The sequence below is a fragment of the Sphingobacteriales bacterium genome (assembly GCA_012517435.1).
Taxonomy (GTDB): domain Bacteria; phylum Bacteroidota; class Bacteroidia; order CAILMK01; family JAAYUY01; genus JAAYUY01.
In genome coordinates, this window is sequence record JAAYUY010000022.1 from 1 (window position 1) to 41,750 (window position 41,750).

Here is a 41,750-nt window from a genome sequence, read left to right on the forward strand (position 1 = left end):
AATTATAAGAATGCTGAGGGTTTTGAAGGGTAGTACTGTCGTTGTCTCCAAATTGCCATCTGTAGCTTAAAGTTCCGTAGCTGATAGTACTGTTTTCTGTAAAAATAAATTTGTTGCCTGATAGACACTGTGTACTGTCATTTACCTGAAATGAGGCAGCCGGCATCGGCCTGACATAAATTGTGTTATAGGTAGTATCGTAGCAGTTGGAATCTGACTTGGCAATCAGGGTTACTTTAAAACTGTCGGAATATGAGAAAGAGTAAGGGTCAGGAGAAATTTTTGTACTCGAATCCCCGTTGCCGAAATACCATTTATAGGTTAGGGTACTGGAAGAACCGATGGAAGAATTATTATCGAGCAGGAAACTGTTACCGGTCAGGCATCTTGAATATTCATCCACATAAAACTCGGCTTTTGGGGAATGCTTGATATACACCTGCATAGTGGTCGAATCATATCCGCCATAGTCGGATATTTCAACCAGTTTTACCGTATATTTTCCGGGTTTGGCGTAAACGTGTACCGGCTCTTTAAGGTCGGATGTATCTCCATCTCCGAAATCCCAGTGGTGCCAGTTGATAGTTCCGCTGGCAATGGTGGAATTGTTAATAAACTTAAATCTGTTTTCATTAAAACATTGAATGCTGTCGGTGGTAAATTTTGCCCTTGGACGGGGATGAATCACGACTATGTGCTCGATGGTATCTACCGTATTACATTTCCAGATGATTAACCTGACCCGGTAATTACCGGTATCGCAATAGGTATAGCTTGGATTGAATGAAGTACTGGTATGCGGCTGACCGGCACAGGTATCATCAAAGAACCAGCGTACTGAATCAATACGCATAGAGTCGGCAATGACAAACCGGGTAACCATGTCTTCGAAATTGCCGATATAGCTGAATCCCAGATTAGGATTAAAATAGGACTGGACAAAGGTTGGCAGCCCCATCTGTGAGCTGGCTCCTGTGTTAAGGTTTACCCCGACCTGCTGATAGTTGCAGGAAGTTCCAAGTTTATTGGGATAGTTGATAACACTCAGATAGCCTTTATCAGCACGTGCAATATATATTTTTTGATTACTGGCCATCTGCAGGGCACCGTAATTCCCTCCACTTGAGGCGCTTTCACTGGCTATTATTTTTTCCGAATTCCGGACAGCTGTCTGGCTTCCGGCATTGAGGTTCCATTGATAAACACGGTTGTATTCAGGGTTGGCCGTACTCCCGTAAACTCCCCATGTGGTACCGTACAAAATATCTCCATTTGCAGAAAACTCTATTCCATAAGCACCTTTGTATTTGTTTTTCAGCCTGATCATGTTGCTGACAACCCCTGTGGTATAGTTGAAATCATAGATCTCAAAAGCTCCGCTGCTATCGGGGCAACTGACTGCACTTGCAACATTTCCGCAACCATCATATCCGATGGCCAAAGCTATTCTTCTCCCGTCCGAAGAAGCTTTCATGTATCCTCTTGAGCTTCCGTAACCATAATTGTCTCCGCCCTGGTGAACGGTTCCTATTGTAGTAACCACAGGACTTGAAATTCCGCTGGGTGTAACCAGATAAGCATAGAATTTATTTCCTGCTGTGCTGCTTCCAATCTTAAAATCATGGGCAATGACCCATATATCCCTGTTGTTGCAATGCCTGACTGCTGTAATTTTTTCTGCCATCTTTACCCCTGATGGGGTCAGCAGGACATTTTTTTTCCCTGTAATAACACCTCCGAGGCCGCTGTTGAGCTGCATATCAATCATGGTGTAACGTAATCCGTTGTTCAGATTGTTTTGAGTGGCGTCAATGGTGAAAATGTAAAAGGTATCTTTACTGCCGGGTGCCTGAACAATAACGCCTGACTGGGTGGCAGAAGAATGCCCCATTAAGCCCGTGGCCATTACCTGATGATTCTTGTTCCAGACCGTTTGTCCGTCTGTATAAAAAAGCAGATTACCATTGGAGTCGGATATGGTGGCGGTACCTTCAAGATTGTTAGTAGCAGTGGTTTGTCCTCCTGAGACTCCCTGTGGACTGCCATTGACAAATTTTACTCCCGCATGATGCCCGAAAAACCAGTTGTCTCCCTGTTTGGATTGTCCTTCCGCTTCATAATAAAAGCCGCTCAGACTCACTAAAGCCAGCATCAGAAATTTCAATATTTTCAAATACTGCTTCCTGCCTGTCATGGTCTTTTTATGATTTTGAACATGGTAATCCGTTCATTTTCCTGTATCTGGAGATAATATATTCCCGCTTTCAGAAAACTTAGATCAAGTGTTGTTTTTACTGTCCCTTGTTCAGAAGGTAATTTTTCAGAAAAGATTTCCCTGCCTTCAGCACTGAATATTCTGATAAAACACAGCTCTGTTTCTGTTGGAAATTCAATATTGATATAGTTTTTAGCCGGATTAGGATAAACTTTGATTTTAACAGGCTGGTAATCGTGGAGCGAACCCAGTGGTTTAATTTCAATGTTGATGCTGTCGGTTCCGCTACATCCGTTGCTGTCGGTAACGGTAACAAAGTAAGTATGCATGCCAGGGTTTTCTGAAGTATCGATAAAATAATTACGGCTGGTCGAGCTGTCGTGCCACAGATAACTGACAAAACCCTCTCCTGCATCCAGCAACAAAGTGCTGGTATCGTTGATAACGGTATCATTTCCTAAAAATACTCGTGGATTTTCAAATACGATAACGGCAGAAATAAAAGAATCTTTACAGCCAAAAGCGGAAGTTGCCATTAGTTTAACATTGTATTTTCCTGATTTACTGTAGGTTTTTGACGGGTTTTCATTGTCCGAGGTGGTCTGGTCGTTAAATTCCCAAAAATAAGACAGCAATCCGAACTGAATATCCGAAAGATTCTGAAAATCAAACTGATTGCCTGACAAACACTGCATACTGTCATTGACTGTAAACAATGCCTTGGGCATAGGTTTGACGTAAACTTCTTTGATGATACTGTCGCTGCATCCTTTGTCAGAAACAACCACCAGTTTTACTTTAAATGTATCCACTTTTGAATATTGGTGGCTGGCCTGTTGGGATTGAGTGGTGCTTCCATCCCCGAAAAACCAGTTTGACGTATAACTTCCTGATTTTAAAACAGTCTGGTTTGAAAACGAATAGTTATTTCCCTCAATGCACTGTGAACGCTTATTGATGGAAAAGCCTGCAACCGGCATGGGATTTACGACAACCTGCCTCGTGATGGAATCCTTACATCCTTTTTCACTGACAGCAATCAACTTAACGTCAAAAGTGCCGTCATTACTGTATTTGTGATATTTGTTAACACTATCAGACCGGGTATTATCTCCCGGATTCCACTGGAAAGTCAGGGTTCCTGATTTTATTGATGACTGATTCAGGAAATAAAAAGAGTTTCCCGACAGGCACTGGCTGTTATTGTTAATGCTGAAATCAGCCGTGGGTGATGGATAAACACTGATTTTTTTCTCGATGGAATCCTGACAGCCCTGGTCCGATTCCACCAGTAGCTTAACGGTGAAATTCCCATCATTCATGTATGTTCTGGTGGGAGCAGGCAAAACGGATGATGACCCGTCTCCGAAGTACCAGTACCTTAAACTCAATGTTCCCGTTTTGATGGTTGATAAATCTGTGAAATAAAACATGTTACCATTTAAACAGCCACTGGTATCGCTGACACTGAAAGCTGATTGCGGCATGGGATAAACATATACATTTTTTATCATGCTGTCTTTACACCCGATAGTGCTGCTCGCAATGAGTTTTATCTGATAAACGCCATCGTTTTGGAAACTATAGCCGGGGTGGGTGGCTGTTGAGGTGCCTTTCTTTCCAAAATCCCAGTAATAGCTGAGGTTTCCGTAAGGAATAGCGGATTGGGTGGTAAAACTGAACTGATTCCCTGAAAGACACTGGGTGCTGTCATTTATTTGAAATGCAGCTTTGGGATGAGCCATTACATAAACCTTTTCATGAATGGTATCACGGCAGTTTTTATCTGAGATGGCTATCAGACTAACTGTAAAGGTGTCGGAATAACTATAGCTGTGAGAAGGATTTTTTACATTGGAAGTATCCATGTCACCGAAATGCCAGAGATAAGACAACGAACCTGATGACAGGGTGCTTTGGTTTGTAAATACATAGTTGTTACTGTTTCTGCATTGATAGGTATTATTCACAGAAAATTTTGCCACAGGGTCAGGATAAATGCTGACGGTATCGAAAAAGGTGTCTTTACAACCATAATCGGATGTGGCAATCAGCCTGACAATGAAATTGTCAACTTTGGGATAAATATGCTGAACATTGGCTGTATTCGTATCGGTATTATCGCCAAAACTGAATAAATACGTCATACTTCCACTTGAAATGACGGACTTGTTGGTGAAGTTGATCAGGTTGTTTTTCAGGCATGCACTTGAAACAGAATAATTAAATGATGCGGAAGGAAAGGGACCAAAATCAACCACTATTGTGTCAGTACCCGTATATCCGTAAGGTGCTGAAACCAGAACGATATAAGTACCCGAAGCACTTACTTTAAGTTTGTTGCTTACCGAGAGTGTATCATTCAATCCTGATTTTTTCCAGATAAAAGTATAGCCGTAGCCTGTATCAACCTGAAGGTTTACGGTATCGCCAACGCATGCTTTGATATCATTACCAAGTTTTGGGTTGGGGATATCAAGAATCTTGACATCGTCAACAGCCAGATCACTTAAAAACCCTGCACCTGTAATAGCTCTGAACCTGAATTTGTTCAGATAGCGGTAGTTGTTTAAATCAACAAGCACTTTAAACCATTGATTTCCTTTGTTGCCGGAAAGAGGAGTCATGATGTCGTTTTTCCAGTATGATGCAGAGTCAATGTCAAGGTGAAGTTCACCCATCTGGTTCCCGTACATGTGGCACCAGAATTCCAGATATGGATTGGTAATGGCAGAGATTTCAAAATCTACCGTGTAAATCTCAGCTTTTTTTGAAGGAGAGTATCCGGATGCTTCTGTATAGATGTAGTAAGTTCCTTCGTAAGCACTGGAAGGGCCTGTGGTAGCGGAAGGGGTAGAACCACTGTATCTTGTCCAGTCCATATCGTCTGTGGTGGATTGAGTCCAATATCCGAGATTACTGTTTTCGAACCCCTGCTGATAGGGAAAAGACTTGATAAGGGTATATTTTTTTGTCAGCGTATCATTCGTTTTATTACCGTCTCCTCCGCTGTTAGGATTGGAGGTCCAGACTTTTAAATCGGAAACACCATCCGGAAAGTTGTAATTGGTAGTGATGGTTACAGTAGTTGAGTTTCCGGAAGTCAGGCTGCCTGTCCATGATTTGACGATAGCAGAACCCTGATTGACCGATAAGTTCAGGTCGAAAGACGATAAGGTATTGGTTCCCATATTTTTAACCACAGCCTTGACAACTTTTTTGTTTTCTACAAAAAAATCTGTCAGAGCCGCATCATTGCCAATTGTGGCGGTGATTTTAATATCATCCAGACATATTCCGTAACCGTATTGGGCAATACCTTCAAAAGCCACATAATAGGTGGTTCCCGTATTGGGTAATGAAACAGTTCGCTGTACCCAGCCTGTTGTTTCGGTGGAATAGGTAGCCAGCAAAGACCATGAGCCGGTGGCAGAGGTTCTGTAATAGATTTTGAGCTGATCTTTGTCAACGCCCCATTTCAGGCGGGCTTCATAAAATGTAAGTGTTACGTTTGTTAGTCCTCCCAGATCAAGAACGGGTGTAACCAATTTCCGGGTATTCGAAGATGGAGGCGAAGTTGGCGAAAACAAAAAGGCATTACGGGTACCGCTGTATGCTGCCGATGGATGATTGGCGCCATTATCGTAGTAACCGCCATTGTTGATGGTCCATACATCCGATCCTGTAACCTGTATTTGTGTCCAGCCTGTTGGCAGCGAGGAAGAGCCGTTGAAACTTTCAAAAAATATGGTGTTTTGTGCACTTGCAGTGAATGAAGTTTGAAAAATAATTAAAGTTAAAAAAAACACTGCTCCGGCAAATATACTTTTAAAGGTCGTTGCAGGTTGAACAATAACTGATTTCTTAATAAAAGTAATGTTGTTTATCCTTGCCATCTTATCAATATCATCAACAATTTCTGCATTTTCTTGTTTTGTAAAGATAGTATTTTAATTCACTATTCATCTCGTTTAGTATCCTTCACATGGTAAAAGTTAACACTTTATCTTAATTTTATATTTTATTAATGTCTGGTAACTGAATAACTTGCCCTTTAGACGCACAGACAATAGTTTAGGTTTACTGCTTTAATATTTAACTATTGTCAAATTTGAAGTTACTTTTGCGGTCTTAAAAAATCTCATAATGAATTACGATACCGAAGAAAACAGTAGCCGGAAAAAATCTTTGAATTTTATTGAGGAAATTATTGAGGAAGATATAAGAAATGGGAAAAACAACGGGGAAGTCTATACCCGTTTTCCTCCCGAGCCAAATGGCTATTTGCACATTGGCCATGCCAAGTCAATCTGCCTGAATTTTGGTCTGGCAAAAAAATATAACGGGAAATGTAATTTGCGTTTTGACGATACCAATCCTGTTACGGAAGATGTCGAATATGTTGATTCTATTATGGAAGATGTTCGATGGCTGGGTTTTCAGTGGGAAGGTGAGCCACGCTATGCCTCCGATTATTTCGACCAATTGTACCAATGGGCTGTAAAACTCATAAAAGCCGGAAAAGCTTATGTGTGTGACCTGAGTCCCGATGAATTTTCAGAGCTGAGAGGTACTCCTGCAGAGCCCGGGAAAGAAAGCCCCTACCGGAACAGAAGCGTTGAAGAAAACCTTGATCTTTTTGAAAGAATGAAAAACGGGGAATTCCCGGATGGTTCAAAAGTTTTAAGGGCCAAAATTGACATGGCTTCACCCAATATGCTTCTGCGCGATCCGGCTATTTACCGCATAAAACATGCTCATCATCACCGTACCGGTGATAAATGGTGCATTTATCCTATGTACGATTTTGCCCACGGACAGTCAGATTATCTCGAAGGGATAACCCATTCAATATGTACGCTTGAATTTGAGGTTCACAGGCCTTTGTACGATTGGTTCCTTGACCAGCTAATCGAAACGGAATACCGTCCCCGTCAGATTGAATTTGCCCGCCTGAACCTTAGCTACACAGTGATGAGCAAAAGAAAACTGCTTGAACTGGTGGAAGAAAAATATGTCAGTGGTTGGGACGACCCGAGGATGCCTACTATTTCCGGCCTCAGGCGGAGAGGCTACACCCCTGAATCTATCAGGGATTTCAGCGAAAGGGTAGGCGTTGCCAAACGTGAAAATGTCATTGATGTATCGCTGCTTGAATTCTGTATCCGTGAAGATTTGAATAAGAGTGCCCAGCGGATCATGGCTGTATTAAATCCTTTGAAACTGGTCATCACCAATCTGCCGGATGACTATTATGAAGAATTGCCTACTGAAAACAATCCGGAAGATCCTGAATCAGGCTCAAGGCTTGTCCCTTTCAGCAAAAACCTGCTCATTGAAAGGGAAGATTTCATGGAAAATCCACCAAAAGGATATTTTCGCCTTTTCCCCGGAAATGAAGTCAGGCTAAAGGGAGCATATATTGTTAAATGTACGGGCTTTGAAAAAGAAGGGGATCAGGTAACTGTTGTGTATGGTGAATTAGATCCGGCAACCCGTAGCGGATTGCCAGGTGCTCAGCGTAAAGTAAAAGGAACTATCCATTGGGTTTCAGAAAAGCATGCCGTTCAGGCTGAAATCAGGTTGTACGACCGTTTGTTCAACACCCCTAACCCCGATGAAGCTGAGGAAGGGAAAGACTTTAAGTCGAATCTGAACCCGGACTCTCTTAAGATAATTACCGGTTTTATTGAACCTTATGTCAGGGGTGCGAAGCCATATCAGAAATTTCAGTTTCAACGGATTGGCTATTTTTGTGTCGATCCTGATTCGGATAATAATCACCTGATATTCAATCGTACAGCCACATTGAGAGACTCGTGGCAGAAAGCGGTGAAATAGCTGTTTAGCTAAGCTTACTGAATGTTTTTACCACATATTCCAGCATTTCATCCGTAAAATCAAGATGGGTAACCATTCTGATCCTGTTTTTACCTATGCTGAGTGCAAGAATGCGGTTTGTCTTTAATTTTTCAAGAAAAATTCCGGCATCATGTTTTTCTTCCAGTTCGAAAATCACTATGTTGGTCTGAACCGGTAAGACTTCTTTGACAAAACTTATTTTTTCCACGGCAGAAGCAATTTCTTTTGCCCTGCGATGGTCATGTTTCAGCAATGGGATATTGTTTTTCAAAGCAAAAAGGCCTGCAGCTGCCAGTATGCCTGCCTGACGCATTCCACCGCCAAAAACTTTCCTGACTCGTCTGGCTTTTTTAATAAATTCCCGGCTGCCACATAACACACTGCCCACAGGTGCTCCTAATCCTTTTGATAAACAGATAGATACAGAGTCAAATAGTTCTCCGTACCTTTCTGTTTTTTCCCCTGTTTCGGTCAGGGCATTGAACAGGCGCGCACCATCCAAATGAATGCGTAATTGATTTTCCCTGCAAAACTTGCTTATTTTTTCAATTTCATGGATGTTCCAGATACTTCCTCCTCCTCTGTTGACGGTGTTTTCAATGCACACCAGTGAAGAATGCGGATAATGATCATTGTCGGGAAGCAGGCTGGCTGCTACATCTTCAACGGTAAACCTGCCGAGATTCCCGTCAATCAGACGAACGGAAGCACCTGAATTAAATCCGATACCGCCCCCTTCATAGTTGTAAACATGCGCTGTTTTATCGCAGATGACTTCGTCCCCGGGCTGTGTATGAACTTTAATTGCTATCTGGTTGGTCATGGTGCCTGAGGGACAAAACAATGCTTCTTCTTTACCAAACATGAAGGCCACTTTGTGTTCAAGCTCATTCACGGTTGGGTCTTCATGAAATACATCATCGCCAAGTCTGGCCTTCATCATGAATTCCAGCATGGCAAAAGAAGGCTGCGTTACTGTATCACTGCGTAAATCAATCATGAAATATATTTTGTTCAAAAGTACTGAAATCATTTATTTTTGAGGCTGAAAAATCTTTGATGTTATTCAGCAGCAATATATTTTTATTTTACTTTCTGCCCCTTTTTTTATTTCTGATTTTCATTCTTCCGAAAAAACTCCTGACTCTTTTTATCATCCTTTCAAGCCTTTTCTTTTTTGCATGGGGAGCACCCACTTTTATCTTTATTTTATTGATTTTCATTCTGATAGATTATTTTCTGGCCGGATGGCTCGAAAGACCGGTCTTTTCAGCACGGAAAGCAATCATGTGGGCAGGAATTTTATTGAATTTATCCCTTCTGATTTATTATAAATATGCAGCCTTTTTCATTGAAAATCTTAATGTTTTGGTCAGCAGGGCAGGTTTTACCTTTAATCATCCTTCGAAAAACCTTGTGCTTCCTTTAGGTATATCGTTTTTTACATTCCACAAAATAAGCTTTCTGATTGATGTTTACAGAAAGAAAAAGGGCAGGGGCAGTTTTGTAGAATACCTGAATTATATTTTATTTTTCCCGAAAATATTATCCGGGCCGATTTTAAAATGGCGGGAAAGCGGCAGCCAGTTCAGTCAGACTCCTGATGTGAGCAATCAGACAAGATTTGAAGGATTTTTCCGGTTTTCTGCCGGATTGTTTCAGAAAGTCTGGATAGCTGATGTTATTGGGATGTACATTAATCCGGTATTCATGGCTGCTCCTGAAAGCATTTCATCTGCTCAGATGTGGGTTACTGTGTTTGCCTATTCTTTTCAGATCTTTTTCGATTTTTCAGCTTATACCGACATGGCAATCGGATTGGCAAACATGATGGGTTTTCGTTTGCCTGAAAACTTCAATCATCCTTATCTTGCGAGAAATATCAGAGAGTTCTGGCAACGCTGGCATATTTCTCTGACTGCCTGGTTTAAGGAATATCTGTTTATGCCCCTCGCCTTTAACTTTTCACGTAAGTTAAAGAATAACAGTTATTTATCTATTAAAACAGATTATATCATTTACAGTCTGGCAGTTTTTATTACCTTTTTACTCACAGGCTTCTGGCATGGTGCAGGCTGGACTTTCATCCTGTGGGGGGCTTATCATGGCATCTTACTGATAGCTGACAGGCTTTTCCTTTTCAGGTTTTTCAGAAAAGCAGGGGCATTTATTTCAGGTTTACTGACTTTTTTATTGGTCATGTTTGGCTGGATACTTTTCAGGGCTGAAAACCTGCTGCATTTTAAAACGATATGGATAAAAATGTTTTCTTTTGATGGAATCGAACTGAATTTCAGACCATTATTTTATGTGGCACTTGGATTATCCGTATTTATTACGATACTGCCTTCACTCAGAAAAACATTGTTGTTTAAAAATATTCAGGTGAAATATCCGGCTCCTTTACGCTTTCTGTTTTACCTGACCTTGCTTGTTCTTTCATTGGCAGGCATTTCTTCTCAGGGTTTTTATCCATTTATTTATTTCAGGTTTTGATGGAGAGAAAAAAGGGAAATATTGATTGGATGATGCTACTTGGAATTTTGTTAATGCCCTTTATCATTCAGCAATTGGATTTTGTAAAAATTAAACCCCTGAAAGGTTACATCAGGGAGGAAAAAGACAGTTTCCTTAATTTAAACAACTGGTTCTCAGGAAAGTATCAGGAGCAGCACGAAAAATACGTACAGTCACATTTGAAAATCAGGCCTTTTCTGGTGAAGCTGAACAATCAGATCAAATTTTTAATTCAGAAGGATATTTCAGCGGCCAACGTGGTAATCGGAAAACAAGGCTATTTTTATGAACGCCATTATATCTGGACACATTTCGGATTAGACTTTTCCGGGGAGGACGTTATACATAAAAAAGTTGTCCATGCCAAAAGAGTTGTTGACAGTCTGGAGAAAAACGGTGTCAGGTTTTTACTGGTTTTAGCACCCGGAAAAGCAGAAGTATTGCCTGAATATATTCCTGAAGATCAGATTGTTGAGAAAAGAAACCCTAGCAATTATGAGGTTTATTCCAGCTATTTTCAACATTCAGGAATTCATTGGATTGATTTCAACAGCTATTTTAAACGACTGAAAGACACCATCAGCTACCCTTTATATTCCAAAGGTGGTACTCACTGGAGTATTTATGGTTCCTACATCGCTATTGATACCATTATGATTTATATGGAATATTTGTTAAAAAAGGACTTGCCTGATTATCAATATCCTGTATATGATATAACCCGAAAACCCAGAGGAACAGATAAAGATATTGCCAATGCCTGTAACCTTTTATGGTATCATTTTGATGAAAATTTATATTATCCCTATCTTCAGAAAAAGAACAACAGGCAGGGCTATAAACCGAAAGTGATTATTGTCGGAGATAGTTATTACTGGACCATCGTCAACAACGGGGTTCAGAAAGTATTGTTCGATAGTTTTTATTTCTGGTACTATTTCAAAGAAAATCACTCAAATAACCCAAAGATGCCTAAAGAAGTTGACCGGATTATAAATTTAAGAAAGTTTATTGAAAATCAGGATATTATACTATTTGTTATCACCGATGGCAATCTGCGGGAATTTTCATGGAACTTTTTTGAAACCCTCGAAAAACTTTATAGAATCAACTGATTTGGTTTATTTCGTAAAAAGTATTTGTACCCACAACGGATGAAATGATTTTGTTTTCCCGGGTTAATTTTTCCAGAATATTTGTCAGCATTTCCTTTGAGAGGGCAGTCATGACAAAAAGGTCATTTTCCGTACAAGGACGTCTTTTTAGGGTTTCAAGAATAAGCTCCTCTGCATGTGAGGTTTTAAATTTCGGATGGCCGGTTTTATATTTACGGCTGATTATTTCAGTTTCCCATGGTTGAAAAAAACTTTTTATTTCTTCGAGACGGCCAAAACTTGCTGTTTTTATGGATTTATCTGTACCCGGGCGATCGAGTGAATTGAGTTGTATCTTATCAGGCCTGATTTTCTCAAGAATGGTACGAAATGCTTCCAGTTCGCTTTCAGTGTCATTGATGCCTTCCACAATGAATATTTCGAGCCAGATATATCCTTCAAATTCTTTACGCAATTGGATCAGGCCATCAACAATCTGGTTTAAATGAAGATTGGGATGAGGTCTGTTCAGCTTTTCAAAAGTAGCTTGAGTGGCTGAATCCAGAGATGGCAATACTATATCAATGAATTCAACTTCCTTCCTGACTTCGGGCAGATAAAACAAAGTCCCATTGGTAATCAGTGCCGTATTAAAAAACGGATAATATTGGTTCAGATAAGCTGATATTTCATGAAAGTCTGTATTTAAAAGAGGTTCTCCCGCTCCGCTGAATGTCAGAAAATCAACCAGCGGATTGGAGGAGAAAAAATCATCCAGCTCTTTGATGATTTCTTCCCTGGGAAAATAAGGTATTCTCTCAGTTGTTTTTACGGTCGTTTTACCGCTTTCACAATACAGGCAGTCGAGGTCACAAACTTTGTAAGGTACGAGGTCAATTCCGAGTGAAAGACCTAATCTCCTGGAGGCGACCGGACCAAAAAGGTATTTATATTTCATTGATGGGTAATAAGTTAGATCGAAAAATCAGGGAAATAAGCAAATCTGATTTAATAAATGGTGATTTTTTGTGTGATGATCTTGTCTCTGGTTTTTGCTGTCAGGATGTAAACCCCATCGGAAAGTCCGGATTCTATCACTGAAAGTCCGGTGGCTTCAGTGGTTTTTTTCATCAAACATTGACCTGACAGGTTGTAAATATTAACAAGTATATTTCCTGAATTTTCATCTGAATTATAGAGGTAAATTTTTCTTCCTGCTGAATAAATCCGGATGTTCTCTTCTTCTCTGCTATCACTTAAACCGTTATAAATCTGATGATTCTGATAGAAATGAAGCAGAAATCTGTCTTGCCTGTCATTGATGGTTGCATTTATCCGTATTTTGTCTGTCGTGTTCAGATCATAAATTTGATTGGTCAGCAGATCTTCGACAATGATGTTGCAATTTTCTGATAAGTGGCTTTTGTCAAAAGAAAGGGTATATTCTCCATCATAACCCACATAGAAATGGAGGGGCATTGTCAGATTTCCACTCACTGAAGGAACGGACTGAATGGCATATTCAGTATTCTGTTTATCAATTGTGTATATCTGAGGTACAGTTTTATTGTAGGAATAAAATTTATAGGCATCAAAGCGGCCATCAAATTTTTCGCTGGCTTCAGGATTAAAACGAATAAGAGATTCATCGGAATAATCCTGTCCTGATATTTTCATTCGCAATTCATTGCTGTTGAATTCATTACGCAGGGTACGGTCGTCATTGGTAACCCTGACACTATTGGTCATGGTAAGGGTGGTATTCTGGGTGCACGTGACAAAGAATCCCTGTGTGGCAGGAATATACCGGGAGCCGCCATTGGTTCCATTTCCTCCTCCTAAAACATAAGTTTCAACTGAATTTGAACTCGGATTCCAGATATAAATTGAACTATTGACGTTATTTCTCGTCCATCCTGAACTTGCATCCCAGTCAATCGTGGATGGATATGGATTCCCAACCAGATTATATCCCGTCCCGGCTGATGCGGAATAGGTAAGCGAAATTGATTTTTCTCCGGTGTTGAAAGTACCGCTGAAACTCAGATATTTTGTTCCGGTATTATCAAAATAAACGTCATAACCCTTTGCGACACTCAACGTAGTCCCCAGCGGAACCCTCACCCAACCGGGTGTGGTTTCACTATACTGCCAGACTGCTCCACCGGAAAAAGCACTGGAAGAAACTGAGCTGACAGGGGGGGAGAAATAGTGCCATTTATTGTCGGTAAAATATCTTTCAAGGACATTGGTTCCAAAACTACCGGTTCCTGCATCGATAAATGATCCCACATTTCCTGAAATGTTCGATAAAACCTTGATAGTCCCGGAATTTATTAATTGATCTTTTAAAATTAGCGAAGAAGTGGGATTGATAGTCAAGGTGGCATTGTTGGTAAGCTTTCCTATCGTATAATCATTATCAACAGTTACATTATGGTCTAACTGAACAACTGCATAGTTACTGTTGGGGATAGTTCCGCTGAGCCAGGTACTGGTAGAACTCCAGTTTCCTGAGCCATTTGTCTGAAAAGGCATAGGGACGGTTGAGCTTACCCAGCTGCTGTTGCTCATATTGACGAGTGTCCCGTCATTGTTATTGGAAGTTTCATCGTTTGCATTGGTCCCGGATGATTCGTTGAAACGCCAGTATGCTACCAGGTTGGAGGCACTACCACTGATTTGTGTGTGCATATTGCTTTGTATCTGTGATTGTGACCTATTTGTGTTCCAGATACGGACTTCCTCCAGGTATCCGGAATAATTCCCTCCTGAATAATGCTTCCCAATATAAAGAGGTTCTGAATTGGATATAGTGGCTCTTGGATAACTATATGCCGATACGTATTCGCCATCATGATAAACAGTAACTTCCCATAAATCTCCATCAACGTCATCGGTATATCCATAAAATACAATAGCTACGTGGTGCCAGATATTATCATTCAATATCCCGGTATTTCCAAAATATTGGGTAGTATTGCTATTAATCTTTACGCCAATTCTTCCATTAGCTATAAAAATTGAAAATCCATCAGAGCTTGATGAATTCTTTTTGTTTACTAATCCTTTTGTTAATGTATTATTGGTTTTTAACCAGCACTCAATAGTGAAATTTCCCGTCCCGAAATTAAGTGAACTGCTGTTGGCAACGCTGATATAATCATCTGTGCCATCGAAATACAGGCAGTTGCCCTGACTGAATGCAAACTGGAAGGAGAAGAGGACTCCCATGATAGTCATTAATGCTAATTTTCTCATGATTGTAGTATTTTTAAAACCGGTTAACAGAAAATATGCCCATTATTTACATTGTTGATAATCAATCGAATTGCTGGCAAAGATAATGAATTTTTTCTCAAAATAAACAAATTGTTTTTAATTTTTGAATTTTTTTTAAGATTGATTGTCACTGCATTATCTTACTTTAATTTTGCATGGGTAAAATTTTCCTGAAAATGAAGCTGAAGCAGATGGCAGTTACCGACCTGGATGGCACCTTACTGAACGGGGATCATGCCTTAAGTGATAGAAACCTTAAAACACTGCAAAATTTGGTCAAACATGAAATTGTGAGGGTTATTGCCACAGGCAGGAGTCTTTTTTCATATTTTCGTGCAGGATTTGAATCCATCCCTGTCGATTACCTTATCTTCAGCTCGGGAGCCGGAATTTACCATCTCAGAGAGAAAAAAATTATTCTTTCCCTGAACCTGTCTCCACAGGAAGCTTCCTATGCCTTTCAGACGCTACTTGGCGAAAAACTCGATTTCTCAGTTCAACAGCAAATACCTGAAAATCATCGTTATGTCTATGTTTTCAATTCAGCTTCAAATCCTGATTTTGAAAGAAGAAACAAATTGTATGAAGGATTTTGCAATGAAATAATACCAGGTGAGTTTAAAAAAGATGTGTACTGCCAGCTGATTGCTATTTGTCCGCCCGGAACTGGCGTTGATAAGTATCAGAAAATTAAAGAGTTATTGCCAGGATTTTCGGTTATCCGCTCAACTTCTCCTATTGATCACCAATCGGTCTGGATTGAGGTTTTTAACAAAAATGTTTCAAAACTGAATGGCATCCGGTTTCTTTCCGATCATTTAAACATTGGATTAGACAGTGTTTTCTGTTGCGGAAACGATTATAATGACCTTGAAATGCTGGAAGCCTGCCCGAATGCTTATGTGGTTGACAATGCTCCACAGGAATTCAAACAAAAATTCCACACGGTTTCATCCCACCATGAAGATGGTTTTTCACAAGCTGTAGAACATTGGTTATCATCTTAATATGAAAAAAATTATTTATCCGTTTTACAATCTTTTTCACAGAGTAATATTTTTTTTGTTTTTATCTGTTTCAAAGACTTTTCACAGGAGAAAAAACATCCGCACCGGACATATTTCATCAGAGCATCTGAAAAATCCCGTGCTGGATGATAAATTATCTGAAGAATTAAAGCAGCTTGGAGTAGAAGTAAATGAATTGAAAATCAGCAAGGAAGAGTATCTTAAATATCTTTCGAAGGCTTCTTACCCGGAAAATTATTACGGAGGAGGAAAAAATCCTGAAATGAATTTTACTGAAAAAACATTGGAACACTTTGTTTCCACTTTATTTATCGATTTTTATCCCGAGATGACTTTCATTGATTATGCAGCGGCCACCTCTCCATTTTCATCCATCATCAAAAATATATTTGGTATAAGTCATTCTTTCTGTCAGGATATTATTTTTGAGAAGGGTATTCATGGCAATAAGATCGGAGGTTATCCGTCTGATTTTCAATTGCCTGATAACAGTGTGGATGCCGTTACCCTCCATTGTTCGCTCGAACATTTTGAAGGTGAAAGTGATATTGATTTTTTCAGGTCAATGGAAAAAATGCTCAAACCAGGCGGAAGAATCATTGTTCTCCCGTTTTATCTGGCTTATGAATATACCATTCATCTGGATCCTGCCTATAATCTGCTTAAATTTCACAGCCCGGAAACGGATCATCAGGCAAGGATACGTTATTGCAACTGGAAACAATTCTTTTCAAGGCATTATTCCCCTCAGATACTTTACGATAGGATTCTTTCAAACTGCCCGGGGTTAAAACTAACTGTTTACAGGGTATTGAATTTCAGGGAAATAGATGAACGTTGCTATCTGCGTTTCGTTGGTGTTTTTACCAAAAGATAAATCCTACTGTGTTTCCTCATAATTGACATACTCATCATCACTCCCGTTTTTTCTGAAATTCTGACTTTTGGGGACATGATGAATTTTGGTTTCCCCTTCACGATATGGCTTGTTTTTTTTTCTGAAGTTTTGATTTGCCAGATAAAGCAAAATCAAAAACCGGATAAGCCTGACCACAATGCCGAGTAAAATCAAAAGTAAGATAAAACGAAGAAACCCCATTTTATTAAAAAATTTTTTTTAGTTCATGATAAATGTTTTCCGGTAAATTTTTACGTATTACCCATTCTTTTGGATAAAAATTATTCAGGTTGTTTTTAAATGTTTTCAGCCAGCCCAAAGCTATTCCCTGATAACTGGCCAACATCCATTGGGAATGCAGCTCTGTGAAGTTTTGTGGTTTGATTTCCATTTTCTTTAAATAGGCAAGTGCCTGAACCTGTGTTAATTCCATTTTACAGATGTTTTCTGCATGCAACTTACTCATGGCTAATTCATGTGTCGGAATTAAATTTTGTTTTTTATACGGAACTGAAGCAGCTGTAATGCCTGATTTTAAAACATTTAAGTGCTTGTGAGCCAAAGCGATCTGAGAAAGATAACGACCCGGAAAAACCATGATCTTATCTTCAAGCCTGAATGCTTCAAGATTGCCTTTTAGTTTTACAAAATCCTGCAGCAATTTGTTTTCATCCTGATTGATTTTTTTCAGGGATTCCTGATTTTTTTTACTGAAAAATGGTTTATTTGCATTTCTGATAGTGAAAACAGCAATGAACATTCCTTCTCCTTTTAGTTTATGCGGATAACATCTGTAAACACTGCCATTTTCAGTTTTTACCTCTGTTACTCCCCAGGCTTTTTCAAAGTCAATACTTTGTAATTGTGCCCGATCTTTATATTTTTTTAAAAACCAACTGACCACCTGTTCATTTTCTTCGAGTGAAAAAGTGCAGGTCATGTAAACCAGAAGACCGTTATCTCTGACCAGGCCGATAGCCTGATCGAGAATATCCTTCTGCGTAACTAAACATTGAAATGGTTTATTTTCCCGCCATTCCCTGATGGTTTCGGGTTCTTTTCTGAACATACCTTCACCGGAGCAGGGTGCATCCACCACTACCACATCAAAAGCAGCTGTAAAAGTTTTATACTCCTCAGGGGAATTTGAAGTGACCACAACATTGGGATATCCCCATTTAACGATATTCTCATAGAGTACTCCTGATCTTTTTCTGACGATCTCATTGCTGAAAAGCAGGCTGTTTTCGGTCATTTCGGAAAGCATTAAGGTGCTTTTTCCACCCGGAGAAGCACATAAGTCAAGAATCATCAGGTCTTTTGAAAAGTCGATAGCTTTGGCAAACAGCATGGAAGAAGCTTCCTGAACATAATAAGCGCCTGCATGAATAAGCGGATCAAATACAAAATCAGGACGTTCGGTCAGATAACGGCCATATTGGTTCCATGGAACAGGAGCAAATCCGTCAAATGATGTAACTCTTTTAAGTGGATTGAGACGAACAGAAATGGTCGGAGGCTGACCGTAAGAATCTTTAAATGCCTGAAATTCATCGCCAAGCTGACGTTTCATCCGGTTAAGAAAAGATCCGGGGAGTTCGGGAATATACTTCATGATCGTTATTGTGAGCTGAACTGCCCGAGAAATCTGACATCATTTTCGAACAATATACGGATATCGGGTATGCCATATTTCAGCATGGTCAGGCGTTCAATGCCGATACCAAAGGCATAACCGGTGTAGATGGAACTGTCGATTCCGCAGTTGTCGAGAACGGCCGGGTCAACCATACCGCAGCCAAGAATTTCCATCCATCTGGTCTTTCCATGAACCGGGCTGATGTCCATCTCGGCTGAAGGCTCTGTAAACGGGAAGAAGGAAGGCCTGAAACGAATTTTAAAATCACTTCCAAAGAACTGTTCGACAAAGTAGTACAATACCTGTTTAAGTTCAGCAAAAGAGACATTTTTGTCAACATAAAGCCCTTCTATCTGATGAAACTGAACGTGAGACTTGTAGGAGATAGTTTCATTCCGGTAAACACGGCCAATGGAAATGGTTTTGATAGGGGGCTGATGAGCCTGCATCTCCTGAACCTGAACTGAAGAAGTATGGGTGCGTAGCAGATAATCAGGATTTTTCTGAAGGTAAAAGGTGTCCTGCATATCGCGGGCAGGATGGTCGGGTGGAAAATTCAGGGCAGTAAAGTTGTGCCAGTCGTCAACTATTTCGGGACCAACTGATTGAGTAAACCCAATTTTGGAAAAAATATCTATTATTTGGTTTTTGACAATTGAAACGGGGTGCCGGCTGCCTGCCTTCAGCGGGTAGGCTTCCATGCTTAGGTCGAGGCCGGTAAAGAGTGCCTGAAACTTTTGATGTTCAAACTCCTTTTTATACAATTCAATCTTCTCGTTAACTTTATTTTTAAGGATATTTATCCATTTTCCGGTTTCCTTTTTTGAAGCGTTGTCGAGTTGTTTAAAATCCTCAAACAATTGATTTAAAATGCCTTTTTTGCTTAAAAATTTAATTCTGAAGTCCTCAAGTTCCTGAGCTGAGGCAGGCTGGTAACTGTCAACTTCTTCGATCAGGCCAGAAATTTTTGAAATCATATAAGAAATTTTTTTTGTCTGTTTAAAAACACAATTCTATTTTTGCACTCCTTTTTTTATGGCAAATGAAATCAGATTTCAGCAAAAATCCCCCCAATTTTTTACCAAAATACTTTAAAAATGCACACAAATGGAAGAATTTTTGCTTGTAATCTCCGGCACAAAGATTTAAAAAATTTCTTAAAGAGCAACACCAAGTTATGAGGCAGTTAAAAATCAGTAAACAGTTTACAAACAGGGAAAACAAATCGCTCGACAAATATCTGAACGAAATTTCCAAGGTGGAAATGATTACACCTGCTGAAGAAGTAGAGCTGGCCATCAGAATTAAAAAAGGAGATCAGAAAGCACTTGAAAAACTTGTCAATGCAAACCTGCGTTTTGTGGTATCAGTAGCCAAGCAGTATCAGAATCAGGGTCTGACACTCGGAGACCTGATTAATGAAGGGAATATGGGCCTGATAAAGGCTGCCCAGCGGTTTGATGAAACAAGAGGCTTCAAGTTTATTTCTTATGCTGTGTGGTGGATTCGCCAGTCTATTCTGCAGGCACTGGCCGATCAGTCGCGTCTGGTCAGGCTTCCGCTCAACAAAGTGGGCAGTCTGAGTAAAATATCTGCCACTTCCATCGCTCTCGAACAAAAATTTGAAAGGAAAGTTACCGATTACGAAATAGCTGACACATTGGAAATCAGTCCGCAGGAAGTTGCAGCCACCCTGACTTCTTCCACCAAGCATGTGTCGATTGATGCCCCGATCAATGAAGAAGAAGATGCTTCGCTGCTGACCATTCTTCCGAATGATTATGAACCGGACCCTGACAGTGGTTTGATCCATGAAAGTCTTCAGACTGAAATCAACAGGGTCATTGCAATTTTGTCGGATAAAGAAAGGGAAATCATCAGGCTGTATTATGGCCTTGACGGAATTCCTGCTCACAGCTATGAAGACATCAGTGATAAAATTAACCTCACACGTGAAAGAGTCAGGCAGATTAAGGAAAAAGCCCTAAAAAAACTCAGGAAGTCAACAAAATCAAAAATACTCAAAGCCTATCTGGGCTGAAAAAGTTTGAAAAAAACGAAGCGGTAGCCAGATGGTTGCCGCTTTTTTTTATCTTGTTTTGTATCTTTCATGAAAAATAAATTATGCCTAAAATAAGAATAACAAAGGAATTTGGATTTGAAAGTTCACATGCATTAAAGAATTATGACGGGCTTTGCAGGAATATTCACGGCCATTCCTATAAGCTGTTTGTAACAGTTTCTGGCGACATAAGGGAGGAAAGAGGGCATCCCAAAGACGGAATGGTCATGGATTTTGGCGACCTTAAAAATATTGTTTTTCAGGAAATTGTGATTCCTTATGACCATAGCCTGATTCTCAACGAGGAAGTATCAGCCGAGGCCAAGGAGTCGTACCGAAAAATAACGGAAAGGCTTATTTTTACACCCTTTCAGCCAACATGTGAAAATCTGGTCAGGCATTTTGCTTCCCTGATTAAAAAGCATTTGCCGGAGCATATAAGGCTGGTGAGTGTAAAGCTGTTTGAAACGCCAAGTTCCAGTGCAGAGTGGTGTGAAGAAGACAATTGTTGTTAATTAAATTATAAATAAATGAAAATCAGATATAAATGTCAGGTATGCGGTTATGTTTACGATCCAGATGAAGGCGATCCACAGGCCGGAATTGAAAAAGGTACCGACTTTGACGATTTACCGGAAGACTGGCAATGTCCCTTATGTCAGGCTGGTAAAGATGCCTTTACAGAGTATGAATATTTCTGAAACATAAATTTTAATAGTCCAAAAATTTAATACTACTTTTGACAGCGTAAAATTTTAAAAAAATGATTGATTTAACTACAAAATACATGGGTTTTACCTTAAAAAACCCGGTTATTATCGGAAGTTCCGGTTTGACCAATTCAGTTGCAGCCGTAAAAGAACATGCCTCTAACGGTGCTGCTGCCGTTGTCCTGAAGTCGTTGTTTGAAGAGCAAATAAGAATGGAAGCCCAGAAAAACATTGATATGGCTGGGAGTGACAATCTCTATACTGAAGCTCAGGATTATATCAGCAATTACATCAGGGCACACAACCTGAATGAGTACCTGAAACTTATTGAAGACTGCCGTAAAAGTGTTGATATTCCGGTATTTGCCAGTATAAACTGTGTTACCTCAGATGAATGGCCTGCTTTTGCCCAGAAAATTGAAAGTGCTGGAGCCAGCGGACTTGAGCTGAATGTTTTTATATTGCCTTCTGATTTTTCAAGGGATGCAGAAGAAAATGAAAATACCTATTTTAAAATAGTTGATCAGGTGAAAAAATATGTTAAAATTCCTGTTTCACTTAAAATCAGCTATCACTTCACCAACCTTGCCCAGATGATTCAAAAACTATCATTTACGGGAATTTCGGGTATTGTGTTGTTTAACCGCTTTTTCAGTCCTGATTTTGATTTGATAAACAGGCAGATTGTGCCTTCGCATATTTTTAGTAATCCTGCCGATTTGTCTGTTTCGCTTCGTTGGGTAGGAATCATGTATGACCGTGTTCGCTGCGATATTTGTGCTTCAACCGGCATTCACGATGCTTCAGGTGTGATTAAACAAATTATGGCAGGAGCCAATGCCGTTCAGATGGTATCTTCCATCTATAAAAACGGAAGTAAATATATTAAGGTGGTGTTGGAAGAAATGGAAAAATGGATGGAAAACAATGGATTTCATTCATTGTCTGAAATGCGGGGACAGATGAGCCAGGCCAGAATAAAAGATCCTGCAGGGTTTGAAAGGGTGCAGTTTATGAAATATTTTGCCGGTATTGACTAATTCCTTCACATTATACAGATAAAAAAAGCAGGACGAATTGTTTAATCCTGCTTTTTTAATTGCTGACAAATTTTTTTTATTTTGGCGTAGAAGCGTTTACTTTTGCCGAATTACCCGTGTAAATTTCATTATTTTCCACATTTCTGACGAAAGCTACCAGATTGCATTTCGACATGTTATAATTGCGGGTCGAGTTGTCGAATGTATATTGTTTGCTGAACATATAGCCGGTAACTTTACTTCCGGTTATGGTATCGCCCAGAATAGGAGTCAGGCCTTCGCGGAAGGTTCTCTTGTGCACATATCCTGTTCCTGCTCCTGCCTGCTCAGTAACAATATCATCCTGGGTGAGGACAAGATATAATGTATTGACACTGGTGACATCAGCAGTATAATAAACCTGAACCGTTGCGGTAAGAATTTTTGTATCTGTATTGTAGGTAGATGCAAAGCCAACATTGCATGGAGAAGATTCATTCATGATTTGCTCAGCATATTGCATCCATTTATCACGCCCTGTCCATCGTATTCCACCAAAAAGCCTGCGGTTGATGAATGCTCCCGGCATGGCCTGTTTCCCTGAAAAGGTTAAAGCCCAAAGCGGGTCGGGCCAGGTTCTTCTGAGGTCTTCATCCCCCGGATAGGGTGTATTATACCCTCCGCTTTGTGGGTGATAAGCAATCACATAAGCCTTTCCGGGGTATTTTTTCAAAATAGAATCAGCTTTTAAATGACCATCCGGACAATACTGACATTTTACCCCGGTGAATTCTTCAATGATGGCTACCTTGTTTTTTGCAGTTTTACTGACATATACCTGATTCGTATTTGGATTTTCAGGATCTTCGCAATTTGCAAAGAAAAGCAGCAAAACCGTGCCAAAGGCTGCCAGAAGTAAAAAGATTTTTCTCATATCGCTTTCTTTTTAACGTTTTACAACAGCGGTAAAGATAAATATTTTTTTATGCTTGTTTGAAAATTTTTTATCTTTGACAAATCTAAAATCTATTTTGTCAACTCTAAAATGAAATATCTATGAAAAAATTCGGTTTAATCTTTACACTTTTTCTGATTTGGTCTCTTGGATTTTCTCAGTATTACCTTATTCCGCATGTTGTTGACAAAGGAAATCCGGGCGGATTAAACACAGATGTTGAATATCCGGAAGGGAGCGGACTTTCAGCCGGATGGACAAAAATTGACCTTGGTGCGGCCTCCACACCACGTTGGACAGCGAATCAGACCATCCCTTTTACTTTCACTTTTAACGGAAACAATTATAACCAATTCAAAGTTTCGACCTCAGGAATCCTGACTTTTGATGTTTCGGCTGCTACTGCTCCTGCCTATACCAAAGCTGCATTGCCTGATGCTTCTATCCCTGATAATTCAGTATGTATCTGGGGATTAGCTGGCTTAGGTACAAATGATTATATTTTTACCAAAGTTTTTGGTACCACCCCTAACCGCCAGCTATGGATACATTTTAATTCTTATTCCTACTCGGCAAAAACATCTGATGGTTCTAATTATACTTACTGGGCAATCGTTCTGGAAGAAACTACCAATAAAATTTATATCATCGACCAGCGCACCGGAGGATATACCGCAACTGAAAAAGTGGTTTCTGCTGGTATTCAGATAGATGGGACGACTGCTGTTTCTGTTCCAACTTCACCTAATCTGGTTTCTCTTGCAGGTACCGATGCCACAGCTATCGATAATGTATGTTACGAGTTTATTCCTGGCACTCAGCCTCAATATGACTTCACTATGTATTCCATCGATATGCTTCCTTATCAGGCAATGCCACAAAAGCCATTTACTGTTACCGGTACTTTATTTAACTATGGAAGTGCTACCATTACCAGCTTTGACATCAATTACAGCATCAATAACGGAACACCCGTTACCGCCACCATCAATAGTGTTAATATTAAATTCGGGGATCAGTATTTTTTCAGTCATCCTACCAAATGGAATCCGAGCACATCAGGTGTATATTCCGTTAAGGTTTGGGCTTCGAACCTGAATGGGAATGCCGATGAAAACACTTCAAACGACAGCAAGACAAAATCCATTGAAGTGGTTGATAATATGGCACAACGTATTCCATTGCTGGAAGTGTTTACCAGCTCTACCTGTCCTCCCTGTAATCCGGGAAATGCCAATATTAAAACCGTGATGAACAACTACAACAGGAATCAATATACCATGGTTAAATACCAGCAATATTATCCCGGTAATGGAGACCCATATTTTACCATGGAAGGATATAACCGTCATAATTACTACAATATCAATTCAGTACCACGCCTTGAAATTGACGGACAATGGGATAAAAATCCCAATGCACCTACTTACAATGCTTCTGTTTTTGATGGCTATGCAGGAGTTCCCTCATTTGTTCAGTTAAATGCCTATTACTGGCTGCTTGGGAAAGATGTAAAAATTCATGTAGATGTTACACCCTTAAAAGATTTCACTGGAGACAACAGGGTATTTATTGCCGTAATAGAAAAAACCACCTACCAGAATGTGAAATCAAACGGAGAAACCGAGTTTTATAATGTGATGAAAAAAATGCTTCCAACCCAGAGCGGTGGTTCAATGGGCTCACTTACCAAAGGGCAGATGAAATCGTATGATTTTTCATGGTCATTCCCTGGAAGCTACAGACTCCCTCCCGATGCAAGACCCAACTCTGGTCTGGCTCCTGCTGTGGGGTCAAATTATGATGGAATTGACGTTAACACCGAACATAGTGTCGAAGAATTTACCGACCTCGATGTGGTAGTTTGGGTTCAGAATTATTCAACAAAAGAAGTGTTACAATCCACCTATGCTTCCGACCATACGTTCATTCCTGAAAGCGGAAATGAAGGGGTTATTTCACTTTATCCGAATCCGGCAAGCCATGAAACACAACTCAGCTTTGCTGTCAGCGGACAGCAGGAAGTGAAACTGAATGTGGTGAATACCTTAGGACAGACTGTAATGGAAGAGAATTTCGGAACAATGACTGAAGGAAGTTATTTCCACAATCTCGATGTCAGTTCTCTGGCCAATGGTGCCTATATCCTGAAACTGGATATTGGCGGAAAGGTCAGTATTGTTAGGTTTATTGTTAATCAATAGGTTAAGCAATATATTCAAAAAAAGGCAGGATATTTTATCCTGCCTTTTTTATTTCATAAGTTCGCAGCCGGAACGATACATTAAATTTTAAGAGTGAAATGATTTTTGATAAAGAAATAGCAGTGAAGATGGCTGAAAACCTGTTAAAGGTCAGGGCTGTCATTCTTCGGCCTGAAGAACCATTTACATGGGCGTCTGGCTGGAAATCACCAATTTATTGCGACAACAGGGTGCTTCTTTCCTATCCTGAAATACGGAATTTTGTCCGCGACAGTTTTGCAAATCTGGTCAGTAAAAAATTTCCTGAGGCAAAAGCTTTGGTAGGTGTAGCTACCGCAGGTATAGCCCATGCTGCTCTGGCAGCCGACCGGATGAACCTGCCCATGGCTTATGCGAGAAGTCAGGCGAAAGACCATGGGACTAAAAGCATGGTAGAAGGAAGGCTTGAAAAAAATACTCCTGTGGTGGTCATCGAAGATTTGATTTCTACCGGTAAAAGCAGCCTCGAAATTGTCAGGGGACTGAAAGATTATGGCGTAACAATTTTAGGTGTAGCCGGTATTTTCAGCTATGATTTTGTTCAGGCGGTAGATGCTTTCGAAGCGGAGAATACGGTTTTTTACACACTTACGGATTATCATGTTCTGCTCGAAACTGCCTTATACATTAATTATATTAATGACAAGCAGCTCGAAGTGTTGAAAAAATGGCGTGTCGCTCCCGATATCTGGGGAAAATAGCTGTGCATGCTTTGATTGTTTAAAGCCCTGTCAGGAGCAGCTTAATATTTGTTTTTGACGATAAGTCTTATGGCTTCAGCAAACTGATACGGAAATTCAACATTCGGGCAATGAGCGGCTTCTTCAAAAATAATGAGGTGATCGCCAGGAATTTCCCATTGCTGCTGAATTTTATGACAAGCTTCCATCGGCAGAAGGTGATCGTGTCTGCCCCAGATTAAAAATAAATCCGGCAGATCATCTTTGGAAAGCTGAGCAAATTGTTCTGATTCAGCCTCAAGTCCTGATAATATCCTGATTCTTTCTTCACGCATCGGGATTATTTTATCTCTGATAATCTGTCTGAATACAATAGAAGGCAACCATGGAGGACGGTGATAAATCAGCCCGAAACTCTTTTTTAATGAAGATACTTCTATGGGACAAAGTAAATCAACAGTGTTTTTAAGTCCGGAAAGCCTTGCAAGTGAATCTGCTTCCTGCATTGAAAAATGCAGTATGGGAGCGTTGACGACTATCAGTTTGCTGACCAAATTCTTGTGCTGAACGGCAAATTTCACCGCTGTCATGCCTCCGTAGGAATTTCCTGTAATGACCAGTTGTGTGTCAATTTGAAGATAATCAATGACTTTTTCAAGTAATTCTGCCTGTTTTTCCAGACTGACTGAAGTGTCGGAGTAATAGCTCTTTCCGTGAAAATACAGATCAGGGATGATGACATCAAAATCTTTGGATAGGAAGATTGCGGTTTTATACCACTGAATAATGCCATCAGCTGAAAAAACGTGCAGCAGGACAATCGGTGGCTTGCCTTCTTTTTTGTAAACAAAATGGATGTTGGCCTGTGTATCAGTCAGGTTGACCTCTTGAAATCCATTTCTTTTAAGTTGGTGTAAAGTGTTTTTCTGAAAGATTTTTACGACATTGCAGGAGGTCAGAACTCCCGTTAAAAATGAAAATAAAGCTATGATTATGAGCGTTATTTGTAATTTTCTCCTCATTATCACACTTTATATTTCTGACAAAGTTAGTCAAATAAATCAGGGCTGTACTTCCGGCTTTTGGAAATTGTTTTTATAAAAAGTTTTTTCCCATACCTGAGTCAGAATAATCTTTTTTCATCAGCAGAAAAAACAGGCGATGAGAGGGGTAACTATTGAATATCAGGAGGGAAAATGATCAGAAGGGGAAATCATTTTCCGGGTTGAAACCCTCGTTTGTTTCTGTTTTTTCAGGCTTTCTGGCAGTGAGGTGAACCGGATTTCCGTCCACATAAATGGCTTTGTAGGGGATTGTCGGGCAGGCAAATTCACACGCTCCGCAACCGACACATAAATCCTGATTAATTTCCGGTATTTTCAGTCCATGTTGCCAGTGTACCATCTGAACGGCTTTGGTCGGACAATGCTCTGAGCAGGCTCCGCAATCTTTGCGGTTGGTGGAGACCACACAACTTTGCCGGATAAAATGCACTTTACCTACCTGAGTTACATGTTTTTTCTCCACTGTCAGCGGACGGATGGCTCCGCTGGGACATACCTCCGAGCAGGCCACACAGTCGAAATTGCAGAAGTTCACTCCGGGATCCAGAAAGGGCTGCAGAATTCCCTCTAAACCATATTGAAATAAAGCGGGCTGAAGTACCTGTGTGGGACATACACTTACACACAAATGACAGGCTGTGCAGTAAGCTGTAAAATGACTGATGCTGACAGAACCGGGAGGGGAACAGGGATAATTCTTTTTTACAGGAATGCTGCCTGCCTTCCGGTTGTTATAGGGGGAATATCCATGTCTTGCTGAAATCGACATGATGGCTCCTCCACCTATGGTCAGCTTCTTCAGGAAATTTCTTTTTTGTGTGTCAACATTTGTAAACTCCTGATTTTTTCCCCTTACTGCTTCCTTGTAGCCAATTGCTGAAAAATTGCATGATTTCAGGCAGTTCATACATCCCACACAACGCGACATATCGACCTCCAGATTATTCACATTAATACATTCCGATTTACAAACCGAAACACATTTACCGCAAACCGTACAGGATGAGGCATTTATCTTAATTCTGAAAACAGAAAGCCTTGAAATCAATCCGAGCAGCGTTCCGACAGGACATACCGTATTACAATACAACCTTCCCCTTAGAAGAGCAAAAAGCGTGATAATCATCAGGAATGCCAGAGGAAAAACAACAGCGACAGGGTTAGGAAAATGATACGCTACCCGTTGAAGCGAATAGAAATGAATTTCTGATAAGATTCCGGATATCAGATTATTAACGCCAATAACTGCCGGTCGCAACAGATTGGTGAAAATTCTGCCGGCATTGCTGTAAGGGTCGAGCAAATCGATTAACAGCATGGACCCTGATAAAAGCGATAAAACAGAAGCTGTCAGAAAAGCATATCGCCAGAAATTTTTTGGCGGAGTGAACCTGTACCTGATTTTTCTGAAAAAACCAGATACGCTGCTGATGAGGTCAATCAATACTCCGAGCAGGCATAAAAATGAGCAATAGATTCTCCCGAAAAGGAAAGTAATAAGGATGATAACGATAAACCCAAATGCAAAAACACTGAAACCGGTAAACAGTCCGGTCAGGGATGGAATAAACTGAAAAAACAGCAGAGACCTTGACAGGGATGGGCTTAACAGTTGCCAGATGTCGGTAAAGATAAAAGCAATGGAAATAAAGGTAAGGATGGCGAAAAACAGGCGGATAGGTCTGAGCAACTGTTGCTTCATTACATTGAAAGTCTTGCAATTTTGAGTTTGGAAAGGTCTTTTTCACCTACTTTTAAAGCGGAGGCTAAGTTCATATATCTGACATCTTCGGGTTTTTTCCCGAAAAGAGCAATGGCAGCAGCGTCAGCAGCCAGCATATCGGTGGAAATAATCTGCGACTGAAACATTTTGACATCCGACTCATTGGTCCCGCGTGGCCCGTTTTTCATCAAAACCCTGTAGGCATCAATGATGTTTAAGGTCGGTTTTTTTGAAAAAGTGGCGTAGTCAGCAATGCATTGATGCAGGTCGTGGAGGTGCCAGTAGCGTCTGTCCCATACCACTCCCATGAGGTTTTTCATCGAAAGGGTCATATCGGCTGAACCATGATGCTTTAAAATGGGAACATTGATAAAAACATCCGATTCCATGATCAGTTCATGAACTTTAGCCTTTTTCAGTTTGATACCGTTTGAAATTTCAACTGCATGATAATAGCTTTCGGTATTTCCGGGAACCACTTTTGCACCTGCTTCTTTTGCAGCCTTTTCAATTCCGCTGTTCTGATAACATTTTGCCCAGTTGTCGCAGGTATTGTCGAAAACATATACCGTTTTTGCCCCTGCCTGATAGCAATGCTCAATGATTCGTTTTACCAGTGCAGGATTGGTGTTGGCAGCCCTTTCAGGAGGTACATCCCAGCCGATATTAGGCTTTACCACCACAGTCTGCCCTTTTTTGACAAACTTTTTCATGCCTCCCATCACATCAATGGCTTTGTCGAACATGGCTTCAGGACTGCCGCCTTTTATGGCAGCAAGGTCATAATCCTGAGGAGGTACAGACTTGTAAAAAAGAGGATAATACTGACCGAAACTCAGTGCTGTCCCCATTGCCAGTCCTCCGGCAAGGCTTGCTTTTATGAAGTCGCGCCTTTTCATTCCTTTATTTTTTATCGGGCAAACCTACAATTTTTTGAGAATAAACTTACTTTTGAACAAAAAAATTAGCTGTGATGTTTTCAGATTTCGCCATTTCCTTTAAAAAACAGTACCTGCCCTCGGTTGTTTTCGATGTTTTTGCCCTTCTGTTTGCCTATTTTATTCCTGCTTTATCTCATCTTTCCGGAATACCACTCTATTTTGCCGAACCCATGCGGCTGGTGATTATTCTTTCCATCATTTTTACCCGTCCTGCCAATGCTTATCTGCTGGCCATCAGCCTGCCTTTGTTTTCTTACAGTGTTGCGGCTCATCCGGTTTTTCTCAAATCTCTCATCATGAGTGTGGAGCTTTTGCTGAATGTCTTTCTGCTTTATCTTTTTTCAAAATACATTAAAAGCCTTTTTTCTGCCGCCCTTCTCAGCATCCTGATGAGTAAACTCTTTTATTATCTCCTGAAATACAGCCTGATAACTTTTGCCCTTCTGGAAGGAAACCTCTTTTCAACGCCTGTAGGTTTTCAGTTAGTAACCCTTCTTGTTTTTTCTCTGCTGGTATTTTTATTTTTCAAGTCCGGTAAAAATGAGAAATGATCCGTTTCTGAGAGTTCTGCTTCAGGGTTTTGCCTTTCTTATTCTTGCAGCATTGGTCATGCTTCCGCTGCATTTTTTTACGGAGCTTGAGGTTGAGTGGAAAATCAGTACCATTACGCTTTTTCTTCATGTTGTCCTTTCTCCGCTTTTTTCCTACCGGTATGCAGACAAAAAGGAATATTTTTTCTATTCCTTCATCGCTTCCATTGCTTTGTTTTTCGACCTGAGCATTTTGGCCGCACTGGTGGCATGGCAGCCATGGCCGTTTATTTCCTATCATCTTCGTTTTATGCTGATTAGCCTTTCTTTTTTCTTTGTCAGCTGGGGAGTATTTTATCTGATGAAGAAGGTTGGGGGAAGGTGAATAATATTTTTTATTGAGAGGCATAATGGCTTTTTTCAGCAGCTTTATTGAGTTCAAATACCTGATTTCTCTATACTGATCCGCTAATTTTATCAGATTATCATGGCCAATGCCTTGAATCTGAATTTTAAAAGCTGCATCTTGTAATATTGTTTCACAACTTCTTTCATCCTGTTCAAAAGCAATTAATTATTGATATAAATCAAGTTTTGGTTATTGATAACTTTTTAGCTTTGCCGCTTTCTAATTCAGTTACTCATATTAAATTATTAAAATTTATGAGCTCAGAGTACCTTGTCTTGTTTTTTATACTGGGAGTGGTGTTGGTCGGAGGTGCAATAGTTTTTTCAGAGTTTGTGAGCCCGAAGTCGGCCAATCCTGCCAAATTTGAGCCTTACGAGTGTGGTATTCCCACTGCTGGTCCTGCCTGGATTCAGTTTAATGTAGGTTATTATTTGTTTGCCATCATTTACCTGGTTTTTGATGTGGAAACGGTTTTTATTTTTCCATGGGGTGTGGTCATGAGAGATATCGGGGCAAGGGCTTTTATTGAAATCATCATCTTTTTCTTCATTTTAGGTATCGGGCTGTTGTATGCCTGGAAAAAAGGAGCATTAAAATGGGAATAAAAATAAAATCAATGAAATATGAGGAGTTTCAGGACAACGAAACCCTCGAATTACTCAAAAAAACAGGGAACAATGTCTTTCTGACGACTGTTGACAACCTGATCAACTGGGGAAGATCCAATTCGATATGGCCACTGACCTTTGCCACCAGTTGCTGTGGGATAGAAATGATGGCTGCGGGGGCTCCGCGCCACGATTTTGCACGTTTCGGAGTGGAAGTTTACCGGGCAACTCCCCGTCAGGCCGATGTCATTGTGGTTGCAGGCACCATCGTGCATAAGATGGCTCCTGTATTAAAACGTTTATATGATCAGATGGCCGACCCGAAATATGTCATTGCCATGGGAGCCTGTGCCGTATCGGGCGGACCGTTTTTCTATAATTCATATTCTGTTGTCAGGGGTGTTGACCACCTGATTCCGGTAGATGTGTACATCCCGGGATGTCCTCCACGACCCGAAGCCCTGCTTTATGGCATTATTCAGCTTCAGCGTAAAATCAAGGCTGAATCTCTCATTGAAATACGAAAACCTGAGAAGGATTTTATTTAATAATAAGGCTATGAATGAGGAAAAATTTAATATCCTGAAAGAGAAATTTCCCTCTGTTGAATGGACGGAAGGGAAAAATTATCCTGAAATAACAGTTGAAACAGCCGAATTGACATCACTTTGTGGTTTTTTAAAGGAAGACAGCCGCTTTGCCTTTGATTATCTGTTTAATATGACTGCTGTTGACTGGCTGGAATATTTTACTCTTGTATATCATCTTGAAAATACCGATACAAAAGATTGCATAGTGGTTAAAACCAAACTTGCCGACCGTGAAAATGCTGAAGCCGGTTCAGTTTACGGCATCTGGCCTTCTGCTGAATTTTATGAAAGGGAAGTGTATGATTTATTTGGTGTTAAATTTACCGGGCACCCTGATCTGAGAAGGATATTTCTGGAAGACGACTGGCAGGGCCATCCCTTAAGAAAAGATTACATTGACGAAATCAACATAATAGAGCGCTGAGAAATGACAGAAGAAGTAAAAGAAATAATGTTCAGGGAACATGAGGAATACATGATCAACATGGGGCCTCAGCATCCTTCGACTCACGGAGTGCTCAGGTTTGAAGTATATCTGAAAGGGGAGGTGGTTACCAAGCTGGTTCCCCATTGTGGATATATTCACCGTGGTATTGAAAAAATGTGCGAAAAAGACACCTATCCCCAGATCATTCACCTGACCGACAGGATGGATTATCTTTCGGCACATATTAATAATGAAGCAGTAAGTCTTTGTGTTGAAAATGCACTTCAGGTTGAGGTTCCGGAGCGGGTTAAATACATCCGTACCATTTTGGCCGAGCTCAATCGTATTGCCTCTCATCAGTTGTGGTGGGCGGCTTTCGGTATGGACTTAGGTGCGTTGACCACCTTTTTTTACGGACTGAGAGATCGTGAAAAAATTCTCGACATTTTTGAAGAGTCTTTTGGTTCCCGTTTGCTTCACAGTTTTATTACCCCTGGCGGGCTAATGCATGATGTTCATCCCAATTTTCAGAAAAGGACAAAGGAATTCATCAAATATTTCAGGAAAAAGCTGCCTGAATATGACCAGCTTCTGACAGGCAATGTTATTTTTCAGAATCGTACGAAAGGAATAGGCATTTTATCGAAAGAAGATGCTATAGCCTACGGCATCACGGGGCCTTCGGGAAGAGCCTCAGGTTTCTCCTGTGATATTCGCAAAAAATACCCTTACAGTGCTTATCCTTTTGTGCAGTTTGAAGAAAAACTGAGCCAGGAAGGAGACAGCTTTGCCCGATATCAGGTAAGGATTGAAGAGATGTGGGAATCCATGAAAATTATTGAACAGTTGGTTGACAATATACCTGAAGGGGATTATACAGCCAAAATGAAAGCTGTCCTGCGTCTTCCGGAGGGAGAATATTACCAGCGTGTGGAAACAGCCAGAGGAGAACTGGGTGTTTATATAGTGAGTACCGGAGAAAAATTTCCTTATCGCATCAAATTCAGAACTCCTAATTTCAGTAATTTATTTATTATGAACAAACTGGCAAGCGGAGGTAAAATTGCCGACCTGATTGCCATCAGTGGTTCACTTGACCTTGTAATTCCGGATATTGACAGATAAAAGAAAAATATGCTGACATCAATCATTTATGACTTTTCGCCCCTGACACACCGAATTGACCAATTTCTGTCGGAAACCTTCAGCCCGGGATGGGCAGTAACGATGGAACTGGTCATTGTCGGGCTGGTTTTTTTATTGTTTTATGCAGTGGTAGGGCTTTTTCTGGTGCTTGCCGAAAGACGTGTGTGTGCTTTTATTCAAAACCGCTTAGGTCCTAACCGTGTAGGCCCTGATGGCTTGCTGCAGACCATTGCCGACCTGCTGAAGCTATTGTTTAAAGAGCTTATTCCCATCAAAAGGGCAGACAAATTTCTCTATAACCTTGCTCCTTTCATTGTGATTATTGCTTCTTTTATGGCCATTGCAGCCATTCCTTTTGCCAAAGGCCTTCATGCCATTGATTTTAATATCGGTATTTTTTATGTCATAGCTGTTTCATCGCTGGGGGTTGTCGGTATTTTACTGGCCGGATGGTCGAGCAACAGCAAATATTCATTAATAGGTGCCATGAGGAGCGGTGCTCAGATCATCAGCTATGAGTTGTCGGTAGCTTTATCGCTGCTTGCCATTGTGGTATTATCAGGCTCGATGCAATTGTCGGACGTGATAGCTTCTCAGGAAAGCGGCTGGTGGATCTGGCGGGGACATCTGCCTGCCTTTATTGCCTTTCTTGTTTATCTGATTGCCTCAACAGCCGAAATTAACCGTGGTCCTTTCGATCTGGCCGAGGCTGAATCGGAGCTGACAGCCGGTTTTCATACGGAGTATTCAGGGATTAAGTTTGCTTTCTTTTTCCTTGCCGAATACATGAACATGTTTATCGTTGCTTCTTTTGCTACCACCATGTTTCTGGGTGGATGGCTCCCGTTTCACATTGACGGCTGGTATGCCTTTAACCATATTATGGATTTTATTCCACCTGTTGTGTGGTATCTGGGCAAAACAGCCTTTATTATTTACCTGATTATGTGGTTTAAATGGACTTTTCCAAGGCTGAGGATCGACCAGCTTCTGACGCTGGAATGGAAGTATCTTCTGCCCATTAATCTGGTCAATATTCTCATTGTTGCATTTATTTCATGGAAGAACTGGCATTTTTAAAAAATGGAAATCATTAATTATATCAAAGACATCTTAAAAGCACTGCGGTCGCTTTGGAAAGGTATGATGGTAACCGGATACTATTTTGTCCATCCGAAAGAAATTGTTACCCAGCGTTATCCTGAAAACCGGAAAAAACTTGAAATGTTCGACAGGTTTAAGGGGGAAGTTACCATGCCTCACGATGAAAATAATACACATCTGTGTACGGGTTGCGGTATTTGCGAAACCAATTGTCCGAATGGCAGTATCGAAATTATTACCCGTAAGGAAATAAATCCTGAAACCGGAAAGGCAGAGAGGGTCATCGACAAGCATATCTACCACCTGAGCATGTGCACTTTTTGTGAACTGTGTATCAAAACCTGTCCTTCCAATGCACTGGCATGGGGCCAAAGTTTTGAACATGCTGTATTTGACCGCCACAAGCTGACCAAAGTGTTGAATCAACCGGGCTCAAAACTGAGAAAAGAGCCAAAAGAAAAAAAAGTTACGGAAGAAAAAAACTGATGTTATCATGGGATTAACTACGAATATCTGGATGTTTGGTTTGTTTTCGGCCATCATCATTGTGTTTTCATTTATGACTATTTTCAGCCGAAGGATACTGCGTGCTGCCGTCTCCCTGCTTTTTGTTCTGGTAGCTACGGCAGGCCTCTACTTTATGCTTGACTATCAGTTTATGGCTGGTGTTCAGCTTACCCTTTATGCCGGTGGTATTGTCGTTTTGATTATCTTTTCCATCCTGCTGACCAGCACCATCAACCAGAAATTTCCGAAAGCCCCGACAAAATATCTGATTTTAGGGGGTATTACCGCTGTTTTTGGCGGAGGCATCAGCATTTATACCATCCTCCATCATTCATTTACAGCAACTGCCAATCCTGCCATACCCACCAATATGAAAGCTATTGGAACACAACTTTTATCAACAGGTGTGAACGGATATGCCCTTCCCTTTGAAGTTATCAGTATTTTATTGCTTGCAGCCATGATTGCAGCCATTGTCATTGCCAAAAAAGTAATCTGAAAAATATGAATACCTTAGTTCCTTTGAGTTTCTTCCTGATTGTCAGTACTGCCATGTTTTTTATTGGCATCTGGGGTTTTATCATCAGGCGAAACCTGATTACCATTCTGATGTCGGTTGAGCTGATCTTAAATTCGGTCAATCTGAATTTTGTAGTTTTCAACCGCATTTTGTTCCCCGACCATTTTCAGGGTTTGTTTTTCTCCCTGTTTGTCGTGGCCATTGCCGCAGCTGAAGCTTCTGTGGCCATTGCCATCATCATCAATATTTACAGAAGATTTTCCACCATTGAGGTTGATAGTGTGAATGAAATGAAATATTAATCAATTAAGAAACATTAAACCATGGATATTTACAGTCTGACACCGCTGATACTTGCCATTCCCTTTGCAATGTTTTTGTTTATCGGATTGCTGGGGACAAAGTTCAAGCCTGTTTTTTCAGGAATTTTAGGAACATCCGGATTGGCTGCTGTTTTTATTCTTTCGTTGCTGACAGCATACCGGTATTTCTGGGTGGACGGAATGGCCGACCACACCTATCGTATGTTTGTGGCCGCTGAAACGACCTGGCTTACTTTCACTGAAAAACTGATTATCAAGGGTGGCGTTTTGATTGACCCCATTTCTGTCATGATGCTGATTGTGGTTTCAACCGTTTCACTGATGGTACATATCTACAGCATCGGCTATATGAAAGGTGAAAAGGGTTTTGAACGTTTTTTTGCTTTCCTTTCGCTGTTTACCTTTTCCATGATGGGACTGGTGGTAGCACCCAATATTTTTCAGATGTATATTTTCTGGGAGCTTGTCGGGGTGTCGTCTTTCCTGCTTATCGGATTTTACTATCAAAAACCTTCTGCCGTAGCGGCATCTAAAAAGGCATTTATTGTTACACGTTTTGCCGACCTTGGATTCCTGATTGGCATTCTGATTCTTTCTTACATCAACGGAACATTTGATTTTCTGAGCATTACCAGTCCTGAAGGTATTGCAGTTACTAAAAATTCAGGTCTGACATTTCTCGGATTTTCGGCTGCTACCTGGGCAATGATGCTGATATTCATGGGTGGTGCAGGCAAATCGGCCATGTTTCCTCTCCACATCTGGCTTCCGGACGCGATGGAAGGCCCAACGCCCGTTTCAGCCCTTATTCATGCTGCCACCATGGTCGTAGCTGGTGTTTATCTGGTAGCCCGTCTTTTCCCTCTGTATTATTTTACCAATCCCAATACCCTTCACCTGATAGCCTATATTGGCGGGTTTACCTCTCTTTTTGCTGCTGTCATTGCCTGTACGCAATACGACATCAAGCGTATTCTGGCCTATTCCACCCTTTCACAGATTGGCTATATGATACTTTCACTGGGGGTTTCAGGTTATGGGGGAGAAGAAGGACTTGGCTATATGGCTTCGATGTTCCATCTTTTTACCCATGCCATGTTTAAGGCTCTGCTCTTTCTTGGTGCAGGCTCCATTATTCATGCTGTTCATTCCAACTACATGAATGATATGGGCGGCCTGAGAAAATACCTGCCCATCACCCATCTTACCTTTTTGATTGCCTGTATTACCATTGCAGGTATTCCGGGTTTTTCGGCCTTTTATAGCAAAGATGAAATTCTGGTCGCTGCCTTTCACCACGATAAGATTTTATTCGGCATAGAATTGTTTGTGGCCGGACTGACAGCATTTTATATGTTCCGCTTGTATTTCAACGTTTTCTGGGGTGCCGATCGCCATTATCACCACACTCCGCATGAATCTCCTTATGTCATGACCATTCCTTTAATTTTCCTGGCCATTGCTTCAGTTCTGGCCGGTTATCTTCCTTTCAGCGAATTTATTTCTTCCGACTACAGGCCATTTGAAACCGAAATGCATTACAATATAGCCATTCCCTCGGTTCTGGTCGGGCTCATCGGTATTGCCATCGCCTGGCTGCTCTATCGCAAAGTTAACAATGCACCTGATAAAATCGTGAAATCTCTTGGGCTTCTGCATACTTCTGCTTTTAACAAATTCTACATTGATGAAATTTACCTTTTTATCACCAAGAAGATTTTATTCAATCTGGTATCGCGTCCGGTGGCATGGTTCGACAGGCATATTGTGGATGGAACCATGAACGGAATAGCATGGACAATTGAATATACTTCCGAGAAAATAAAAGGTTTTCAATCGGGGCAACTCCAGCAATATGCCCTTGTTTTTGTGTCGGGAGCCGTATTTTTCCTTCTTGTGTTCCTTTATCTTTTCTTTAACTAAAAAAATGTCTGAATTCATGAATATACTGAATCTGTTTGTCATTATTCCGCTGCTGACCATTTTTGGAATATTGTTTACAAAAGGCCTGAAAGGAGCGAGGGTCGTTTCCGCCATTGGCATGGGTATTCAACTTATTCTGGCCATTGTGCTTGCTGTCTGGGTTCATCACCTGCGCAAAAGCGGAGTTACTGATGAGATTTTGTTTATGACCGACTATGTCTGGTTCCCTTCACTTAACATTCATTATCTGATTGGAGTTGACGGCATTTCTTCCTCCATGATTCTGCTGACAGCCATCGTGGTTTTTGCAGGCATTTTTGCTTCCTGGGAAATGGAAGATTTGCAACGTGAGTTTTTTATTTCCCTTATTTTACTGGCTACTGGCGTTTTCGGATTTTTTATTTCCCTCGATTTATTCACGCTGTTCCTGTTTTATGAACTGGCAGTGATCCCGATGTATCTGCTGATTGGTATCTGGGGAACAGGGCCAAAAGAATATTCCGCCATGAAACTGACTTTGATGCTGATGGCGGGTTCTGCTATTCTGCTAGTGGGTGTTTTCGGATTGTATTTCAACTCTGCAGGGCCTGACGGTCAGCTGACTTTCAGCATTCCGGCACTTGCAAGGCTCGACATTCCCAAAAACATTCAGATGTTCTTTTTCCCCTTTCTTTTTGTCGGATTCGGGGTACTTGGGGCATTGTTCCCGTTCCACACATGGTCTCCAGATGGTCATGCCTCAGCACCAACAGCTGTTTCGATGCTGCATGCAGGGGTGCTGATGAAACTCGGAGGATACGGTTGCTTTAAAATTGCCATGTATCTCTTACCGGAGGCTGCTAACGAAATGGCATGGATATTCATCATTCTTACTACCATCAGTGTGGTCTATGGTGCTTTCGGAGCTATCTGGCAGAAAGACCTTAAATACATCAATGCTTATTCCTCTGTTTCACATTGCGGGCTGGTACTTTTTGCTCTTCTGATGATGAACAGAACGGCTATGAACGGTGCTATTCTTCAGATGATTTCTCACGGACTGATGACAGCTCTTTTCTTTGCTTTAATCGGGATGATATACGGCAGAACACACACCCGTTACATCAACCAGATGAGCGGACTGATGAAGGTCATTCCTTTTATTGCCGTGGTTTATGTGATTGCTGGTCTGGCATCGCTTGGCCTTCCCGGCTTAAGCGGTTTTGTTGCCGAAATGACTATTTTTGTCGGTGCATTTCAGCATCCTGATGTTTTTCACCGTGTGGCTACCATCCTTGCCACTACGGCCATTGTGGTAACAGCAGTTTATATTCTGCGGGTTGTCGGTCAGTTTTTGCTCGGACAGATTAAAGACCCTCACCATGAAGAGCTGACGGATGCCAAATGGTGGGAAAAGCTCAGCCTTGTTTCCCTGCTTCTTCCTATTGCTGGAATCGGCATGTTGCCCCTTTGGCTTTCAAATACCATTTTTGATGGATTGAAACCTATTGTTGAACAGTTTACCATGTTGTTACCATAAAAATTTAGAAAATGAATCTGAACGATTTTCTTTTAATGCGGCATGAATTACTTCTGACGGCTTTAATCATTGCGGCTTTATTCTATGAAATTTTTGCCGGCAATAAAGCCCGAAAAAATGCAGTGATTTTCAATATTGTTCTTTTTGCCCTGATAACACTTGCCGGATTTCTTCCGGTATCGACAGGGGAACTTTTCGGAGGTTCTTTTCATAACAGCCAACTGACGGCTCTGCTCAAGAACATTTTAAACATCGGAACACTTATTATTTTATTCCAGTCGGCTGCATGGCTGAAAAAACCTGAAAATGAGACCAAAATACTTGAATACTTTATCCTGATTTACTCTTCCCTGATAGGTATGCAATTTATGATTTCCTCGGGTGATTTTCTGATCTTCTATATTGGCCTCGAACTGGCTACTATTCCCGTGGCTGCATTGTCAGCATTTGAAAAATTTAAAAAGAAATCGGCTGAAGCAGGGATTAAACTCATCCTCAACAGTGCTTTGTCGTCAGGGATATTGTTATATGGCCTGTCAATGATTTTTGGGTCAACAGGTTCGGTTTATTTTACCGATGTGGCAGCTGCCTTTAATGGAAACGGTGTGCAGATTATCGGACTTATCTTCTTTATTGTCGGTATGGGATTCAAAATGTCACTGGTTCCTTTTCACCTCTGGACTGCCGATGTGTATGAGGGTTCTCCCGTTAGCATCACTTCTTTTCTGTCTGTCATTTCAAAGGGAGCGGCTTCGTTTATCTTTATCATCATTCTTTACACGGTGATGAAAACATCCTCCGCACTCTGGAAAGATTTGCTATACGTGTTGTCTATTCTCACCATGACAATTGGTAACCTCTTCGCTTTACGCCAGAACAACCTGAAACGTTTTCTGGCCTTTTCAAGTATTGCGCAGGCCGGCTTTATTCTGCTCGGTATTCTGGGAGGTAATCAAATGGGCATGACGGCTGTATTTTATTTTGCCTTGATTTACATCTTTACCAATCTGGGTGCTTTTGGTGTAGTAGCTGTCATTTCCAACACAACAGGAAAAGAAGAAATTACCGATTACAATGGACTTTACCGAACCAATCCACTTTTGTCGCTTACCATGATGCTTGCTTTATTTTCTCTGGCTGGTATTCCTCCTGTTGCCGGTTTTTTTGGCAAGTTTTTCCTGTTTACGGCTGCTGCCAGTAACGACTCTGTCAAATATTACATCCTTGTATTAATTGCTGTTTTGAACGCTACTATCTCGCTGTATTATTACTTAAGGGTGGTGAAGGCTATGTTTATTGATAAAAGCGACCATCCTATTGAAAAGTTTAAAAGCGATATTTACAGTAAAATAGGAATTGTTTTGTGTGTGGCAGGTATTTTTATCATAGGTTTTGCCAGCCTGATATATGAATATATTTACCAGTTTAGTATCGGATTGTAAAAAAAACATTATGGCTCAGTTTAAGGGAAAACATCAGGTTGAAGAAATTGAAGGCGTCCTCTGTACGTTGGTTGAAGCTGATATCAGCGAAGACAGGTTTCAGTTTTTGAAAAAACTGCTTGAACATAACGGTTATGATACCCGCTATGTCCGTCAGGAAGACGGGACATACAGGCTGGGAGTAACAGATTTGCTGTTTAATCCGACTATTGATGTGTATAAAAGGCGTCTTCGTTCATTGACCGGGCATAGGGTTACCCCGGCTTACTGGTTTCAGTTGAGCAACAAAGAAACTGAAGAGGAAGTGAATTATTGGAAATTTACTAGATAAAACATTCGTTTTTATTCACATCTCTCCAAAATAAAAAAATTAAAAGAATTTGCAAAAGTTGCCTGTTTTAAGGCAACTTTTGCAAAAAACAAACAAACCAACCCATGGTAAAAATAATGCTTTTAAGTCAAATCATAAGTTTACTTCCATGAGAAGATTTTAAACAACTTGTCAGGGAACATGCGGTTAAGACACCTATGGCTTGATTTTTAAAATTCCATTTTTCCCTTTCTTTTTGCGTTTATACTAACTTTTTTTTAACTTTTCTAAATTATTTTGGACAGCAGTAATTTTTTTAAAATTTTTCTAAGGAGATTTTTTATGGAGAATTTTTAGCGGGGGATTTTTTTTAGAGCGGGGGATTTAAATCCCCCGCTAAATGAATAGTTTGAAAAGATAGCTTTATTATTGAGAAATTTTAATGGGGTGTTTTTAATAG

Annotated in this window: 37 protein-coding genes; 25 read left to right on the plus strand and 12 right to left on the minus strand. The window is 40.6% G+C overall.

Going from position 1 to position 41,750, the window contains the following annotated elements; all coding sequences use genetic code 11:
- The coding region (locus GX437_01145; GenBank protein ID NLJ06252.1) for a hypothetical protein at positions 1–2,194 on the minus strand (2,194 nt) is incomplete at its 3' end.
- On the minus strand, positions 2,191–6,111 hold the full coding sequence (locus GX437_01150) for a PKD domain-containing protein (GenBank protein NLJ06253.1): 3,921 nt from the start codon (positions 6,109–6,111) through the stop codon (positions 2,191–2,193). The genes GX437_01145 and GX437_01150, both read right to left, overlap by 4 nt.
- 250 nt (positions 6,112–6,361) lie before the next feature.
- On the opposite strand from GX437_01150, the gene GX437_01155 reads away from it, so the two are divergent.
- Positions 6,362–8,056 (plus strand): glutamine--tRNA ligase/YqeY domain fusion protein, encoded by a 1,695-nt coding sequence (locus GX437_01155; protein NLJ06254.1) that lies wholly within the window; start codon positions 6,362–6,364, stop codon positions 8,054–8,056.
- Positions 8,057–8,060: 4 nt separating this feature from the next.
- On the opposite strand, the gene GX437_01160 is transcribed toward GX437_01155, so the two are convergent.
- Positions 8,061–9,077 (minus strand): aminotransferase class I/II-fold pyridoxal phosphate-dependent enzyme, encoded by a 1,017-nt coding sequence (locus GX437_01160; protein ID NLJ06255.1) that lies wholly within the window; start codon positions 9,075–9,077, stop codon positions 8,061–8,063.
- Between the two features lie 59 nt (positions 9,078–9,136).
- On the opposite strand from GX437_01160, the gene GX437_01165 reads away from it, so the two are divergent.
- Positions 9,137–10,573: an MBOAT family protein gene (locus tag GX437_01165; GenBank protein ID NLJ06256.1), complete on the plus strand. Its 1,437-nt coding sequence runs from the start codon at positions 9,137–9,139 to the stop codon at positions 10,571–10,573.
- 29 nt (positions 10,574–10,602) lie between these two features.
- Complete coding sequence (locus GX437_01170; GenBank protein ID NLJ06257.1) at positions 10,603–11,709, plus strand: hypothetical protein; 1,107 nt, start codon at positions 10,603–10,605, stop codon at positions 11,707–11,709.
- Here GX437_01170 and GX437_01175 read toward each other — a convergent pair.
- Together GX437_01175 and GX437_01180 are read right to left on the minus strand one after the other, a co-directional pair.
- A complete protein-coding gene (locus GX437_01175; GenBank protein ID NLJ06258.1) occupies positions 11,702–12,646 on the minus strand; it encodes a radical SAM protein in 945 nt (314 codons plus the stop codon). The genes GX437_01170 and GX437_01175 overlap by 8 nt on opposite strands.
- 50 nt (positions 12,647–12,696) lie before the next feature.
- Complete coding sequence (locus GX437_01180; GenBank protein ID NLJ06259.1) at positions 12,697–14,949, minus strand: T9SS type A sorting domain-containing protein; 2,253 nt, start codon at positions 14,947–14,949, stop codon at positions 12,697–12,699.
- A 197-nt stretch (positions 14,950–15,146) separates the two neighbouring features.
- Between GX437_01180 and GX437_01185 the strand changes: the two genes are divergently transcribed.
- Both GX437_01185 and GX437_01190 read left to right on the plus strand, forming a co-directional pair.
- Entirely contained in the window at positions 15,147–15,977 is an 831-nt protein-coding gene (locus tag GX437_01185; protein ID NLJ06260.1) for an HAD hydrolase family protein, read from the plus strand.
- A 1-nt stretch (position 15,978) separates the two neighbouring features.
- Positions 15,979–16,875 carry a class I SAM-dependent methyltransferase gene (locus GX437_01190; protein NLJ06261.1) on the plus strand — a complete coding sequence of 299 codons (897 nt, stop codon included), beginning with the start codon at positions 15,979–15,981 and terminating at the stop codon, positions 16,873–16,875.
- Positions 16,876–16,878: 3 nt separating this feature from the next.
- On the opposite strand, the gene GX437_01195 is transcribed toward GX437_01190, so the two are convergent.
- Genes GX437_01195 through pheS form a run of 3 tightly spaced genes read right to left on the minus strand, consistent with a single transcriptional unit; the run spans position 16,879 to position 19,512 of the window.
- Entirely contained in the window at positions 16,879–17,097 is a 219-nt protein-coding gene (locus GX437_01195) for a hypothetical protein (GenBank protein ID NLJ06262.1), read from the minus strand.
- A gap of 4 nt (positions 17,098–17,101) precedes the next feature.
- Positions 17,102–18,511 carry an rRNA methyltransferase gene (locus GX437_01200; GenBank protein ID NLJ06263.1) on the minus strand — a complete coding sequence of 470 codons (1,410 nt, stop codon included), beginning with the start codon at positions 18,509–18,511 and terminating at the stop codon, positions 17,102–17,104.
- Positions 18,512–18,516: 5 nt separating this feature from the next.
- Complete coding sequence (gene pheS / locus GX437_01205; GenBank protein ID NLJ06264.1) at positions 18,517–19,512, minus strand: phenylalanine--tRNA ligase subunit alpha; 996 nt, start codon at positions 19,510–19,512, stop codon at positions 18,517–18,519.
- A 200-nt stretch (positions 19,513–19,712) separates the two neighbouring features.
- Between pheS and GX437_01210 the strand changes: the two genes are divergently transcribed.
- The 4 genes from GX437_01210 to GX437_01225 all read left to right on the plus strand — a co-directional run bounded on the left by GX437_01210 (position 19,713) and on the right by GX437_01225 (position 22,347).
- Positions 19,713–20,576, plus strand: coding sequence for an RNA polymerase sigma factor RpoD/SigA (locus tag GX437_01210; GenBank protein ID NLJ06265.1), 864 nt, complete (start codon positions 19,713–19,715; stop codon positions 20,574–20,576).
- 83 nt (positions 20,577–20,659) lie between these two features.
- A complete protein-coding gene (locus tag GX437_01215) occupies positions 20,660–21,112 on the plus strand; it encodes a 6-carboxytetrahydropterin synthase (GenBank protein NLJ06266.1) in 453 nt (150 codons plus the stop codon).
- A 15-nt stretch (positions 21,113–21,127) separates the two neighbouring features.
- A complete protein-coding gene (locus tag GX437_01220; GenBank protein NLJ06267.1) occupies positions 21,128–21,298 on the plus strand; it encodes a rubredoxin in 171 nt (56 codons plus the stop codon).
- A gap of 62 nt (positions 21,299–21,360) precedes the next feature.
- Entirely contained in the window at positions 21,361–22,347 is a 987-nt protein-coding gene (locus GX437_01225; protein ID NLJ06268.1) for a dihydroorotate dehydrogenase-like protein, read from the plus strand.
- Positions 22,348–22,423: 76 nt separating this feature from the next.
- Here GX437_01225 and GX437_01230 read toward each other — a convergent pair whose 3' ends face one another.
- Positions 22,424–23,260, minus strand: coding sequence for an Omp28-related outer membrane protein (locus GX437_01230; protein ID NLJ06269.1), 837 nt, complete (start codon positions 23,258–23,260; stop codon positions 22,424–22,426).
- Between the two features lie 122 nt (positions 23,261–23,382).
- Here GX437_01230 and GX437_01235 point away from each other — a divergent pair, with 122 nt between their 5' ends.
- Positions 23,383–25,485, plus strand: coding sequence for a T9SS type A sorting domain-containing protein (locus tag GX437_01235; protein ID NLJ06270.1), 2,103 nt, complete (start codon positions 23,383–23,385; stop codon positions 25,483–25,485).
- Positions 25,486–25,601: 116 nt separating this feature from the next.
- Complete coding sequence (locus GX437_01240) at positions 25,602–26,225, plus strand: orotate phosphoribosyltransferase (GenBank protein ID NLJ06271.1); 624 nt, start codon at positions 25,602–25,604, stop codon at positions 26,223–26,225.
- Positions 26,226–26,266: 41 nt separating this feature from the next.
- On the opposite strand, the gene GX437_01245 is transcribed toward GX437_01240, so the two are convergent.
- The 3 genes from GX437_01245 to GX437_01255 all read right to left on the minus strand — a co-directional run bounded on the left by GX437_01245 (position 26,267) and on the right by GX437_01255 (position 29,890).
- The gene (locus tag GX437_01245) at positions 26,267–27,226 is read right to left on the minus strand and encodes an alpha/beta hydrolase (GenBank protein NLJ06272.1); all 960 of its coding nucleotides are present in this window, start codon (positions 27,224–27,226) and stop codon (positions 26,267–26,269) included.
- Positions 27,227–27,404: 178 nt separating this feature from the next.
- The gene (locus tag GX437_01250; protein NLJ06273.1) at positions 27,405–28,970 is read right to left on the minus strand and encodes a 4Fe-4S binding protein; all 1,566 of its coding nucleotides are present in this window, start codon (positions 28,968–28,970) and stop codon (positions 27,405–27,407) included.
- Entirely contained in the window at positions 28,970–29,890 is a 921-nt protein-coding gene (locus tag GX437_01255; GenBank protein NLJ06274.1) for a DUF362 domain-containing protein, read from the minus strand. The genes GX437_01250 and GX437_01255 overlap by 1 nt, the downstream gene beginning before the upstream one ends.
- 74 nt (positions 29,891–29,964) lie before the next feature.
- Between GX437_01255 and GX437_01260 the strand changes: the two genes are divergently transcribed.
- From GX437_01260 to GX437_01325, 14 genes are all read left to right on the plus strand, one after another.
- Positions 29,965–30,483, plus strand: coding sequence for a hypothetical protein (locus tag GX437_01260; protein ID NLJ06275.1), 519 nt, complete (start codon positions 29,965–29,967; stop codon positions 30,481–30,483).
- Positions 30,473–30,847, plus strand: coding sequence for a hypothetical protein (locus GX437_01265; protein NLJ06276.1), 375 nt, complete (start codon positions 30,473–30,475; stop codon positions 30,845–30,847). The genes GX437_01260 and GX437_01265 overlap by 11 nt, the downstream gene beginning before the upstream one ends.
- 278 nt (positions 30,848–31,125) lie before the next feature.
- Positions 31,126–31,476: an NAD(P)H-quinone oxidoreductase subunit 3 gene (gene ndhC / locus GX437_01270; GenBank protein ID NLJ06277.1), complete on the plus strand. Its 351-nt coding sequence runs from the start codon at positions 31,126–31,128 to the stop codon at positions 31,474–31,476.
- The gene (locus GX437_01275; protein NLJ06278.1) at positions 31,467–32,027 is read left to right on the plus strand and encodes an NADH-quinone oxidoreductase subunit B; all 561 of its coding nucleotides are present in this window, start codon (positions 31,467–31,469) and stop codon (positions 32,025–32,027) included. Before ndhC ends, GX437_01275 begins: the two co-directional genes overlap by 10 nt.
- 10 nt (positions 32,028–32,037) lie before the next feature.
- Positions 32,038–32,493 (plus strand): NADH-quinone oxidoreductase subunit C, encoded by a 456-nt coding sequence (locus GX437_01280; GenBank protein NLJ06279.1) that lies wholly within the window; start codon positions 32,038–32,040, stop codon positions 32,491–32,493.
- Positions 32,494–32,553: 60 nt separating this feature from the next.
- The gene (locus GX437_01285) at positions 32,554–33,621 is read left to right on the plus strand and encodes an NADH-quinone oxidoreductase subunit D (protein NLJ06280.1); all 1,068 of its coding nucleotides are present in this window, start codon (positions 32,554–32,556) and stop codon (positions 33,619–33,621) included.
- Positions 33,622–33,630: 9 nt separating this feature from the next.
- On the plus strand, positions 33,631–34,722 hold the full coding sequence (gene nuoH, locus GX437_01290) for an NADH-quinone oxidoreductase subunit NuoH (GenBank protein ID NLJ06281.1): 1,092 nt from the start codon (positions 33,631–33,633) through the stop codon (positions 34,720–34,722).
- Between the two features lie 12 nt (positions 34,723–34,734).
- Positions 34,735–35,232: a 4Fe-4S binding protein gene (locus GX437_01295; protein ID NLJ06282.1), complete on the plus strand. Its 498-nt coding sequence runs from the start codon at positions 34,735–34,737 to the stop codon at positions 35,230–35,232.
- Positions 35,233–35,239: 7 nt separating this feature from the next.
- Entirely contained in the window at positions 35,240–35,752 is a 513-nt protein-coding gene (locus tag GX437_01300; GenBank protein ID NLJ06283.1) for an NADH-quinone oxidoreductase subunit J, read from the plus strand.
- A gap of 5 nt (positions 35,753–35,757) precedes the next feature.
- Complete coding sequence (gene nuoK / locus GX437_01305; GenBank protein NLJ06284.1) at positions 35,758–36,075, plus strand: NADH-quinone oxidoreductase subunit NuoK; 318 nt, start codon at positions 35,758–35,760, stop codon at positions 36,073–36,075.
- A 21-nt stretch (positions 36,076–36,096) separates the two neighbouring features.
- A complete protein-coding gene (nuoL, locus tag GX437_01310) occupies positions 36,097–38,019 on the plus strand; it encodes an NADH-quinone oxidoreductase subunit L (protein ID NLJ06285.1) in 1,923 nt (640 codons plus the stop codon).
- A gap of 16 nt (positions 38,020–38,035) precedes the next feature.
- Positions 38,036–39,538, plus strand: coding sequence for an NADH-quinone oxidoreductase subunit M (locus GX437_01315; GenBank protein ID NLJ06286.1), 1,503 nt, complete (start codon positions 38,036–38,038; stop codon positions 39,536–39,538).
- Between the two features lie 11 nt (positions 39,539–39,549).
- Positions 39,550–40,980 (plus strand): NADH-quinone oxidoreductase subunit N, encoded by a 1,431-nt coding sequence (locus tag GX437_01320; GenBank protein ID NLJ06287.1) that lies wholly within the window; start codon positions 39,550–39,552, stop codon positions 40,978–40,980.
- 10 nt (positions 40,981–40,990) lie between these two features.
- Positions 40,991–41,311 carry a hypothetical protein gene (locus tag GX437_01325; GenBank protein NLJ06288.1) on the plus strand — a complete coding sequence of 107 codons (321 nt, stop codon included), beginning with the start codon at positions 40,991–40,993 and terminating at the stop codon, positions 41,309–41,311.
- Positions 41,312–41,750 lie beyond the last annotated feature (439 nt).

Coding starts and splice junctions, on each gene's coding strand:
- GX437_01280 (NLJ06279.1), top strand. CDS start 32,038: ATGAATGAGGAAAAATTTAATATCCTGAAAGAGAAATTTCCCTCTGTT.
- GX437_01175 (NLJ06258.1), bottom strand. CDS start 12,646: ATGAAATATAAATACCTTTTTGGTCCGGTCGCCTCCAGGAGATTAGGT.
- GX437_01215 (NLJ06266.1), top strand. CDS start 20,660: ATGCCTAAAATAAGAATAACAAAGGAATTTGGATTTGAAAGTTCACAT.
- GX437_01250 (NLJ06273.1), bottom strand. CDS start 28,970: ATGAAGCAACAGTTGCTCAGACCTATCCGCCTGTTTTTCGCCATCCTT.
- GX437_01320 (NLJ06287.1), top strand. CDS start 39,550: ATGAATCTGAACGATTTTCTTTTAATGCGGCATGAATTACTTCTGACG.
- GX437_01165 (NLJ06256.1), top strand. CDS start 9,137: ATGTTATTCAGCAGCAATATATTTTTATTTTACTTTCTGCCCCTTTTT.
- GX437_01210 (NLJ06265.1), top strand. CDS start 19,713: ATGAGGCAGTTAAAAATCAGTAAACAGTTTACAAACAGGGAAAACAAA.
- GX437_01300 (NLJ06283.1), top strand. CDS start 35,240: ATGGGATTAACTACGAATATCTGGATGTTTGGTTTGTTTTCGGCCATC.
- GX437_01225 (NLJ06268.1), top strand. CDS start 21,361: ATGATTGATTTAACTACAAAATACATGGGTTTTACCTTAAAAAACCCG.
- ndhC (NLJ06277.1), top strand. CDS start 31,126: ATGAGCTCAGAGTACCTTGTCTTGTTTTTTATACTGGGAGTGGTGTTG.
- GX437_01185 (NLJ06260.1), top strand. CDS start 15,147: ATGAAGCTGAAGCAGATGGCAGTTACCGACCTGGATGGCACCTTACTG.
- nuoK (NLJ06284.1), top strand. CDS start 35,758: ATGAATACCTTAGTTCCTTTGAGTTTCTTCCTGATTGTCAGTACTGCC.
- GX437_01285 (NLJ06280.1), top strand. CDS start 32,554: ATGGGGCCTCAGCATCCTTCGACTCACGGAGTGCTCAGGTTTGAAGTA.
- GX437_01235 (NLJ06270.1), top strand. CDS start 23,383: ATGAAAAAATTCGGTTTAATCTTTACACTTTTTCTGATTTGGTCTCTT.
- nuoL (NLJ06285.1), top strand. CDS start 36,097: ATGGATATTTACAGTCTGACACCGCTGATACTTGCCATTCCCTTTGCA.
- GX437_01265 (NLJ06276.1), top strand. CDS start 30,473: ATGAGAAATGATCCGTTTCTGAGAGTTCTGCTTCAGGGTTTTGCCTTT.
- GX437_01190 (NLJ06261.1), top strand. CDS start 15,979: ATGAAAAAAATTATTTATCCGTTTTACAATCTTTTTCACAGAGTAATA.
- GX437_01220 (NLJ06267.1), top strand. CDS start 21,128: ATGAAAATCAGATATAAATGTCAGGTATGCGGTTATGTTTACGATCCA.
- GX437_01260 (NLJ06275.1), top strand. CDS start 29,965: ATGTTTTCAGATTTCGCCATTTCCTTTAAAAAACAGTACCTGCCCTCG.
- GX437_01230 (NLJ06269.1), bottom strand. CDS start 23,260: ATGAGAAAAATCTTTTTACTTCTGGCAGCCTTTGGCACGGTTTTGCTG.
- GX437_01160 (NLJ06255.1), bottom strand. CDS start 9,077: ATGATTGATTTACGCAGTGATACAGTAACGCAGCCTTCTTTTGCCATG.
- GX437_01325 (NLJ06288.1), top strand. CDS start 40,991: ATGGCTCAGTTTAAGGGAAAACATCAGGTTGAAGAAATTGAAGGCGTC.
- GX437_01150 (NLJ06253.1), bottom strand. CDS start 6,111: ATGGCAAGGATAAACAACATTACTTTTATTAAGAAATCAGTTATTGTT.
- GX437_01245 (NLJ06272.1), bottom strand. CDS start 27,226: ATGAGGAGAAAATTACAAATAACGCTCATAATCATAGCTTTATTTTCA.
- GX437_01275 (NLJ06278.1), top strand. CDS start 31,467: ATGGGAATAAAAATAAAATCAATGAAATATGAGGAGTTTCAGGACAAC.
- nuoH (NLJ06281.1), top strand. CDS start 33,631: ATGCTGACATCAATCATTTATGACTTTTCGCCCCTGACACACCGAATT.
- GX437_01255 (NLJ06274.1), bottom strand. CDS start 29,890: ATGAAAAGGCGCGACTTCATAAAAGCAAGCCTTGCCGGAGGACTGGCA.
- GX437_01200 (NLJ06263.1), bottom strand. CDS start 18,511: ATGAAGTATATTCCCGAACTCCCCGGATCTTTTCTTAACCGGATGAAA.
- pheS (NLJ06264.1), bottom strand. CDS start 19,512: ATGATTTCAAAAATTTCTGGCCTGATCGAAGAAGTTGACAGTTACCAG.
- GX437_01170 (NLJ06257.1), top strand. CDS start 10,603: ATGATGCTACTTGGAATTTTGTTAATGCCCTTTATCATTCAGCAATTG.
- GX437_01155 (NLJ06254.1), top strand. CDS start 6,362: ATGAATTACGATACCGAAGAAAACAGTAGCCGGAAAAAATCTTTGAAT.
- GX437_01180 (NLJ06259.1), bottom strand. CDS start 14,949: ATGAGAAAATTAGCATTAATGACTATCATGGGAGTCCTCTTCTCCTTC.
- GX437_01315 (NLJ06286.1), top strand. CDS start 38,036: ATGAATATACTGAATCTGTTTGTCATTATTCCGCTGCTGACCATTTTT.
- GX437_01195 (NLJ06262.1), bottom strand. CDS start 17,097: ATGGGGTTTCTTCGTTTTATCTTACTTTTGATTTTACTCGGCATTGTG.